This window comes from Azoarcus sp. L1K30 (assembly GCF_018122735.1).
GTDB lineage: Bacteria > Pseudomonadota > Gammaproteobacteria > Burkholderiales > Rhodocyclaceae > Parazoarcus.
In genome coordinates, this window is record NZ_JAGRRD010000001.1 from 821725 (window position 1) to 879037 (window position 57313).

At 63.0% G+C, this 57313-nt stretch carries 54 protein-coding genes (2 of these 54 running past the window's edge); 29 read left to right on the top strand and 25 right to left on the bottom strand.

Annotated features, from left to right (window positions below):
* The 3 genes in view from hscA to iscX are tightly spaced (each overlapping or abutting the next) and all read left to right on the top strand, a layout consistent with a single transcriptional unit that may run on beyond the window.
* Nucleotides 1–1070, top strand: the 3' portion of a protein-coding gene (gene hscA, locus J5J83_RS03650) for a Fe-S protein assembly chaperone HscA (RefSeq protein ID WP_212345560.1). It extends 802 nt beyond the left edge of the window; only the last 1070 of its 1872 coding nucleotides appear in the window; its start codon lies off the left edge, out of view; the stop codon is at nt 1068–1070.
* Nucleotides 1067–1408: an ISC system 2Fe-2S type ferredoxin gene (fdx, locus tag J5J83_RS03655; protein ID WP_212345561.1), complete on the top strand. Its 342-nt coding sequence runs from the start codon at nt 1067–1069 to the stop codon at nt 1406–1408. Before hscA ends, fdx begins: the two co-directional genes overlap by 4 nt.
* Entirely contained in the window at nt 1408–1602 is a 195-nt protein-coding gene (gene iscX, locus J5J83_RS03660) for a Fe-S cluster assembly protein IscX (protein ID WP_212345563.1), read from the top strand. Before fdx ends, iscX begins: the two co-directional genes overlap by 1 nt.
* 131 nt (nt 1603–1733) lie before the next feature.
* Here iscX and J5J83_RS03665 read toward each other — a convergent pair whose 3' ends face one another.
* The 6 genes from J5J83_RS03665 to dapC form a co-directional block, all read right to left on the bottom strand.
* The gene (locus tag J5J83_RS03665) at nt 1734–2192 is read right to left on the bottom strand and encodes a response regulator (protein ID WP_212345565.1); all 459 of its coding nucleotides are present in this window, start codon (nt 2190–2192) and stop codon (nt 1734–1736) included.
* 51 nt (nt 2193–2243) lie between these two features.
* A complete protein-coding gene (gene prmB / locus J5J83_RS03670) occupies nt 2244–3212 on the bottom strand; it encodes a 50S ribosomal protein L3 N(5)-glutamine methyltransferase (RefSeq protein WP_212345567.1) in 969 nt (322 codons plus the stop codon).
* 8 nt (nt 3213–3220) lie between these two features.
* Entirely contained in the window at nt 3221–4363 is a 1143-nt protein-coding gene (dapE, locus tag J5J83_RS03675; RefSeq protein ID WP_212345569.1) for a succinyl-diaminopimelate desuccinylase, read from the bottom strand.
* A 29-nt stretch (nt 4364–4392) separates the two neighbouring features.
* Nucleotides 4393–5571 carry a PilT/PilU family type 4a pilus ATPase gene (locus J5J83_RS03680; protein WP_212345571.1) on the bottom strand — a complete coding sequence of 393 codons (1179 nt, stop codon included), beginning with the start codon at nt 5569–5571 and terminating at the stop codon, nt 4393–4395.
* Between the two features lie 69 nt (nt 5572–5640).
* Nucleotides 5641–6459: a 2,3,4,5-tetrahydropyridine-2,6-dicarboxylate N-succinyltransferase gene (gene dapD, locus J5J83_RS03685; protein WP_212345574.1), complete on the bottom strand. Its 819-nt coding sequence runs from the start codon at nt 6457–6459 to the stop codon at nt 5641–5643.
* An 11-nt stretch (nt 6460–6470) separates the two neighbouring features.
* Complete coding sequence (gene dapC / locus J5J83_RS03690; protein WP_212352778.1) at nt 6471–7664, bottom strand: succinyldiaminopimelate transaminase; 1194 nt, start codon at nt 7662–7664, stop codon at nt 6471–6473.
* A gap of 138 nt (nt 7665–7802) precedes the next feature.
* Here dapC and smc point away from each other — a divergent pair, with 138 nt between their 5' ends.
* The 4 genes from smc to galU are packed head-to-tail and all read left to right on the top strand — an operon-like array spanning nt 7803 to nt 15494.
* Nucleotides 7803–11339: a chromosome segregation protein SMC gene (smc, locus tag J5J83_RS03695; protein ID WP_212345577.1), complete on the top strand. Its 3537-nt coding sequence runs from the start codon at nt 7803–7805 to the stop codon at nt 11337–11339.
* Between the two features lie 14 nt (nt 11340–11353).
* Nucleotides 11354–12460: a cell division protein ZipA C-terminal FtsZ-binding domain-containing protein gene (locus J5J83_RS03700; RefSeq protein WP_212345580.1), complete on the top strand. Its 1107-nt coding sequence runs from the start codon at nt 11354–11356 to the stop codon at nt 12458–12460.
* Complete coding sequence (ligA, locus tag J5J83_RS03705; protein WP_212352780.1) at nt 12460–14523, top strand: NAD-dependent DNA ligase LigA; 2064 nt, start codon at nt 12460–12462, stop codon at nt 14521–14523. The genes J5J83_RS03700 and ligA overlap by 1 nt, the downstream gene beginning before the upstream one ends.
* Nucleotides 14524–14579: 56 nt before the next feature.
* Nucleotides 14580–15494 carry a UTP--glucose-1-phosphate uridylyltransferase GalU gene (galU, locus tag J5J83_RS03710; RefSeq protein WP_212345583.1) on the top strand — a complete coding sequence of 305 codons (915 nt, stop codon included), beginning with the start codon at nt 14580–14582 and terminating at the stop codon, nt 15492–15494.
* 116 nt (nt 15495–15610) lie between these two features.
* On the opposite strand, the gene typA is transcribed toward galU, so the two are convergent.
* Nucleotides 15611–17428 (bottom strand): translational GTPase TypA, encoded by a 1818-nt coding sequence (gene typA / locus J5J83_RS03715; protein ID WP_212345586.1) that lies wholly within the window; start codon nt 17426–17428, stop codon nt 15611–15613.
* Nucleotides 17429–17577: 149 nt separating this feature from the next.
* On the opposite strand from typA, the gene J5J83_RS03720 reads away from it, so the two are divergent.
* Both J5J83_RS03720 and J5J83_RS03725 read left to right on the top strand, forming a co-directional pair.
* Nucleotides 17578–18315, top strand: coding sequence for an S-methyl-5'-thioinosine phosphorylase (locus J5J83_RS03720; protein WP_212345588.1), 738 nt, complete (start codon nt 17578–17580; stop codon nt 18313–18315).
* Between the two features lie 82 nt (nt 18316–18397).
* A complete protein-coding gene (locus J5J83_RS03725) occupies nt 18398–18907 on the top strand; it encodes a TIGR00645 family protein (RefSeq protein ID WP_212345590.1) in 510 nt (169 codons plus the stop codon).
* Between the two features lie 64 nt (nt 18908–18971).
* Here J5J83_RS03725 and J5J83_RS03730 read toward each other — a convergent pair whose 3' ends face one another.
* Together J5J83_RS03730 and map are read right to left on the bottom strand one after the other, a co-directional pair.
* Complete coding sequence (locus tag J5J83_RS03730; protein ID WP_212345592.1) at nt 18972–21554, bottom strand: [protein-PII] uridylyltransferase; 2583 nt, start codon at nt 21552–21554, stop codon at nt 18972–18974.
* 13 nt (nt 21555–21567) lie between these two features.
* A complete protein-coding gene (map, locus tag J5J83_RS03735; protein ID WP_212345594.1) occupies nt 21568–22386 on the bottom strand; it encodes a type I methionyl aminopeptidase in 819 nt (272 codons plus the stop codon).
* A gap of 270 nt (nt 22387–22656) precedes the next feature.
* On the opposite strand from map, the gene rpsB reads away from it, so the two are divergent.
* The 18 genes from rpsB to J5J83_RS03825 all read left to right on the top strand — a co-directional run bounded on the left by rpsB (nt 22657) and on the right by J5J83_RS03825 (nt 38737).
* Complete coding sequence (rpsB, locus tag J5J83_RS03740) at nt 22657–23412, top strand: 30S ribosomal protein S2 (RefSeq protein ID WP_212345596.1); 756 nt, start codon at nt 22657–22659, stop codon at nt 23410–23412.
* 81 nt (nt 23413–23493) lie between these two features.
* The gene (gene tsf, locus J5J83_RS03745; protein ID WP_212345598.1) at nt 23494–24396 is read left to right on the top strand and encodes a translation elongation factor Ts; all 903 of its coding nucleotides are present in this window, start codon (nt 23494–23496) and stop codon (nt 24394–24396) included.
* Between the two features lie 11 nt (nt 24397–24407).
* Nucleotides 24408–25124, top strand: coding sequence for a UMP kinase (gene pyrH, locus J5J83_RS03750; protein WP_212345601.1), 717 nt, complete (start codon nt 24408–24410; stop codon nt 25122–25124).
* A 17-nt stretch (nt 25125–25141) separates the two neighbouring features.
* Complete coding sequence (gene frr, locus J5J83_RS03755) at nt 25142–25699, top strand: ribosome recycling factor (RefSeq protein WP_212345602.1); 558 nt, start codon at nt 25142–25144, stop codon at nt 25697–25699.
* A gap of 50 nt (nt 25700–25749) precedes the next feature.
* A complete protein-coding gene (gene uppS, locus J5J83_RS03760) occupies nt 25750–26529 on the top strand; it encodes a polyprenyl diphosphate synthase (RefSeq protein ID WP_212345605.1) in 780 nt (259 codons plus the stop codon).
* Nucleotides 26522–27358 carry a phosphatidate cytidylyltransferase gene (locus tag J5J83_RS03765; RefSeq protein WP_212345608.1) on the top strand — a complete coding sequence of 279 codons (837 nt, stop codon included), beginning with the start codon at nt 26522–26524 and terminating at the stop codon, nt 27356–27358. Before uppS ends, J5J83_RS03765 begins: the two co-directional genes overlap by 8 nt.
* 13 nt (nt 27359–27371) lie before the next feature.
* Nucleotides 27372–28568 (top strand): 1-deoxy-D-xylulose-5-phosphate reductoisomerase, encoded by a 1197-nt coding sequence (ispC, locus tag J5J83_RS03770; protein ID WP_212345610.1) that lies wholly within the window; start codon nt 27372–27374, stop codon nt 28566–28568.
* Nucleotides 28565–29938, top strand: coding sequence for an RIP metalloprotease RseP (gene rseP, locus J5J83_RS03775; protein ID WP_212345613.1), 1374 nt, complete (start codon nt 28565–28567; stop codon nt 29936–29938). Before ispC ends, rseP begins: the two co-directional genes overlap by 4 nt.
* 8 nt (nt 29939–29946) lie before the next feature.
* Nucleotides 29947–32274: an outer membrane protein assembly factor BamA gene (gene bamA / locus J5J83_RS03780; protein ID WP_212345616.1), complete on the top strand. Its 2328-nt coding sequence runs from the start codon at nt 29947–29949 to the stop codon at nt 32272–32274.
* 31 nt (nt 32275–32305) lie between these two features.
* Entirely contained in the window at nt 32306–32806 is a 501-nt protein-coding gene (locus tag J5J83_RS03785) for an OmpH family outer membrane protein (protein ID WP_212345619.1), read from the top strand.
* A gap of 14 nt (nt 32807–32820) precedes the next feature.
* A complete protein-coding gene (gene lpxD / locus J5J83_RS03790) occupies nt 32821–33846 on the top strand; it encodes a UDP-3-O-(3-hydroxymyristoyl)glucosamine N-acyltransferase (RefSeq protein WP_212345622.1) in 1026 nt (341 codons plus the stop codon).
* Nucleotides 33847–33851: 5 nt separating this feature from the next.
* A complete protein-coding gene (fabZ, locus tag J5J83_RS03795; protein WP_108948308.1) occupies nt 33852–34289 on the top strand; it encodes a 3-hydroxyacyl-ACP dehydratase FabZ in 438 nt (145 codons plus the stop codon).
* Nucleotides 34286–35056, top strand: coding sequence for an acyl-ACP--UDP-N-acetylglucosamine O-acyltransferase (gene lpxA, locus J5J83_RS03800; RefSeq protein WP_212345624.1), 771 nt, complete (start codon nt 34286–34288; stop codon nt 35054–35056). The genes fabZ and lpxA overlap by 4 nt, the downstream gene beginning before the upstream one ends.
* Nucleotides 35057–35060: 4 nt before the next feature.
* Entirely contained in the window at nt 35061–36212 is a 1152-nt protein-coding gene (lpxB, locus tag J5J83_RS03805; protein ID WP_212345628.1) for a lipid-A-disaccharide synthase, read from the top strand.
* Between the two features lie 21 nt (nt 36213–36233).
* Complete coding sequence (gene rnhB / locus J5J83_RS03810) at nt 36234–36830, top strand: ribonuclease HII (RefSeq protein WP_212345631.1); 597 nt, start codon at nt 36234–36236, stop codon at nt 36828–36830.
* The gene (locus J5J83_RS03815; protein ID WP_212345634.1) at nt 36827–37282 is read left to right on the top strand and encodes a CopD family protein; all 456 of its coding nucleotides are present in this window, start codon (nt 36827–36829) and stop codon (nt 37280–37282) included. The genes rnhB and J5J83_RS03815 overlap by 4 nt, the downstream gene beginning before the upstream one ends.
* 1 nt (nt 37283) lies before the next feature.
* The gene (locus J5J83_RS03820; protein ID WP_349251859.1) at nt 37284–38087 is read left to right on the top strand and encodes an RNA methyltransferase; all 804 of its coding nucleotides are present in this window, start codon (nt 37284–37286) and stop codon (nt 38085–38087) included.
* Nucleotides 38088–38251: 164 nt separating this feature from the next.
* On the top strand, nt 38252–38737 hold the full coding sequence (locus J5J83_RS03825; RefSeq protein WP_212345637.1) for a hypothetical protein: 486 nt from the start codon (nt 38252–38254) through the stop codon (nt 38735–38737).
* Nucleotides 38738–38740: 3 nt separating this feature from the next.
* Here J5J83_RS03825 and bioD read toward each other — a convergent pair whose 3' ends face one another.
* The 5 genes from bioD to bioA are packed head-to-tail and all read right to left on the bottom strand — an operon-like array spanning nt 38741 to nt 43450.
* Entirely contained in the window at nt 38741–39415 is a 675-nt protein-coding gene (gene bioD, locus J5J83_RS03830; protein WP_212345640.1) for a dethiobiotin synthase, read from the bottom strand.
* Nucleotides 39412–40209 carry a malonyl-ACP O-methyltransferase BioC gene (gene bioC / locus J5J83_RS03835; RefSeq protein WP_212345642.1) on the bottom strand — a complete coding sequence of 266 codons (798 nt, stop codon included), beginning with the start codon at nt 40207–40209 and terminating at the stop codon, nt 39412–39414. The genes bioD and bioC overlap by 4 nt, the downstream gene beginning before the upstream one ends.
* A complete protein-coding gene (locus tag J5J83_RS03840) occupies nt 40202–40939 on the bottom strand; it encodes an alpha/beta fold hydrolase (RefSeq protein ID WP_212345644.1) in 738 nt (245 codons plus the stop codon). Before J5J83_RS03840 ends, bioC begins: the two co-directional genes overlap by 8 nt.
* Complete coding sequence (bioF, locus tag J5J83_RS03845; protein ID WP_212345646.1) at nt 40936–42099, bottom strand: 8-amino-7-oxononanoate synthase; 1164 nt, start codon at nt 42097–42099, stop codon at nt 40936–40938. The genes J5J83_RS03840 and bioF overlap by 4 nt, the downstream gene beginning before the upstream one ends.
* 4 nt (nt 42100–42103) lie before the next feature.
* A complete protein-coding gene (bioA, locus tag J5J83_RS03850; RefSeq protein WP_212345648.1) occupies nt 42104–43450 on the bottom strand; it encodes an adenosylmethionine--8-amino-7-oxononanoate transaminase in 1347 nt (448 codons plus the stop codon).
* 107 nt (nt 43451–43557) lie between these two features.
* Here bioA and yaaA point away from each other — a divergent pair, with 107 nt between their 5' ends.
* Nucleotides 43558–44343, top strand: a complete 786-nt coding sequence (gene yaaA / locus J5J83_RS03855) for a peroxide stress protein YaaA (RefSeq protein ID WP_212345650.1) — start codon at nt 43558–43560, stop codon at nt 44341–44343.
* Nucleotides 44344–44405: 62 nt separating this feature from the next.
* Nucleotides 44406–45536, top strand: a complete 1131-nt coding sequence (locus J5J83_RS03860) for a M14-type cytosolic carboxypeptidase (protein WP_212345652.1) — start codon at nt 44406–44408, stop codon at nt 45534–45536.
* A 43-nt stretch (nt 45537–45579) separates the two neighbouring features.
* Here the strand turns inward: J5J83_RS03860 and serB are convergent, their stop codons facing one another.
* The 11 genes from serB to J5J83_RS03915 all read right to left on the bottom strand — a co-directional run.
* Complete coding sequence (serB, locus tag J5J83_RS03865) at nt 45580–46413, bottom strand: phosphoserine phosphatase SerB (protein ID WP_212345654.1); 834 nt, start codon at nt 46411–46413, stop codon at nt 45580–45582.
* Nucleotides 46410–47489 (bottom strand): 3-deoxy-7-phosphoheptulonate synthase, encoded by a 1080-nt coding sequence (locus J5J83_RS03870; protein ID WP_212345657.1) that lies wholly within the window; start codon nt 47487–47489, stop codon nt 46410–46412. The genes serB and J5J83_RS03870 overlap by 4 nt, the downstream gene beginning before the upstream one ends.
* A 139-nt stretch (nt 47490–47628) precedes the next feature.
* A complete protein-coding gene (locus J5J83_RS03875; protein ID WP_212345659.1) occupies nt 47629–48447 on the bottom strand; it encodes an SAM-dependent methyltransferase in 819 nt (272 codons plus the stop codon).
* Nucleotides 48448–48553: 106 nt separating this feature from the next.
* The gene (corA, locus tag J5J83_RS03880; RefSeq protein ID WP_212345661.1) at nt 48554–49519 is read right to left on the bottom strand and encodes a magnesium/cobalt transporter CorA; all 966 of its coding nucleotides are present in this window, start codon (nt 49517–49519) and stop codon (nt 48554–48556) included.
* A gap of 45 nt (nt 49520–49564) precedes the next feature.
* Nucleotides 49565–53020: a transcription-repair coupling factor gene (gene mfd / locus J5J83_RS03885; RefSeq protein WP_212345663.1), complete on the bottom strand. Its 3456-nt coding sequence runs from the start codon at nt 53018–53020 to the stop codon at nt 49565–49567.
* A gap of 94 nt (nt 53021–53114) precedes the next feature.
* Complete coding sequence (locus J5J83_RS03890; RefSeq protein WP_212345665.1) at nt 53115–53672, bottom strand: putative metalloprotease CJM1_0395 family protein; 558 nt, start codon at nt 53670–53672, stop codon at nt 53115–53117.
* Between the two features lie 134 nt (nt 53673–53806).
* The gene (locus tag J5J83_RS03895; RefSeq protein WP_212345667.1) at nt 53807–54517 is read right to left on the bottom strand and encodes an alpha/beta hydrolase; all 711 of its coding nucleotides are present in this window, start codon (nt 54515–54517) and stop codon (nt 53807–53809) included.
* An 87-nt stretch (nt 54518–54604) separates the two neighbouring features.
* Nucleotides 54605–55678 (bottom strand): AmmeMemoRadiSam system radical SAM enzyme, encoded by a 1074-nt coding sequence (gene amrS / locus J5J83_RS03900; protein WP_212345669.1) that lies wholly within the window; start codon nt 55676–55678, stop codon nt 54605–54607.
* Nucleotides 55678–56250 (bottom strand): AmmeMemoRadiSam system protein A, encoded by a 573-nt coding sequence (amrA, locus tag J5J83_RS03905; RefSeq protein WP_212345672.1) that lies wholly within the window; start codon nt 56248–56250, stop codon nt 55678–55680. The genes amrS and amrA overlap by 1 nt, the downstream gene beginning before the upstream one ends.
* On the bottom strand, nt 56231–57055 hold the full coding sequence (gene amrB, locus J5J83_RS03910; protein ID WP_212345674.1) for an AmmeMemoRadiSam system protein B: 825 nt from the start codon (nt 57053–57055) through the stop codon (nt 56231–56233). The genes amrA and amrB overlap by 20 nt, the downstream gene beginning before the upstream one ends.
* A 33-nt stretch (nt 57056–57088) precedes the next feature.
* Nucleotides 57089–57313: the final stretch of an MgtC/SapB family protein gene (locus J5J83_RS03915; protein WP_212345677.1), read on the bottom strand. 1041 nt of this gene lie beyond the right edge of the window; only the last 225 of its 1266 coding nucleotides appear in the window; its start codon lies off the right edge, out of view; its stop codon occupies nt 57089–57091.

A 57313-nucleotide genomic window follows, 5' to 3' on the forward strand; every position in this document is an offset into this window, starting at 1 on the left:
AGGCGCGTGAAGCGAAGGAGCAGCTGACCATTTGCGAAGAAGCTCCGATCCATCTGAAGCTTGCCAGCGGTGACGAGATCAACCTCGTCATCACCCGCGAGAAGTTTGCCGAACTGACGGCCCACCTCGTGCAGAAGACGCTTGGCCCGGTACGAAAGGCGCTGCGTGATGCCGGACTGGGGCCGGAGGACATAAAGGGCGTGGTGATGGTCGGCGGCGCAACGCGCATGCCCCATATACAGCGCGCCGTCGCCAGCTATTTCGGCCAGGAGCCACTGACCAATCTCGATCCGGACAAGGTCGTCGCGCTCGGCGCGGCGATGCAGGCCAACGCGCTTGTGGGCAACCGCAAGACCGAAGACGATGACTGGTTGCTGCTCGACGTCATTCCGCTGTCGCTCGGTCTCGAGACCATGGGGGGGCTGGTTGAAAAAGTGGTCCCACGCAATGCCACGCTGCCCATTGCCCGCGCGCAGGAGTTCACTACGTTCAAGGATGGGCAGACCGCCATGGCCTTCCATGTCGTTCAGGGCGAACGCGAACTGGTGTCGGACTGCCGCTCGCTGGCCCGTTTCGAGCTTCGCGGCATTCCGCCGATGGTTGCCGGTGCGGCGCGAATCCGGGTGGCGTTCCAGGTCGATGCGGATGGTCTGCTGTCGGTGTCGGCGCGCGAGATGTCTTCGGGCGTGGAAGCCAGTGTGCTGGTGAAACCGTCCTACGGCCTGTCCGACGACGAAATTGCAGGCATGTTGCAGGCCGGAGTCGAACGCGCCGGTGACGATATGGCTGCACGAGCTCTGCGTGAGCAGCAGGTGGAAGCCGATCGCGTCATCGAGGCGACCGAGCAGGCGCTGGCAAAGGATGGCGCCTTGCTCGATGCCACCGAGCGCGCCCATATCGATGAAGTGCTGGCCGCGTTGCGCAGGCTGAGGGATGGTGATGACCATCGGGCCATCAAGACGGGGATCGATGCGCTCGCGCGGGCCACAGATGAATTTGCCGCGCGGCGCATGGACAGCAGCATCCGCTCTGCGCTCACCGGCCACAAGATAGACGAGATTTCCGTATGACCCAGATTATCGTATTACCGCATGTCGAACTCTGCCCCGAGGGGACGGTGATTGAGGCGGCCCCCGGAACGTCGATTTGCGATGCCTTGCTCGACAACGGTATCGAGATCGAACATGCGTGCGAGAAATCCTGCGCCTGTACCACCTGCCATGTCATCGTGCGCGAAGGTTTCTCGTCGCTTGCCGAAGCTGAGGAAGAGGAAGAGGATCTGCTCGACAAGGCATGGGGCCTCGAGCCGCAGTCGCGTCTGTCGTGTCAGGCCGAAGTGGGCGATGTCGCACTGGTGGTCGAGATTCCCCGTTACACCATCAACATGGCGAGGGAGGGCAAGCACTGATGAAATGGACCGAAGTGCAGGAGATCGGCATCCAATTGGCGGAGGCGCATCCCGACGTGGATCCGACCAAGGTGAATTTCGTAGACCTGATGAACTGGGTTGTTGCCCTGCCCGAATTCGATGACGACGTGAAACACTGTGGTGAGCGCATCCTCGAAGGCATCCAGCAGGCGTGGATCGAAGAGCGCGACTGACGCATTGCGGCTGAACGGGGCATCGCTGCATCCGTTCAGCCGTCGGTAGTTCCATACATCGCCGGCGCACCATGGAAGGGGAAGCGGCGGCGTCATGCCAATCTGAGCGCCTGGCAGCGCGCAGCGCCGCACTAATACGGGCTGTTCGCAGCCGTTTCGGCCGTCTCGTTGAGCGTAAGCCAGTACAAGGCCAATTGGCCCACCGAATGGATGAAGCGCTCGTAGTCGACCGGTTTGCGGATGTAGCTGTTGGCCCCGAGGCGATAGGCCTGCTGTATGTCCTGGATTTCCCGCGAGGTGGTCAGGATGACTACCGGCAGCATGGCTGTATGTTCGTTGGCACGGATCCGGCGCAGCACTTCAAGGCCGTCAATGCGCGGCAGTTTCAGGTCCAGCAGGATCAGAATCGGCATCACCGACAGGTCCCTGCCTCTGTGATCCCCGCTACCCATCAGGTAGTCGACAGCTTCGACGCCATCACGCGCGACCACGACCGGATTGGTGATCCGGTTCTTGCCAAAGGCCCGTAGCGTCAGTGCCTCATCGTCGGGGTTGTCTTCAATCAGAAGGATCGGGCGTTCCATTGCCATTTTGCGCGCTCCCGGATACGCCGCAGACCTACGCCTGGACGACGCTCCTCGTCAACTCTCTCCGCCAGGAAGATCTTCTCTTCTTAGCACAAAAACCATGTCATCACCCCCGCGCGTGCCGAGCCAACTGAAGGGCAGGTCGGGGAATGCGGTTTCAACAAGATTGCGATTGTGCCCGACTTCGACAGCAAGAATGCCTTCGGAATGTAAATATGCTGCTGCCTTCGCGATCAGGGTCCGGACGACGTCGAGCCCGTCGCTGCCCGCGGCCAACGCCATCGCGGGTTCGTGGCGGTATTCCTGCGGCAGTGCATCCATCGCATCGTCGGTGACGTAAGGAGGGTTGCTGAGGATGAGGTCGAAGCGACGATTTCCGAGATTGGCAAAGACGTCACTCTGGACCAGTTCGATCTGATCGTTCAGACCGTATTCGTCGACGTTGAGACGGGCGACCTCCAGCGCGTCGGCCGACAGATCGACCGCGGTGACCTCGGCATTGGGATAGGCGTGCGCCATCAGGACTGCGAGACAGCCCGATCCGGTGCACATGTCGAGGGCGCTGGTGACGGTCTCTGGATCTTCGATCCAGGGCGTCAATCCGTCCTCGAGCAATTCTGCAAAGAAAGAGCGCGGTACGATCACACGCTCGTCGACATGGAAGCGGTACTCGCCAAGCCACGCCTCCTGCACGATGTACGCGGTGGGGATTCGCTCGATTGCACGGCGCTCGATGTTCTCCAGTAATGCGACGCGCTCGTCGGAGGGGATGCAGGCATCGAGGAAAGGGTCGAGACGATCGATGGGCAGCGCGAGCGAAGACAGGATCAGCCAGGCGGCTTCGTCGAAAACGCTGCTCACACCGTGGCCGCAGAAGATCTTCTCCCGATTGAAGCGGGTCACTGCGTAACGCAGCCAGTCGCGCACGGTGACGAGCTCTGCCAGCGGGCCGCTTTCATGTTCGTGATCTTGTTCGGCGTGGTCGTGCTCGTCGTGGTCGTGTGACTCGGTCGATTGGGTCATGGTATCGCTCAGGCGGTAAGAAGGGTGCGCATCGTGCGCATGTAGATGGTGGACAGGGGCGCGACCGCATCCACGGCGACACACTCGTTGAGCTTGTGGATGGTGGCATTGACAGGGCCGAATTCGACCACTTCGTTACAGATGTCGGCAATGAAGCGTCCGTCCGAGGTGCCGCCGCTCGTCGACAGCTCGGTTTCGATACCCTGTGTGTCGCGGATCGCCCCCGCCAGCCCCGCCACCAGCTTGCCGCGACCTGTGATGAAAGGCTTTCCGGACAGATGCCAGTCGAGGGAGTACTGCAGGCCATGGCGATCGAGAATCTCGTGCGTTCGGGCCTTCAAGTCCTCCGCGGTGGATACCGAAGCAAAACGGAAGTTGAACAGCAGTTCGCACTCGCCCGGAATCACGTTGTTTGCGCCGGTTCCCGCGTGAATGTTGGACACCTGCCAGGTGGTCGGCGGGAAGAACTCGTTGCCTTCGTCCCAGCGGATGGCGGTGAGTTCGGCGAGCGCCGGAGCAAGGGCGTGAATCGGATTGAGGGCCAGATGCGGATACGCCACATGGCCCTGCTGCCCCTTGACCCGGAGCGTGCCGGACAGCGAGCCGCGACGCCCGTTCTTGATCATGTCGCCGAGCGACTTCACCGACGTCGGCTCGCCGACGATGCAATAATCGAGGCGCTCACCACGTGCTGCGAGCGCTTCGACCACCTTGACTGTCCCATGGGTGGCGATGCCTTCCTCGTCCGAGGTCAATAGCAGCGCAATACTGCCTTGATGGTCGGGGTGCAAAGAGACGAATTCCTCGATCGCGGTCACGAAAGCGGCCAGCGAGGTCTTCATGTCCGCAGCACCACGACCGTACAGCATGCCGTCACGGATGGTGGGTTCGAATGGCGGGCTGTCCCAGTGGTCGAGCGGTCCGGTGGGGACGACATCGGTATGGCCAGCGAAGCACAGCACCGGCGCAGTATCGCCGCGACGTGCCCACAGGTTGCAGACGCCGCCAACGTCGATTCGCTCGAAACTGAACCCGAGCGGCGCGAGACGCGACTGGATGAGATCGAGACAGCCCGAATCGTTGGGCGTTTCAGAGGGGCGCGAGATGAGTTCGCAGGCGAGCGCAAGCGTCGGATTGTCGGGGAAGGGCATGGTTCTCTGTCTTGTTGTCGTGCACGCGGCTAGCCGTTGCCGTCGAGGTGAAGCGTAAATTCGCGGAAGGAGGCCCCGTCAGGCTGGGTCTGTTCGAAGTCCGAGATTGCCGGCGCCGGCCTGTTGTTTTCGGCCTTGGCGTCAGGGTTGAACTGCGCATTGTTGATCAGCCACGACAGGTTGGTCGGCGAATCGGAATTGGCCAGTGCCTCGTCGAGGGTGATGATCTTCTCGTGATAGAGGCGGAACAGATCCTGCTCGAAAGTCTGCGAGCCGGGCGCGAGGCTTTGCTCCATGGCCTCTTTCACTTCGTTGATGTCGCCGCGCTCGATCAGCTCCGCCACATGACGGGTGTTGAACAGCATCTCGACCGCAGGAATCCGCTTGCCGTCGGGCTTGCGCACGAGGCGTTGCGACACAATGCTGCGCAGCGCAACCGACAGGTCGAGGTAGAGCAGCGGACGGTTCTCCATCGGAAAGAAGTTCGCGATACGGTTGAGCGCGTGATAGGCGTTGTTGGCGTGCAGCGTGGCCAGACACAGGTGTCCGGTCTGTGCGTAGGCCAGCGCCGCCTGCATGGTCTCGCGGTCGCGGATCTCGCCGATCAGGATGCAGTCGGGCGCCTGACGCATCGCATTGCGCAGCGCTTCGTGCCAGCTGAGCGTATCGATACCGACCTCGCGCTGGTTCACAACCGACTTGCGGTGCTTGAACAGGTACTCGATCGGGTCTTCCACGGTGAGGATGTGGCCACTGCGGTTGCGGTTGCGGTGATCGATCATCGACGCCAGCGTGGTCGATTTTCCCGATCCCGTTGCACCGACCACGAGCACCAGACCGCGCTTCTCCATCACCACATCGTTGAGCGAGTCCGGCAGGCCGAGGCTTTCGATGGTGGGGATGTCGCCCTGAATGAAGCGCACCACCACGGCGACCGAGTTGCGCTGCAGAAAGACATTGACGCGAAAGTTGCCGACGTCGCGGCGGCCGAAGGAAAGATTGAGTTCCTTCTCGCGCTCGAAACGCTCGATCTGTTCGGGCGTCATCATCTCGTAGATCATCTTCTGCGTCATGGCCGGATCCATGATCTGCTGATTGATCGGTACGGTGTGGCCCTGGATCTTGATGTGGATGGGGGCGCCGGCGGTGATGAAGATATCCGAGGCCTGTTTTTCGGCCATGAGCTGGAACAGCTTGTCGAATATCATCTTCTTGAACTCCGTAAGCAGTTGTCCGGGCGGCGGCACCTTGCGGCGCCCCAGCCACTTGTCGGTGAATCAGGCGCGCAGAAGATCGTTGATGGCGGTCTTGGCCCGGGTCTGGGCATCGACCTTCTTCACGATCACGGCGCAGTACAGGCTGTACTTGCCGCAGGGAGAGGGCAGGCTGCCGGGAACCACAACGGCGCCCGCAGGCACGCGGCCGTAATGCACCTCGCCGGTCTCACGGTCATAGATCTTGGTGCTCTGCCCGATGTATACGCCCATCGACAGCACCGCGTTTTCCTCGATGATCACGCCCTCGACGACTTCCGACCGGGCGCCGACGAAGACGTTGTCCTCGATGATGACGGGGCCGGCCTGGATCGGCTCGAGCACGCCACCGATGCCGACGCCGCCCGAAAGATGGACGTTCTTGCCGATCTGGGCGCAGGAGCCGACGGTTGCCCACGTGTCGACCATGCTGCCTTCGTCGACATAGGCGCCGATATTCACGTAGGAGGGCATCAGCACCACGTTCTTGCCGATGAAGCTGCCCTTGCGGGCAACCGCTGGCGGCACCACGCGGAAGCCGCTCTCGCGGAACTGTTCGGGCGTGAAGTCGCCGAACTTGGTCTGCACCTTGTCGAAAAAGTTGAGGCTGCCGGCGGGCATGATCTCGTTGTCGCGCAGGCGGAAGGAGATCAGTACGGCTTTCTTGATCCACTGATTGACCACCCACTGGCCGTCCTTCTTTTCGGCGACGCGCAGCGTACCGGCGTCGAGCCCGGCGATGACGCTATCAACGGCGTCGCGGACCTCGGCCGGCGCCGCGGTGGGCGAGAGGGTGGCGCGGTTCTCAAAAGCGGTATCGATGATCGATTGCAAGGCTTGCATTGGGGACTCTCTTAAAGTTCTCGACAGAAGGCGACGATTCTTTGCGCCGCCTCCACACATTCAGCCGTGTCGGCGACGAGCGCGATGCGCACGAAACCGGCGCCGGGGTTGGTTCCGCCATTTTCGCGGGCCAGATAGCTGCCGGGCAGCACCGTGACATTATATTCAGCCTGAAGGCGGCGGGCGAACTCGGTGTCGGGCAACGGGGTACGCGCCCACAGGTAAAACCCGGCATCGGGCAGTGCAACGTCGAGGCAGTTTGCCAGCATGGGCGTGACAAGGGCGAATTTTTCGCGGTACAGGCGGCGGTTTTCCGCCACATGCTGCTCGTCGTTCCATGCCGCGATCGACGCTGCCTGCACCGCCGTGCTCATCGCACAGCCATGGTACGTGCGATATCGCAGGAATTCGCCCAGGATGCGGGCGTCACCGGCGACGAAGCCCGATCGAAGCCCCGGGACGTTGGAGCGCTTGGACAGGCTGGAGAAGGTGACCACGTTGCGGAAATCGGTGCGCCCGAGACGGTGGGCCGCCTCCAGTGCGCCGATCGGCGGTGCGGCATCGTCGAAGTAGATCTCCGAGTAGCACTCGTCCGCGGCAATGACGAAGTCGTACTTGTCCGACAGCGCGAACAGCTGTTGCCATTCTTCGATGTCGAGCACGCGCCCGGTCGGGTTGCCCGGCGAACACACGAACACGAGCTGGATGTCACGCCAGCTGTCCTCGGTCACACCCGAGAAATCCGAGGCGAAACCGTTGGCGGCCGAATTGTTGAGAAATACCGGTTGCGCGCCCGCGAGCAGGGCCGCACCTTCATAGATCTGGTAGAAGGGATTGGGGCACAGGACTTTGGCGCCGGGCCGCGTACCGTCGATCAGGCACTGGCCGAAGGCAAACAGCGCCTCACGCGAGCCATTGACCGGCAACACCTGGGTGGCGGGATCGATGGCAGGCAGCGCATAGCGACGCTGGAGCCAGGCGGCGATCGCGCCACGCACCGCATCGGTGCCGTGAGTCGTGGGATAGATAGCCAGGCCGTCCAGATTGTCCGCAAGCGCCTGGCGGATGAATGCCGGTGTGGCATGCTGGGGCTCGCCGATCGACAGGCGAATCGGCTTCAGGTCGGCGCGCGGCGTGATGCCGGCGAACAGCTGGCGCAGTTTTTCGAAGGGGTAGGAGTGGAGGCGATCGAGATTCGGATTCACTTTTGAAACACTTTTCATCCTGCGCGCACGCCGGACGGAGGAGGTCGTAAAGGCCGAAGATGTTATCATGCGGCGCCTTTCCGGCATTACCGAATCCGGTTGCCGTCGCCCCGTTTCCTACATTGCCAGCGCCCGAACGTGCGACTCTCCAAGCTAAAACTCGCCGGCTTCAAGACTTTCGTCGATCCGACCACGGTCATCATGCCGGGCAACCTGGTGGGCATCGTCGGCCCGAACGGCTGCGGCAAGTCGAACATCATCGACGCGGTGCGCTGGGTGCTGGGCGAGACCCGCGCGTCGGCGCTGCGCGGCGAATCCATGCAGGACGTCATCTTCAATGGCTCGACCACGCGCAAGCCGGTGTCGCGGGCCAGCGTCGAGATGGTGTTCGACAACAGCGAAGGCAAGGCATCCGGGCAGTGGTCGCGCTACGCCGAGATCTCGGTCAAGCGCGTGCTCGATCGCAGCGGCGAGTCCAGCTATTTCATCAACAACACCCACGTCCGGCGCAAGGACGTGATCGATGTCTTCCTCGGCACCGGACTGGGGCCGCGCGCCTACGCGATCATCGAGCAGGGCATGATCTCGCGCATCATCGAGGCGCGACCCGAGGATATTCGCGGCTTTCTCGAAGAGGCCGCCGGCGTCACCAAGTATCGCGAGCGACGCAAGGAGACCGAAGGCCGCCTGTCGGATGCGCGCGACAACCTCGCCCGTCTGGAAGACATCCGTACCGAGCTGGGTGAGCGCATCGGCCATCTTCAGGGGCAGGCCGCCGTTGCCGAACGCTATCAGGCCTTGAGCGCTTCCCACCTCGAGAAGCAGCAATTGCTGTGGCTGATCAAGCGCAACGAGGCGCGCGCCGAGCATCAGCGCCTGGTAAGCGAACTCAATCAGAACAGCCTTCGCATCGAAACCGACAGCGCCCGCCTGCAGGCGCTCGACGCTGCCATCGAGGCCAGCCGCAGCGCGCACCTCGAAGCATCGGAAGCGGTTCATCTGGCGCAAAGCGACCTTTTTGCCGCGAGCGCGGAGGTCACCCGGCTCGAAACCGAGCGCCAGCATCTCGCCGATACGCGAAAGCGCCTCGAAGCCAGTCTGGCCCAGCTCGAGCTCGACCAGGCGCACTGGACCTCGCGCCGGGAGACGATGGACAGCGAACGGATGCGCTGGGAAGCGCTTGCCGACAATGCGGCGATGCGGGCGGAGCAGGCCGAGGGGCGCCATCAGGAAATCGCGGATCGACTCCCCGATGCCGAGGCCGAGCGTCAGGCCGCCGAGTCCAGGGTCTCTTCTGCCCGTCGGGAGTTGGCCCAGACCGAGCAACAATTGCGGGTTGAGGAAGCCAACCGGGCCAGCGCCGCACGTGCGCTCGATGCCTTGCAGCAGCGCCGCGCGCGACTGGAGGCCGAGTGTGCGGCAATCGAGGGGCCGGATGCGCGCATGCTTGCCGAGCGCGAGGCACGGGTGGAGATGCAGCAGGAAGCGCTCGACGAGCGTCAGGACGCACTTGCCCGCCTGCAGGAGCGCTTGCCCGATGCACAGACCGCACTGAAAGCCGCACTCGAACATGAGCGCGGTGTGCAGCGGCGCCTGACCGAACTGCGCGCACGCCGCGATGCACTGGTGCAATTGCAGTCCAGGGTGCAGTCCCAGGGCAAACTTGGCGACTGGCTGAGTCGTCACGGTCTTGCCCGCTTGCCGCCCCTGTGGCGCAGCCTGCGGGTGGCCGAAGGTTGGGAGCCGGCCGTCGAGGCCGTGCTGCGCGAGCGGCTGGCGGCGCTGGTCGTCGACGCCGCCGACGGCGACGCGCTTGCACGGCGGATATTCGATGAACGTCCTCCCGAATCATTGGCACTGGGGCTGGGTGGCGTGCGCGTTGCCGTTGGCGCACCAGCGACGCCATCCGGTGCGACGCCGCTGGCCGATCATGTAAAGCTGCTCGACGAGAGCCTGCGACCGCTGCTCGAGGACTGGCTGCGGGGCTGTTTCGCAGTGGAGCGCATCGACGACTGGTTGCCACAGCGTGATCGACTCGAACCGGGCATTTGCCTGGTTGGGGCGCACGGGCAGGTCCTTAGCCGGCACGCCCTGATTCACTTCGTGCCCGATAGCCGCACGCATGGCGTCATGGAGCGCGAGCGCGAAATCGACCTGCTTGGCGAGCAGCAGGAGGCACTCGATGACGAGGCGCACGCTGCTCACGAAGCGCTCTTGTCCGCGGAGGCTGCGGCTACCGCATTGCAGGAGGATATTGCCAGCCTGCGCCGCGAGCTTCAGGGCGCGCAGGCGCAGCTGCATGCGGAACAGGTGGAAGTGCTCAAGCTCAGCCAGGCCCTGAGCCGGGCCGAGGAGAGACGCAGCCAGCTCGAGCGCGATCTTGGCGATCTGGTCCATCTCGAAGCGAGCGAGCGCGAGCACCAGGCGCGCGCCGAACTCGAGCATGCCCGCGCGGTCGAGCTCGCCGAGCTGCAGCGCAGCAGCCTCGATGCCGCAAGCGAAGTCATGCGCGAGCGTGAACAGAACCTGCGCGAGTTGCGCACGCTCGAGCAGACCTGCGCCCGCGACCTGCAGGAGGCGCGCTTTTCCGCTCGCGAATGCGCCGGCAAGCTCGAGGACATCGCGCGCAATGAGCAACTTGCAAGCGAGCAGCTCGATCGCATCGTCAGTGAGCATGCGGCACGGGAGCGAGAGCTCGAGGCAATCGACGACGCGCGCAGCGCAGAGGCCTTGCAGACGGCACTGGGATTGCGCACGAGCCGGGAATCGGCGCTGGCCGGGCGTCGTGACGCACTCGAGCAGGTCACGGCGAATCTGCGTGAGGTCGAAGAGTTGCGCATGCGCACCGAACAGGAAGCCACACCCGTGCGCAACCGGGTGGCCGAACTGCGCCTGGCGGTACAGGCCGCCGAAATCGCCTCTGCCCAGTTCGACGCCCGTCTGCTCGAGGCCGCTGCCGACGAAACTGCGCTGGCGCCGCTGCTGGCGGCCGACCCGAAGGAGGCGAGCCTGCAGCGCGAAGTGGCAAGACTTGCGCGCGAGATTACCGATCTCGGTGCAGTCAACCTTGCTGCGCTGGACGAACTCAAGGCCGCATCCGAGCGCAAAGGCTATCTTGATGCCCAGACCGACGATCTGCTGCAGGCGATCGGCACCCTGGAAGATGCCATCCGCAAGATCGACCGGGATACGCGCGAGCAACTGCAGGAGACCTACAATACGGTCAATCGACAGTTCTCTGCGTTGTTTCCGCAATTGTTCGGTGGCGGGCGGGCGGAGCTGGTGCTGACCGGCGATGAGATTCTCGACGCCGGCATCCAGATCGTGGCGCAGCCACCGGGCAAGAAGAACGCGTCCATCCATCTGCTGTCGGGCGGGGAGAAGGCCCTAACCGCGATCGCACTGGTGTTTGCGATGTTCCAGCTCAACCCTGCGCCATTCTGCATGCTTGACGAGGTTGACGCGCCGCTGGACGATACGAACACCGAACGCTACGGACAGATGGTGAGGCGGATGTCATCACAGACACAGTTCATCTTCATCAGTCACAGTAAGATTACGATGGAGATCGCGCAGCAACTGGTCGGCGTGACCATGCAGGAGCAGGGCGTGTCGCGGGTCGTCGAAGTCGATATCGAAGAGGCGTTGCGGATGGCCGAACCGGCCGCAGCGTGACAACAGGAATGTATATGGATAGCGAACTGCAGATTGGATTGATCGGCGTTGGCGTGGTGGCCTTCGTCGCCATTGTCGGCTACAACAAATGGCAGGAGCGCAAGCACCGCAAGCAGGCCGAGCAGACATTCCGCTCCGATCATCGTGACGTGCTGCTCGAACCCGGCGAAGCCCGCGCCGAGGCGGCGGATAACGCGCGGCGCGAGCCGGTCGCCGAGGAACCGGAGGTGAGGCCGGGCCCAACACCCGCGTACCGCGAATCGGCGCCCAAGCGGATGTTGCCCGAATTGCCCGATGCGCTGGATGCCCGTGCCGATTGCATCATCCGCATTGAGGCGATCGAGCCGCTCGATGCGTCGCGTCTGTGGAATGCTCAGCAACAACTGCTGGCCGGCTTGAGCAAGCCCGTCAGATGGTTCGCGTTTGACGATGCCGACAATCTGTGGCTGCAGTTGTCGGCCCAGAGCGCGGGGACCTTTCACTGGTTCTGCGTCGCCCTGCAGCTGGTCGATCGCAATGGCTCGATCGGTGAGGCCGACTACATCCGCTTCTCGGGCGGCGTCCAGCGCGTGGCCGAGCAGTTTCTCGCGGTGCCGGCAGGTCTGCCGTCGCGCAGCGAGGTGCTTGGCAGCGCCACCGAACTCGACCGTTTCTGCGCCGATGTCGATGTACAGATTGGCATCAACGTCATTTCGGCCAACGGCCAACCTTTCCACGGCACCAAGATTCGTGGTCTGGCCGAAGCGGAAGGGCTGGTGTTGCGTGAGGACGGCAGTTTCCACGCCTGCGACGAGCTGGGCAATACCTTGTTTACGCTGTGCAACTTCGAGCCTGCCCTTTTCGCGGCGGAGGAAATGCGCACCCTCCAGACCGGTGGCGTGACACTGGTGATCGACGTGCCGCGCGTGGCGCAGGGCGGGCTCGTGTTCGAACGCATGATGCAGTTCGCCGGCCACCTGGGTGCAGCCTTGAACGGGGTCGTGGTGGATGACAACCGGGCACCCTTCGGGGCCGAGGCCGCGGGCATGATCCGCACGCAGATCCAGCAGTTCCAGGAGCATATGGCCAGCCAGGAAATCCCTGCTGGCGGTCGACTGGCGCGGCGCCTGTTCGCTGCATGATGTCGCCGGACCCCGCAATCATCGAACGCACGGGATGGCTGCGTGCCGAGTTGGCACGACATGAGCACGCATACTACGTACTCGATGCGCCGACCATCCCCGATGCGGAGTACGACAGGCTTTATCGCGAACTCGAGGACATCGAGACGACCTGGCCGGAGTTGGCCAGCCCCGACTCACCGACCCGGCGTGTCGGAGGCAAGCCGCTGGCGCAGTTTCGCGCGGTCAGACACCGTGTCCCGATGCTGTCGATTCGTACCGAGACCGACACCGAAGAAAGTGGCGCATTTGCCTTCGACGCCAGGGTGCGGCGGGAGCTCGGTTTCGACGAATCGGACCCTGCCGTGGAATACGCAGCGGAGCTGAAGTTCGATGGCCTGGCGATGAGCCTGCGCTATGAGCATGGCGTGCTGGTTCAGGCGGCGACGCGGGGCGACGGTGAGACCGGCGAGGATGTCACCGCCAATGTACGGACGGTCAGGGCCATTCCACTGCGACTGCCGGGCGATGCGCCGCCGGTGCTCGAGGTACGCGGTGAGATCTACATGCGGCGTGATGATTTCGACACCTTGAATGCCAGTCAGATGGCGGCGGGCGAAAAGGTCTTCGTGAATCCGCGCAATGCGGCTGCGGGCAGCATCCGTCAGCTCGATCCCGGCATTGCGGCACGCCGGCCCTTGCGCTTTTTCGCCTATGGTCTGGGCGAGGTTGACGGGTGGGATCTGCCGGCTACGCATGCCGGCGTGCTGGACGCACTGGCAGCCCACGGTCTGCCGGTGTGCGAGCATCGGGCAGTACTGGTCGGCGCTGCTGGCCTGGCGCAGTTCCATACCCGTATGGGCGCGCTTCGCGCCAGTCTCGCCTTTGATATCGACGGCGTGGTGTACAAGGTCAACGCGCTGGCGCTGCAGCGTCAGCTCGGTTTCGTCACCCGTGAGCCGCGCTGGGCCGTCGCACACAAGTATCCCGCCCAGGAGGCCGTCACCCGCCTGCGGGGCATCGAGGTCCAGGTCGGCCGCACCGGGGCGGTGACGCCCGTCGCGCGGCTGGAGCCCATCTTCGTTGGCGGGGTCACGGTCACCAACGCCACGCTGCACAACCAGGACGAAATCGATCGCAAGGATGTCCGCATTGGTGACTGGGTCGTCGTGCGCCGGGCAGGCGATGTGATTCCGGAAATCGTCGGGCCGGTCGTCGACCGGCGTGAGCACGATCTCCCGCGCTTCGATCTGCTTGCCAGCCTGCCGCTGCGCGACGGCCTGCCAGCCTGTCCGGTCTGTGGTTCCCATGTCGTGCGCGGTGAGGACGAAGCCGTTGCCCGCTGCACTGGCGGGCTGTATTGCCCGGCGCAGCGCAAGCAGGCGCTGCTGCACTTTGCGGGCCGTCGTGCAATGGATATCGAGGGGCTCGGCGACAAGCTGGTCGAGCAACTGGTCGATGCGGCGATCGTCAAGACGCCGGTCGACATCTACCGGCTCGGCATTCTTGCACTGGCGAATCTCGAGCGCATGGGCGAAAAATCGGCACAGAACCTGTTGGCCGCGATCGATTCGAGTCGTAATACGACGCTGTCAAGATTCATCTTCGCGCTCGGCATCCGCAACGTCGGTGAAGCGACGGCGCGCGACCTGGCGCTGCATTTCGGCAGTCTGGATGCGGTGATGGCTGCGGACGCCGACCGGCTGCAGCAGGTGCCGGACGTGGGACCGGTGGTGGCCAAGTGCATCGTGGACTTCTTTGCCGAGGCGCATAACCGCGAAGTGATCGAGCAGTTGCGTGCGGCGGGCGTGCGCTGGGAGGAGGGGGCACCGGCGCCGATTGCGGCCGGCGCGCACGCGGGCAAGACCTTCGTGCTCACCGGCACCCTGCCGACGATGACTCGCGATGAAGCCAAAGCTTTGATCGAATCGCACGGCGGCAAGGTGGCGGGCTCGGTGTCGAAGAAGACCGATTATGTCGTGGCGGGTGCCGACGCGGGGTCCAAGCTGGCCAAGGCGGAGTCGCTGGGCATCGACATCATTGATGAAGCAGGTTTGCTGGCGCTGCTGGATCGTGGCGATTAACGTGACAGCGTGCCGTGTTTGACGGGTGTGATCTTGAATTGCTAGGAATCGAAAGAATGAAAAAAGTCACCAAGGCGATTTTTCCGGTCGCCGGTATGGGTACCCGCTTTCTGCCCGCGACCAAGGCGAGCCCGAAGGAAATGCTGCCGATCGTCGACAAGCCGCTGATCCAGTATGCGGTCGAGGAGGCCGTTGCGGCGGGCATTACCGACATGATCTTCATCACCGGGCGCACAAAGCGCTCGATCGAAGACCATTTCGACAAGGCTTACGAACTCGAGACCGAACTCGAGGCGCGCGGCAAGAAGGAACTGCTCGAGATCGTCAAGAAAACCGTACCCAAGGGGGTCAATTGCGTGTACATCCGCCAGTCCGAGGCGCTCGGCCTGGGTCACGCGGTACTGTGCGCAAGCCATGTCGTCAGCGACGAGGCCTTCGCCGTGATCCTCGCGGACGATCTGCTCGATAACCACGGTGCCGGTTCGGTGATGCAGCAGATGGTCGGTGTCTATAACTACCATCGCTGTTCGGTACTGGGCACAATGAACGTGCCGCGCGAGGAAACGCGTCAGTACGGCATCGTCAGTACCGAGAACCAGAACGGCGACGTTCAGCGCGTGACCGGCATCGTCGAAAAGCCCAAGCCCGAAGATGCGCCGACGACACAGGCCGTGGTCGGGCGCTACATCCTGACGCCGCGCATCTTCGATCACATTCGTGCGCTCAAGCCGGGCGCGGGGGGCGAATATCAGCTGACCGACGCGATCGCCTCGCTGCTGAAGGAAGAAGCCGTACTGTCCTATCAGTTCGAGGGCGTGCGCTACGACTGTGGTTCCAAGCTCGGATACCTGAAGGCTACGGTCGAACTGGGCCTGCGTCATCACGAGATCGGCGAGGCATTTTCGAGCTATCTGAACGAGCGCTTCGGCGCCGCGTCCAGCAAGAAGAAAGACAAGGAAAAGCAGGCCTGAGCGTCTGCGCAGCGGGGCAAGCCGGCCGGTTACGCCCCGCTGCGAAAACGAAGTGCAAAAAAAAACCTGCCGGGTCACCCCGGCAGGTTTTTTGCGTGGCTGCTGCGATGACAGGCTTACGCGGCGTCGCTCTTGGCGGCACGCTTGCGATCGGTCTCTTTAAGGTGACGCTTGCGCAGGCGGATGTTCTTCGGCGTGATCTCGACGATTTCGTCATCGGCGATGAACTCGATGGCGGACTCCAGCGACAGGCTGACGGGCGGTACCAGGCGGACTGCTTCGTCGGTTCCCGATGCGCGCACGTTGGTGAGCTGCTTGCCCTTGATCGGGTTGACCACGAGATCGTTGTCGCGGCTGTGAATGCCGATGATCATACCTTCGTACAGTGCCTCCCCCGGGCTCACGAACATGCGACCGCGATCCTGCAGGTTCCACAGCGCATAGGCAACCGCTTCCCCGTCGTTCTGGGAAATCAGCACGCCGTTGCGACGCTCGGCCAGGGAGCCGGCCATCGGACCATAATCATCGAAAACATGGCTGGCCAGACCCGTGCCGCGCGTCATGGTGAGAAACTCACCTTGGAAACCGATCAGGCCACGAGCAGGAATGCGGTATTCGAGACGCACGCGCCCCTTGCCGTCCGGCTGCATGTCCTGCAACTCGCCGCGACGGCGGCCCAGTTCTTCCATGACGCTGCCCTGGTGATCTTCTTCAACGTCGACGGTCAGCATCTCGTACGGCTCGCACTTGACGCCGTCGATCTCCTTGAACACGACGCGCGGACGACCGACGGCGAGTTCGTAGCCTTCGCGACGCATGTTCTCGAGCAGGATGGTCAGGTGGAGTTCGCCGCGGCCCGAGACTTCGAAGACGTCCGAGTCGCTGGTGAAGTTCACCCGCAGCGCGACGTTCTTGAGCAGTTCCTTCTCGAGACGTTCGCGAATCTGGCGGCTGGTCACGAACTTGCCTTCGCGCCCGGCCAGCGGGGAGGAGTTGACCATGAAGTTCATCGTCAGCGTCGGCTCATCCACCGCGATCGGCTTCATGCCTTCGAGGTGGTCCGGATCACAGATGGTGACGCCGATGTTGACTTGCGACAGACCCGCAATGATCACAATGTCGCCCGCTTCGGCGGATTCGGCCGGCGAACGCTCCAGCCCCTTGAAGGTCAGGATCTGACTGATCTTGCCTTTGCCACGGTTCTCGTCACCGTACATCACCACGACTTCCTGGTTCGGACGAACCCGGCCGCGCTTGATGCGGCCAATACCCATCTGCCCCATGTAGGTCGAGTAGTCCAGCGAGCACACCTGCATCTGCAGCGGGCCGTCGGCATTGACCTCAGGTTGCGGCACGTGCTTGAGGATGGCCTCGAACAATGGGCGCATGTCGGTGCGCTCGTCATCCTCGTTTAGGACGGCAAACCCGTTCAGGCCCGAGGCGTAGACCACCGGGAAGTCCAGCTGCTCGTCTGTGGCGCCGAGCTTGTCGAACAGGTCGAAAGTGTGATTGATCACCCAGTCTGCACGCGCGCCAGGACGGTCGATCTTGTTGATGACCACGATGGGCTTCAGTCCGAGCGCCAGCGCTTTGCGGGTGACAAAGCGCGTCTGCGGCATCGGCCCTTCGACGGCGTCGACCAGCAGCAGTACGCTGTCGACCATGGACAGCACGCGTTCGACTTCGCCGCCGAAGTCCGCGTGTCCCGGAGTGTCGACGATGTTGATATGGGTGTCACCGTACTGGATAGCACAGTTTTTCGACAGAATCGTGATGCCACGTTCCTTCTCGATATCGCCCGAGTCCATGATCCGCTCGCCCATTTGCTGGTTTTCGCGGAAGGTGCCGGATTGGCGCAGGAGCTGGTCGACCAGGGTGGTTTTGCCGTGGTCAACGTGGGCAATGATGGCGATGTTGCGGATGGAACGGGACATGGGAGAGGAAGTCTTTGAAAAGTCGATCATTCTAGCACGTGCCATCGCGGCGCAACATGAATTCTCGGTGACCATGGTGGATTGGCTGCAAAACGGGCCAGACGCGCCTGCATGCTAGAATCCGCGCCGCATTAATCTGGAGAGTATGGATGCTTGCAATCATTGGCGGTACCGGTCTGACTCAGTTGTCGACGCTCGAGATCGTGCGCAGGGAAGTCGCTCGCACGCCGTATGGCGAACCGTCGGGCGCGCTGACGTTCGGCACGCTGAGCAAGAAGCCGGTGGTGTTTCTGGCCCGGCACGGCTATGGGCATACCATTCCACCTCATCAGGTCAATTACCGTGCAAACATCTGGGCGCTGAAGCAGGCCAAAGTCAGCGCCATTGTCTCGGTTGCCTCGGTCGGGGGCATCCGGGCGGATTTTTCACCCGGCGCGCTGGTGATCCCGGACCAGATCATCGACTACACCTGGGGGCGCAAGAGTACCTTCTTCGACGGCGGCGACCAGCCTGTCCGTCATATCGATTTCACCCGCCCCTATGATGAAGCGCTGCGTCAGCGCCTGCTCGGCGCGGCTGCCAACGCAGGTGAGCCGGTCTTCGATGGTGGCGTGTACGCGACCACACAGGGCCCGCGGCTGGAGACGGCCGCCGAGATCAATCGCTTCGAACGCGACGGTGCCGATCTGGTTGGCATGACCGGCATGCCCGAGGCCGCACTCGCCCGTGAGCTCGAGCTTCCCTATGCGGCCATCAATGTGGTGGTGAATTGCGCGGCAGGCAGAGCATCGAGCGAACAGGGCATTCATTTTGGCGACATCGAAGTCGTATTGCAGGAAGCGATGGTGCGAGTGCACAACATTCTGGAGCACATCTGCAAAGCATGATCCGGGTGAAATGTTGCACTGCTACAATCGCGTCAGTGCCTTCTAGCCCGATATTTGCTGTTGAGTCCAGGAACGGTCATTCATGAAGAAAATCGAAAACGCGTTCGAGCATCTGCTTTTTTCCAGCCGCTGGCTGATGGCGCCGGTCTATTTCGGCCTGGTGTTGGCAATGGTGGTCTTGCTGATCAAGTTCGGCAAGGAGGTGCTGCGGATTTTCTCCGAGATCACGACCGCCTCGGGGGGCGAGCTGATCATTGGCGTACTGAGCCTGGTGGATATTGCGCTGATCATGAATTTGCTGATCATCATCATGTTCAGCGGTTACGAGAACTTTGTCTCCAAGATGGAGGACCTGCACGCGCATCAGGACCGTCCCGACTGGATGGGGCACATCGGCTTCTCCGATCTCAAGATCAAGCTGATCGGTTCGATCGTGGCGATTTCGGGGATCGAGCTTCTCAAGGGGTTCATGAACGTCGACAATCTCAGCGACCGGCATCTGGGCTGGATGGTGGGCATTCACATCACCTTCCTGCTGTCGGGTGTGCTGTACGCGCTGATGGATCGGCTGCACGGCAGCAAGGGGCACTGAAAGGGGCTGGAAGCCGGCAGGAAGAGAACGGGCTGCTCCCGCTCCAGGAGCAGCCCGAATACGTTTACACCTGAAGGCGCTCGATGAGCTCCCGTTCCACGCGCAGGACCTGCGCATCCTGGGACAGGCCGCCGCCGGTCAGCAGGAAGGTGTCTTCCACGCGCTCTCCGAGGGTGGCGATTTTTGCCGTCTCCACACATACACCGTACTTGGCGAGAACCTCCGCCACGTCGAAAAGCAGCCCCGGGCGATCCGAAGCGGTAAGCGACAGGATGTAGTGGCGTCCCGCCTCGTCGGCTCGCAGGCTGACCTGAGGGGTGACCGGAAAGTGCTTGACCTGACGTGAGGGACGACCACTGGTCGGGCGCTGTGGCTCGGTTTGGTTGCTCAGGAGATTGCTCAGCTCGTGCTCGATCAGGGCCACGATGTCGCGATAACTCGAGCCACGTCCGCTGTCCTGAAGCACGAAACTGTCGAGCGCGAAACCGTGTCGGGTGGTATGCACCTTGGCGTCGAGAATGCTGAAGCCAAGACGCCCGAAAAATCCCGTCAGACGCACGAACAGGTCCTTCTGGTCGCGGGCGTACACCATGACCTGCACACCGTCCTCATCATCCGACACCCTGGCCTTGACCACGGGGGTATCGCCCTCTGGACGGAAATACAGCACCCGCGTGTGCCAGGCGATCTCCTCGGGCGAGTGACGCATGAAATAGACCGCGTCGAGTTTGGCCCACAATGCGTCTTCGACGCCCTGGCGCAGTCCGTGGTAGCGCAGCAGATGGCGGGCATTTTCCTGCCGGTCATCGAGGCCGAGTGCCTGTTGCGGCGTCGCGCCGCGCAGCAGGCGCTGAGTGGCAAAAAAGAGATCTTCGAGCAGCTTGCCCTTCCAGCCGTTCCAGACCTTGGGGCTGGTGCCACGAATGTCGGCGTGGGTCAGCAGGTAAAGCGCGGTGAGATAGCGCTCACTGCCGACGATGTTGGCAAACTTGCCGATGATTTCGGGATCGGATGTGTCTTCCTTCTGCGCCACATGCGACATCGTCAGGTGATGTTCGACCAGCCAGACCACCAGACTGGTATCGTCTTCGTTCAGTGCATGGTCGCGACAGAATTCGCGTGCGTCCGCCATGCCCAGCTTGGAATGGTCGCCACCGCGCCCCTTGGCGATGTCATGAAACAGCGCGGCGATATAGAGCAGCCAGTGGCGATCGAAACCGAGGATCAGACGCGTCATCAGCGGGTACTCATGCGCGTGCTCGCCCATGGTGAAGCGACGCACATTGCGCATGACCATCAGGATATGCTGGTCAACCGTGTACGCGTGAAACAGGTCGTGCTGCATCTGGCACAGGATCTTGCGCCACGAGGGCAGGTAGCGCGACAGGATGCCGTACTGATTCATGCGCCTGAATGCGTGCAGTACGCCATGCTTGTGGCGCAGAATCTCCATGAACAGCTCGCGATTCACCGGGTCGGCGCGGAAAGCGGCATTGACGCGTTTCCGGTTGAGCCACAGGGCGCGTAGCGTGCGAGCGGTCATCCCCTTCAGCTCGGAGCGCTGCTGCAGCAGCAGAAAGCACTCGAGCAGGGCAGATGGCGTGCGCTCGAAAGTATTGTCGTGGCGAATGTCCAGTAGTTCGCGGACGGCCTGGAAGCGGGCGTTGATGACGATTGCCGGTGAGTTTCGCCCGGGGAAGATCTCCGTGCCGTAATTCTGCAGCAGGATGCCGTTGATCTGGGTCACCGTCTTCGCCGTCAGGTAATAGCGTTGCATCATGACCTCGGAGGCGCGCTTCGCCGCTGTGGCCTCGATGCCCATGATGGCAGCCAGTCTTTCCTGGTGGTCAAAGAGCAGACGGTCTTCGGCACGACCGGTGAGATAGTGCAGGCGAATTCGCACGTGTTGCAGAAAGCGTTCGACATTGCGCAGATCGCTCGCCTCTCCGCCAGTAATCAGTCGGCGCCGCGCCAGCTCACGCCAGTTGCGTCCCAGACCTGCCGCACGTGCAATCCAGCCCAGCATCTGCAGGTCGCGCAGGCCGCCCGGGCTCTCCTTGCAGTTGGGCTCGAGCTCGTAGGGTGTATCGTGATACTTGGCGTAGCGTTGTTCCTGCTCGAGTTGCTTGGCCTTGAAAAATGCACGTACGTCGAGCTGTTCGCGATAGCGCGTGGCGAACTCGGCGAACAATTGCGTGTTGCCGGTCAGCAGTCGTGCTTCCAGCAAAGTCGTCTGCACCGTGATGTCGCCCAGCGCGGTGTCGAGGCATTCCTCGACGGTGCGCACGCTGTGACCGATATCGAGGCCGACATCCCATAGTGCGCCGACCAGCGCCGATAACTGGCGTTGCAGTTCAGCGTCGGGCGGGGCCGGCAGCAGGATGAGCAGGTCGACGTCTGAGCAGGGAAAGAGCTCGCCCCGGCCATAACCGCCAACCGCCACGAGCGCCGCGTCGCCCGGAATGCCGGCGGCTTTCCAGAGGCGCGAGGTGACGCCGTCGACCAGTTTCGATCTTCCGTGAAGCAGCGGAGAGGTGAGCGGGCGCGCCTCGTAGGTGGCTCTGAGGTGCGCATGTCCGGTGGCAAGCTGCTGCCGTTCGTCCGCGATGGCTTGTACGAGCGGATCGCTTGCGGTCAGGTTCTGCATTCGTGGTGGCCACTCAAGCGAACTGGTCTGCAACGATCGCCGGCGGCGGCGGGCATTTGGCTGAGCGGGTCAGGACTTCGACCCCGGTCTCGGTAACCACCACGGTGTGCTCCCACTGCGCGGACAGGCTGCGGTCCTTGGTGACGATGGTCCAGCCGTCGGGCAATTCGGAAATCGCGGCCTTGCCGGCATTGATCATCGGCTCGATGGTGAAGATCATGCCCGGCTGCAATTCGACGCCGGTGCCCGGTTTGCCGTAATGCAGCACCTGCGGCTCCTCGTGGAACTTGAGGCCGATACCGTGACCACAGAACTCCCTCACCACCGAGAAGCCGTTGCCCTCGGCATGACGCTGGATGACGTGGCCGATGTCGCCGAGCCGACCGCCGGGTCTGACTGCGGCAATGCCCAGCCACATGCATTCGTAGGTCACCTGGCACAGGCGCTTGGCAAGGATCGATACATCGTTGCCGACCATGAACATGCGACTGGTGTCACCATGGAAGCCTTTCGGCGTGATCACGGTGATGTCCAGGTTGACGATGTCACCCTTCTTCAGCGCCTTGTCGCCGGGTACGCCATGGCATACCTGATGATTGATCGACGTGCAGATTGACTTGGGGTAGGGCGAGTAGCCTGGTGGCGCATAGTTCAGCGGAGCGGGAACCGTATGCTGCACATTCACCATGTAATCGTGGCACAGTCGGTCGAGTTCGCCGGTCGTGACGCCGGGTTTGACGAAGGGGTCGATGTAGTCGAGAACCTCCGCCGCCAGACGGCAGGCGACACGCATCTCTTCTATTTGTTCTGGAGTCTTGATGGTGATGCTCATGATGGGGTGGGGCTGTAAAAGGTCTCTAGGCTAGCGCAAGCGCCCCTCGCGGGCAAACCCGCAAGCGAACTGCATCTTGAGTACGGCAATCTGTCAGTGCTATCATCACGGGCTTGTCTGCTCTTGCAGGCAAAATCCACACGCCGGTTCGACAAGGGTCCGCATACGGTTCAAGGCCGGTTGCGGTGCAGGCAGGAGAGGTTGCGATGCAGGTCCCGCAGCACCTCAGGCCCGACTCGGCGGAGGCTAACCCTAAATCTGGAGTTTCACATGTCAGTCACAATGCGTCAGATGCTCGAAGCGGGCGTTCACTTTGGTCACCAGACCCGTTTCTGGAATCCGCGCATGGCCCCGTATATTTTCGGCCATCGCAACAAGATCCACATCGTCAACCTCGAGAAGACGATGGTCAAGTACAACGAAGCGATGGAGTTCACGCGCAAGCTGGCATCCAATCGCGGCACGATCCTTTTTGTCAGCACCAAGCGCCAGGCACGCGAGATTCTCGCTGAAGAAGCCCGTCGCGCTGGCATGCCGTATGTCGACGAGCGCTGGCTCGGCGGCATGCTGACCAACTTCAAGACCGTCAAGCAGTCGATCAAGCGCCTGAAGGAAATGGAAGCGATGGTCGAGGACGGCTCCATGGAGCGTCTGTCCAAGCGCGAAGCCCTGATGGCCAAGCGCGAAATGGAAAAGCTGCAGAAGAGCATCGGCGGCATCAAGGATATGGGTGGTCTGCCCGACGCGCTGTTCGTCATCGACGTCGGCTATCACAAGATTGCCATCACCGAAGCGCAGAAGCTTGGCATTCCGGTTGTGGCCGTCGTTGATACCAATCATTCGCCCGAAGGCGTGGATTACATCATCCCCGGTAACGACGACTCCTCGCGTGCCATCCGTCTGTACGCCCGTGGTGTGGCGGACGCCGTGTTGCAGGGTCGCAGCCAGGTGCTGCAGGAAATCGTGGCCGCCGGTGGCGAAGAGTTCGTCGAGGTCGAGGAAGAGAATTCCCAGGAACAGGCCTGATCCGTTCCGGGTTTGATGCTTTAGTTTTCCGCGGCGGGCCGGTGCCCGCCGCGTGCTGTAAACGAATAATCAGGAGTTAGCATGGCAGAAATCACTGCAGGCATGGTCAAGGAACTGCGCGAGAAGACCGACGCGCCGATGATGGAATGCAAGAAGGCGCTGACCGAGGCTGCGGGCGACTTGGCCAAGGCAGAAGAGATTCTGCGCGTCAAGCTCGGCAACAAGGCCTCCAAGGCCGCCACCCGCGTGGCCGCCGAAGGCATTGTCGGGATCAGCATCTCGACCGATGGCAAGCTCGGCTCCATGCTCGAAGTCAACTGCGAAACCGACTTCGTTGCCAAGAACGACGACTTCCTGGCGCTGGTGCAGAACTGCGCCGAACTCGTGGCCACACAGAACCCGGCCGACGTTGCCGCGCTGTCGGCTCTGCCGATGGGTGAGGGTACGGTCGAATCCACTCGTGCAGCGCTGGTTGGCAAGATCGGCGAGAACATGAGCCTGCGTCGCTTCGTTCGCGTCGAGGCCAAGGGGCAACTGTACTCCTACATCCACGGCGGCTCGAAGATCGGCGTCCTGCTGGATCTGGTTGGCGGCGACGAGCAGATGGGCAAGGACATCGCGATGCACATCGCTGCCTCCAAGCCCAAGGCACTCGACGCTTCGGGCGTATCTCCGGAGCTGATCGAGGCCGAGCGCCGTATCGCGATCGAGAAGGCGCGTGCCGACAACAAGCCCGAAGCGATGCTCGAGAAAATCGCCGACGGTACCGTGCAGAAATTCCTGAAGGAAGTCACGCTGCTGGCTCAGGTCTTCGTCAAGGCCGAGGATGGCAAGCAGACGATCGAGCAGCTGCTCAAGGCGCGTGGTGCGTCGATCGCCGGCTTCACCCTCTATATCGTGGGCGAAGGCATCGAGAAGAAAGTGACCGACTTCGCCGCTGAAGTGGCCGAGCAAGCTGCCGCTGCGGCAGCTGCGCAGAAGTAAGGATCTGCCCGATGACCGCCGCCGCTTACTCCCGCATCCTGCTCAAACTGTCGGGCGAAGCCCTGATGGGTGACGATGCCTATGGCATCAACGAGGACGTCGTTAGCCGCATCGTATCCGAGATCGCGGAAGTTTCCCGACTGGGTGTGCAGGTGGGGGTGGTGATCGGCGGTGGCAACATTTTTCGCGGCATGAAAGGCGCTGCGTCGGGCATGGACCGAGCGACTGCCGACTACATGGGCATGCTCGCCACGGTGATGAACGCGATGGCGCTGGCCGATGCCATGCGTCGCGTGGATCTCGAGGCCCGCGTGCAGTCGGCGCTGCGTATCGACCAGGTGGTCGAGCCCTACATCCGCGGACGCGCGATACGCCATCTCGAAGAAGGCCGTATCGTCATCTTCGCGGCGGGCACCGGCAACCCCTTCTTCACTACCGACACGGCCGCCGCCCTCCGCGGTGCTGAAATCGGTGCTCAGATCGTGCTCAAGGCGACCAAGGTGGACGGCGTCTACACGGCTGATCCCAAGAAGGACCCAGCCGCCCAACGCTATCATCGGATCAGTTTTGACGAGGCGATCGGTCGCAATCTCGCGGTGCTCGACTCCACCGCCTTTGCGCTGTGTCGTGACCAGAAGCTGCCGATCAACGTCTTTTCGATCTTCAAGCCGGGCGCGCTCAGGCGTGTGGTGATGGGCGAGGACGAAGGCACCCTGGTCCATTCGTGATTCTCTAGAGGACAACCATGATTCCTGAACTCAAGAAGACGACCGAGCAGAAAATGAACAAGTCGGTCGAGGCATTGAAACTCGACCTTGCCAAAGTGCGGACCGGTCGTGCCCACACGGGTCTTCTGGATCACGTGATGGTTGAATATTACGGCAGCATGGTGCCCATCAACCAGGTTGCCAACGTGACGCTGATCGATGCACGCACCATTGGTGTCCAGGCATGGGAGAAGCCGATGCTGGCCAAGGTCGAGAAGGCAATCCGGGACTCCGATCTCGGTTTGAATCCGGCCAATATGGGCGAGATGATCCGCGTGCCGATGCCGGCCCTGACCGAAGAGCGGCGGCGGGATCTCACCAAGGTGGTTCGCAACGAAGGCGAAAGTGCGAAAATTGCCGTACGCAATCTGCGCCGTGATGCCAACCAGCAACTCAAGGATGCGGTCAAGGACAAGGTAATTTCGGAGGACGACGAACGTCGTGCCGAAGACGACATCCAGAAGCTGACCGATCGTCATGTTGCCGAAATCGACAAGCTGCTCGCACAGAAAGAGCAGGAGCTGATGCAGATCTGAGCTGTCGCAACCGAATGGCCACCGAACGGGGTCATGCGTGGAGGCCATTGATGGCGGATTCAGGTTTTATCAGTTCGACCCGTGCCGTACCTGCCAAGGGCGACGTTCCGCGGCATATCGCCATCATCATGGATGGGAACGGCCGATGGGCGAAGAAGCGCTTCATGCCGCGGGTCGCCGGTCACAAAAGGGGTGTGGACTCGGTCCGTGAAACGATCAAATCGTGCATTGACAGGGGTGTCGAATACCTGACGCTGTTTGCATTCAGCTCGGAGAACTGGCGTCGCCCCGCGGACGAGGTCTCCTTTCTCATGCAGCTCTTCATCCGCTCGCTGGAGCGCGAAGTGAAGCGTCTGCACGAAAACGGCATCCGTTTTCGCGTCATTGGTGACGTATCCCGATTCGAATCCAAACTCGTCGCGGTCATTCGTGACGCGGAAGCGCTGACAGCCGGCAATACACGTTTCAATCTGACGATTGCGGCGAATTATGGCGGCCGTTGGGATATTCTGCAGGCCGCCTCGCGTGCGTTGGCGAAGCAATCCGACAGTGGGGAGGCGCTCTCGGAGGCCGCACTCGAAGCCGAGCTGTCGATGAGTTTTGCTCCTGAGCCCGATCTTTTCATCCGGACCGGCGGGGAGCAGCGGATCAGTAATTTCCTGCTCTGGCAGCTTGCCTACACCGAACTTCATTTCACCGACACACTGTGGCCCGACTTCGATGCCTCGGCGCTGGATGCGGCGATCGCATCCTATCGCGGCCGTGAACGTCGCTTCGGACGCACGAGCGATCAGCTCAAGGACGCCGAAGCACAGGGGCCACATGCTTAGAGCGCGGATTATCACCGCGCTGGTGCTCCTGTTCGGCCTGCTGGCCGCCCTCTTCTTGTTGCCCGATGTTTTGTGGCTGTGCGTGAGCACAGCTGTCTGTGCCGCAGCGGCCTGGGAGTGGGGCGGTCTGGGGCGGTTTTCGTCCGCGCAGCGCCTTGTGTTCGCCGCGTGCTCGGCGCTCGTTTGCGCCTTGGCGGGTGTTGCAGCCGGACTCGCGGGGGGGGAAGGCGTCGCCCTTGCTCAACCCCTCGTCCTCGTGCCCCTCTACGCGGCGAGTGCAGTCTTCTGGCTCACATGCATTCCCCTGTGGTTGCGCAACAAGTGGTGTCTCTCGAGCACCGCAGTGGCGATGGGGACCGGTCTCGTGGTGCTGGTGCCGCCGGCGCTCGCGCTGGCGCACTTGCGGCTGATCAGTCCATGGTTTCTGCTCGGGATCATGGCGATGGTCTGGGTGGCTGATATCGCCGCCTATTTCAGCGGTCGGGCGTTCGGGCGGCGTAAGCTCGCCCCCGCAATCAGCCCCGGCAAGACGTGGGAGGGCGCATTCGGCGCCACCGTTGGCGTGATCGTGTTCGGCTATGCCGTGCTTGCGTTGAGTGGCGGGTCGGGTCTTGCCTGGCCCTATTACCTGTTTGCGCTGCCCTTGCTGCTCGGGTTTACAGCAGTGAGTATCATCGGCGATCTGTTCGAGTCCCTGCTCAAGCGCCAGGCAGGCCTCAAGGACAGCGGCACCATCCTCCCGGGACATGGCGGCATCCTCGATCGCATCGACAGCTTGACCTCAACCCTGCCCATGGCGGGCTTGCTGGCCCTTTGGCTTGCGAGCTGAACTTCCCGAATACATGTCACCTCTGCAGCAAGTCACCATTCTTGGCGCCACGGGATCGATCGGGGCGAGCACGCTGGACGTCATCGCGCGCCATCCCGATCGCTACCAGGTATTTGCACTGACGGCCTTTACACAGGTCGACAAGATGGTCGAGCAGTGCCGCCGTTTCGCACCCCGCTACGCCGTCATGGTCGACGAGACCGCTGCGCTGGCCGTGCGCAACCGCCTTCGTGCTGCCGGCTGCACGACCGAGGTCTGCAGCGGTACCGAGGCGCTCGCCGAAGTCGCCGAGGCACCTGAGGTCGATACGGTGATGGCTGCCATCGTCGGCGCCGCAGGGCTCGAGCCCACGCTTGCTGCGGCCCGAGCGGGCAAGAAGGTCCTGTTAGCGAACAAGGAGGCCTTGGTGCTGTCCGGACGCTTGTTCATGGATGCCGTTGCAGCGTCAGGCGCATGTCTGCTACCAATCGACAGCGAGCATAACGCGGTGTTTCAGTCGCTTCCGTCCGACTATCAACGTCAGCCGACGGTCAGTGGGGTGCGCCGAATTCTGCTTACCGCGTCGGGCGGCCCCTTCCGCGATACGCCGGTCGAGGCGCTCGAGCAGGTCACGCCCGAGCAGGCCTGTGCTCACCCCAACTGGGTCATGGGACGGAAGATCTCGGTTGATTCGGCAACGATGATGAACAAGGGCCTCGAGGTCATCGAGGCGCACTGGCTGTTCAATGCGCCTGCGGAGCAGATCGAGGTCGTCATCCATCCGCAGAGCGTGATCCATTCCATGGTCGACTACATCGATGGGTCGGTCATCGCCCAGCTGGGCAATCCCGACATGCGCACCCCGATTGCGCATGCGCTGGCGTGGCCGCAGCGCATAGAGTCTGGCGTCGCGGCGCTCGACCTCGTGGGGATTTCGAAACTCACCTTCGAGCGACCGGACTTCGACCGCTTTCCGTGCCTGTCACTAGCCTATCAGGCTCTGCGCGCCGGCGGTGCCGCGCCTGCGGTGCTGAGCGCAGCCAACGAGGAGGCAGTGGCTGCGTTTCTTGATCTGAAACTGGGTTATCGGCGCATTGGCGACGTTATTGCGGCCACACTTGAACGCGTCGGGCAGATGCCGGTCGATTCGCTTGAGGCAGTGCTCGCTGCCGACGGCGCCGCGCGCGCGGTTGCGCGGGAGATGATCAACAGGCACGCTTGCACCCGATGACTTTTCTAGAATATCTGCTTCCATTCGCACTGGCCCTGGGCCTGCTGATCCTGGTGCACGAACTCGGCCACTATCTTGTCGCGCGCTGGTGCGGTGTCAAGGTGTTGCGCTTCTCGATCGGCTTCGGTAAGCCCCTCCTGGTAAGGCGCGCAGGAGCGGACTCGACCGAATGGGCGCTCGCAGCGTTTCCGCTCGGCGGTTACGTCAAGATGCTCGACGAACGCGAAGGCACGGTGGCGCCGGAGGAACTGCACCGTGCATTCAACCGCAAGAGCGTATGGCGTCGGTTCGCCATCGTCGCGGCGGGTCCGCTGGCGAATTTTCTGCTGGCAGTCGTGCTGTACTGGGGCGTTTTTGTCGTCGGCACGGAGGAGCTTCGACCCCGCATCAGCGTGGTGACAGGCACGGCCGAGGCCACTCCGGCGCAGATGGCGGGATTTGCCGAAGGCGATCTGGTCATCACCGTCAATGATCAGGACATCAAGAGCTGGCAGGACTTACGCTGGGCCCTGCTGCAACAGGCGCTCGACAGTGGCAGGGTCGTGACGCGGGTACGGACCATCGACGATGTCGATACCATGCGCACGCTGGATGTAAGCAAACTCAGGATTGACGAAGGGGGCACCGACCTCATTGCGCGCATGGGTCTTAAGCCGTGGCGGCCGGTGATTCCAGCGGTCGTGGGCAAGCTCGTCGATGGCGGCGCTGCCGCTCGGGCTGGCCTCATGCCCGGCGATGAAATCATTGCAATTGACGGCAACCCCGTCGCGTCCTGGTCGGAAATGGTAGCGACAGTGAGGCAATCGGCAGGCCGCGAACAGCGCTTCTCGGTCAGGCGCGGCAGCCAGATCATGAGTGTCCCATTGGCACCGGAAGTGGTGACCGAGCACGGCGAAACCATCGGTCGTATCGGCGTTGCAGTGGCCGAGCCCTTCAGTGACGGGATGTCGATGTTCACCGAGGTGCGTTACGGCGTGGTCGACGCGATCCACAGATCGGTCCGCCAGACCTGGGAAACCAGCGTGCTCAGCCTGCAGATGATCGGGCGCATGCTAACCGGTGACGTATCGTGGAAAAACCTGTCGGGGCCGGTCACGATTGCCGACTATGCCGGCCAGTCGGCCAAGATGGGGCTGAGCCACTACGTCAAGTTCCTCGCGCTGATCAGCATCAGCCTTGGCGTGCTCAACCTGCTGCCCATACCGGTGCTGGATGGGGGGCATTTACTGTATTATGTTGTCGAAATCATCAAGGGTGGACCCATTCCAGAGCGTGTCATGGAGATTGGCCAACAGATCGGCCTGGCGCTTCTCATGATGCTCATGGCGTTTGCTTTCTACAACGACATCAATCGTCTCATCTCCGGCTGAATAACCGAATGAATCGCAAGCGTCTTTCAGGGCTGATCATGGCCCTTTTTGCTTCCTTTCCCGCGTTTGCCTTCGAACCTTTCGTGGTCAAGGATATCCGGGTGGAGGGCATCCAGCGCACCGAGGCTGGCACCGTCTTCAACTATCTTCCCGTACGTGTCGGTGACAGATTCGACGAGGATCAGGCTTCGCAGGCCATCAAGGCGCTGTTTGCGACCGGCTTCTTCAGCGATGTTCGTATCGAGACCGACAATGACGTGCTGCTCGTGCTGGTGGACGAGCGTCCGGCGATTGCCCAGATCGATCTGGTCGGGGTGAAGGAGTTCGACAAGGATCAGCTGAAGAAGGGCCTGCGCGAGGTCGGCCTGGCCGAATCGCGCATCTTTGACCGCGCGCTGCTGGATCGTGCGGAACAGGAACTCAAGCGACAGTACTTGAGCCGCGGCAAGTATGCTGCCGAAGTCACGACCACCGTGACGCCGCTCGAACGCAACCGGGTGTCGATCAACTTTGCGGTCGAGGAGGGCGATGTCGCCAAGATCGCGCAGATCAATGTCGTCGGCGCCAAGGCCTTCAAGACAGATGACTTGATCGACCTGTTCCAGATGACCACGCCCGGATGGCTGACGTGGTACACCAAGAATGACCAGTACTCGCGGCAGAAGCTTGCGGCCGACCTTGAGAACCTGCGGTCCTTCTATCTGAATCAGGGCTATCTGGATTTCAACATCGACTCGACCCAGGTGTCGATCACCCCGGACAAGAAGGAAATCTACATCACGGTGAATATCACCGAAGGTGAGCAGTACAAGGTGTCCGGGCTGCGCTTCACCGGCGACCTCATTCTGCCGGAGTCGGAGTATCTTGCGCTCAGCACGGTACATCCGGGCGAGATCTTTTCGCGCGAAAAGCTGACCGAGACGACCAAGGCGGTTACCGATCGACTCGGAAACGAGGGCTATGCCTTTGCCAACGTCAATGCGGCGCCCGAGGTGGACAAGGCCAAGCGCGAAGTTTCGTTCACCGTATTCGTCGATCCAGGCCGCCGCGTGTACGTTCGCCGCATCAACGTGGGCGGCAACACCAAGACCCGCGACGAGGTCGTCCGCCGCGAGATGCGCCAGATGGAAGGTGCCTGGTATGACGCAGCCGCCATCAACCGCTCGCGCGAACGGGTCGACAAGCTCGGCTTTTTTGACGAGGTGACGGTTGAAACCCCTGCGGTGCCGGGCTCGACCGACCAGGTAGACGTCAATTTCGGTCTGAAAGAAAGGTCGACCGGCAACCTGATGCTGGGTGCGGGCTTTTCCAGTTCCGACAGCATCGTGCTGTCGGCATCGATTTCGCAGCAGAACCTGTTTGGCAGCGGTAATGCGATGACCTTGGGGATCAATACCAGCAAGTCGAGCCGTACCCTGGCGCTGTCGTTTACCAACCCGTACTACACTGTCGATGGCGTCAGCCTGGGCTGGGATCTCTATCACCGCACCTACGATCCGACCGAGTCCTATTCCGTGTCGCCATACAAGACGGTATCGACCGGTGCCGGACTGCGACTGGGCTACCCTATCGCGGAAGACGACAGTATCAGTTTCGGGCTGGCTGTCGATCGCACGAAAATCACAACCTTCGAACGAAGTACCGAACAGTACAAGGAGTTCTGTATCGACTTCGGCTGCAGCGACCCGAGCGGGGTGGGGCAGGTCGAAGTGTCCAGCCTGCTGCTGAGTGCGGGTTGGGCACGCGACGGTCGTGACAGCTTCATCTATCCTCGCAAGGGCGTCTACCAGCGGGTATACGGCGAGGCTTCCCTGCCGCCGGGCGATCTGCGCTATGCCAAGCTGAATTATCAGTACCAGCACTGGTTCCCGATCGGCAAGGACTATGCGCTGATGCTCAATGGCGATATCGGCTGGGCAACGGGATTCGGGGGCAAGCCCGTGCCGTTCTACAAGAACTTCTATGTGGGCGGCATCGGTTCTGTGCGCGGTTTCGATCAGAGCGCACTGGGACCCAAGGATTCCGACGGCGACGCCATCGGCGGTACGCGCAAGGCCGTGGCCAACGCGGAATTCTTCTTCCCGATGCCCGGCTCGGGCAAGGATCGCTCCTTCCGTATTTCGACCTTCCTCGATGCTGGCTATGTATGGGGCAAGGATGCGGTCACTGGCAAGGATGATCCGATTCGCTTCGGCGATTTGCGCTACAGCACCGGGCTTGCCTTCGCCTGGACGTCGCCGATCGGCCCGCTCAAGTTCAGCGTCGGCTTCCCGCTCAAGAAGGAGGCGGGAGATGACACCCAACGCTTCCAGTTCCAGCTTGGCAGCGTGTTCTGACCGGACACCCGGATTTTTTGTGGAGACACATGTGAAAGTCAGTACTCTTTCGGTGATCGCGGTCGCAGCGATGAGTTTCACTCAGTTGGCAGCCGCTGAAACCAAGATCGGTTTCGTCAATTCAGATCGCGTGATGCGTGAAGCGGGTCCGGCCGTGCGGGCTCAGCAGCGCCTCGAGAAGGAATTCGAGAAGCGCGATCAGGAAATGCAGCGCATGGCCAAGGACCTGCAGGCTCTGCAGGAGGACCTGGAGCGCAATGGTATGACCATGGCCGAAACCGATCGGCGCAACAAGGAGCGTGCGTTCAACGACCTGAACCGCGATTTCCAGCGCAAGCAACGTGAGTTCCGCGAGGACCTCAATCAGCGTCGCAACGAAGAGCTTGCGTCCGTGCTCGACAAGGCCAATCGTACAGTGAAGCAGATCGCCGAAGCCGAGAAGTTCGACATCATCCTGCAGGAAGCCGTCTACGCCAGCCCGCGCATCGATATCACGGACAAGGTGGTCAAGGCCCTGTCCGAGGCCAAGTAAGGGCAAGGTCCGCGATGATGCGCCTGGACGCGCTGGTCTCGAGCTTGGGCGGAGAACTCGTCGGTGACGGCAGCATCAACGTGGGGCGGGTTGCGACGCTCGATCAGGCAGGAGAGGGCGATCTCTCCTTCGTCGCCAATCCGAAGTATCTTGCACAGCTGAAATCCAGTCGTGCCGCTGCGGTGATCGTGGGGAGGAAGGCACGTGACGCAGTCACCGACCGGCCGCGAATCGTAGCTGACGATCCCTATCTCTACTTCGCCCGGGTCGCGCGGCTGTTCAATCCGCCCCCCGCAGTCGCGGGTGGGGTACATCTGCTCGCAGCCGTGTCGTGCACCGTTCCGGCTTCGGTCGCGATCGGGGCTGGCGCGGTGGTGGAAGAAGGGGTCGTACTTGGTGAGGGCGTCTCCATCGGCGCCGGCGCCTATATCGGGCGAGAGGTGTGCATCGGCGCAAACACCCGGATTGCACCGAGAACCACGATATATGACGGATGTCTGATCGGTACCGACTGCATCATCCATGCCGGCGCGGTGATCGGCTCCGACGGCTTCGGATTTGCGCGCGAGCGCGAGGGCAGCTGGGTGAAGATTCCCCAGGTTGGTCGGGTGGTGATCGGGAACGATGTCGAGATCGGTGCCAATACCACCATCGATCGGGGCGCACTTGACGACACCGTGATCGGAAACGGGGTCAAGATCGACAACCAGATCCAGATCGGCCATAACGTGCGCATCGGCGATTACACGGCGATTGCCGGCTGTGTCGGGATCGCGGGCAGCACGCGCATCGGTGCGCGGTGCATGATCGGCGGGCAGGCAGGCATCATCGGCCACCTCACCATCGCTGACGACGTCGTTATTTCCGCCGGCACGCTCGTCACCAAGTCCATTCGTCAGCCCGGCGTATATACCGCCAACCTGCCCGTGCAGGGGCATGGTGACTGGGTCAAAAACTTTGCGCATCTGCGCCATCTCGACGCGCTCGTGGATAGAATACGCGCCCTCGAACAACGCCTGGACAATCAGGCCAAAAGCTGAACGCCATGGACATCAACGAAATTCTTCAGTACCTGCCGCATCGCTATCCCTTCCTGCTGGTTGACCGGGTGCTCGAACTCGAGGAAAACAAACGCATTCTGGCGCTGAAGAACGTGACCATGAACGAACCGTTCTTTCCCGGTCATTTCCCGCATCACCCGGTGATGCCGGGGGTGCTCATCGTCGAGGCGATGGCGCAGGCGGCCGCACTGCTGTCGTTCAAGAGCATGGGCGTGAAACCGGACGAGAATTCCGTCGTGTACTTCGCCGGTATCGACAATGTCCGCTTCAAGCGTCCCGTGGTCCCGGGTGATCAGCTGATATTCGATGTCGAGATTACGCAGAGCAAACGCAACATATACAAATACAAGGGCGTGGCTAGGGTTGGCGACCAGGTGGCTACCGAAGCCGAACTGATGTGCGCGCTCAAGACGCTGTCATGATTCACCCGACTGCCATCATTCACCCAGGCGCGCAGCTTGGGAGCAATGTGACGATTGGTGCATATTCGCTCGTTGGCGAGCATGTCGTCATCGGAGATGGAAGCCGTATCGGACCGCACGTGGTGATCGAGGGCCGCACCACGATCGGTCGCGACAACGAGATCTTCCAGTTCTGTTCGATCGGTGCGCAGCCGCAGGACAAGAAATACGACGAGGAGCCGACCCGGCTCGAGATTGGTGATCGCAACACCATCCGCGAATTCTGCTCGTTCAACGTCGGCACCAGCCAGGATGCCCATGTGACCCGCATCGGCAATGACAACTGGATCATGGCGTATGTGCACGTGGCGCACGACTGCCAGGTCGGCAACAATACGATTTTCGCCAACAATGCGACCCTGGCGGGTCATGTGCACGTTGGCGACTGGGCCATTCTTGGCGGTTTTACCGGCGTGCATCAGTTCGTGAGGGTCGGCGCACACAGCTTCTGTGGCGTCGGCACCGTGCTGCTGCAGGACTTGCCGCCGTGCGTCACCGTATCGGGCAACCCCGCCGCGCCGCACGGCATCAATAGCGAGGGCCTGCGCCGCCGCGGTTTTTCGGCCGAAGGCATCGCGGCAATCAAACGTGCATACCGGCTGCTGTATCGATCCGGCCTGCGGCTCGAAGAGGCCAGGGAGCAGATTGCCGCGCTCGCTGCCGAGCATGCCGAGGTCCAGCCTTTCGCCGATTTCATCAGCGAGTCCGGTCGCGGTCTGGTGCGCTGAAACCATGCCACCGAGAATTGCCATGGTGGCCGGAGAAGCCTCCGGCGATCTGCTTGCCAGTCATCTCATCCGAGCCATTCGCCGCCATCTTCCACAGGCCGAGTTCTACGGTATTGGCGGCCCCAAGATGCAGGCCGAAGGTTTCAAGGCCCTGTGGTCGTCCGAGCGACTGGCCGTGCATGGCTATGTCGACGCGCTCAAGCGCTACCGTGAATTGTCGGCCATCCGTAAGAAGTTGCTGGCGGAGATCCGGCGCGAGCGGCCTGCAGCCTTCATCGGCGTTGATGCCCCCGACTTCAATTTGTGGCTCGAAGGCCGGGTCAAGCACGCTGGCATTGCTGCGATCCATTTCGTGAGCCCGTCGATCTGGGCCTGGCGCGGCGGGCGGATCAAGATGATTGCACGCTCGGTCAGTCGCATGCTGTGCCTGTTTCCATTCGAGACGCCGATCTACGACAAGGCGGGCGTTCCCGCCACCTTCGTGGGTCATCCACTGGCCGACGTGTTTCCCCTCCATCCCGACCGTGCGGCCGCACGCGAGCGACTGAACGTGCCGGACACTGGCCCCGTCATCGCGCTGTTGCCGGGCAGCAGGCAGTCGGAGGTGCGCAATCTTGCCGATACCTTCATCGGCGCAGCCAGTCTGCTGGCGCAGCGTCATCCCGACGCGGTGTTCCTGGTGCCACTGGCGACGCGTGAGACGCGGGATCTGTTCGAAGAGGCCTTGCGCAGGAACGACGCGACGGAACATCCGATCCGGATGCTGTTCGGGCACGCGGTCGATGCGATGACTGCAGCCGACGTGGTGCTGGTGGCGAGCGGGACCGCGTCGCTTGAGGCCGCCTTGCTCAAACGCCCGATGGTCATCAGCTACCGCATGGGGAAATGGCAGTATCGATTGATGAAACGCATGGCCTACCTGCCATGGGTTGGTTTGCCCAATATCCTGTGCGGAGAATCGCTGGTCGACGAACTGCTTCAGGATGAGGCGACCCCGATCAAGCTGGCCGATGCACTCGAGCGCTGGCTGCTCGACCCCGCTGCGTGCGCGGCCCTGGCCGAGCGCTTCACTGCGCTCCACCTGACATTGCGGCAGAACACCGCGGACAAGGCGGCAGACGCGATCCTGCCCTACTTGCAAGCCAGGGCGGGCTGAGTCGTGTCCGAAACGGCTCGCATGCATCTGGTCTGCGGCGTCGATGAAGCCGGGCGCGGTCCCTTGTGCGGCGCCGTCGTCGCTGCAGCGGTGATCCTCGATCCGGCACGGCCGATCGACGGACTCGCGGACTCCAAGAAGCTCACCGAACGCGCTCGCGACCGTCTTGCCCCCTTGATCCGTGAACGTGCGCTGGCATGGGCGGTGGCCGAGGCGTCGGTGGAGGAGATTGATCGCCTCAACATCCTGCATGCGAGCATGTTGGCCATGAAGAGAGCCGTGGAGGCATTGCCGTTGATGGCACACGAAGCGCTCATCGATGGCAATCGCTGCCCTCAGCTTGCGATTCCAGCGCGCGCCATCGTCCAGGGCGACAGCCTCGAACCCGCCATTTCAGCCGCGTCGATCCTGGCCAAGACCGTCCGCGATGCGCAGATGTGCGCGCTCGACCGGGAATTTCCCCAGTATGGTCTTGCCGCGCACAAGGGCTATCCGACGGCGGCACATCTGGCGGCGATCCGCCGCTTTGGCGTGCAGACGTTCTACCGCCGCAGCTTCGGCCCGGTACGGAAAATTCTCGACAACCCGCCCTTGTGGGTGGACGGAGACGACACGTGACTGCTCACCATCTGATGCTCTTCCTCCACCTCTGCGGGGTCATCGTCTGGGTCGGGGGGATGGTTTTCGCGTGGGGCTGCCTTCGACCGGCGGCCCTGCAGCTGGCGCCAGACAAGCGGCTTTCACTGTGGGCCGGGGTGTTGCAGACCTTCTTTCGCATGGTCTGGGTATCGATTGCGCTGATCATGCTGTCCGGGATCGCGATGCTGGTCGAGGTCGGCTTCGCCCGCGCTCCGATCGCGTGGCACATGATGCTGCTGACCGGAATGGTCATGATCGGCGTCTTCATCTCGATCTGGTTCGGTCCCTGGCGCGCGCTGCAGGAGGCGGTCGGCGCTGAAAACTGGGCCCGCGCCGCGGTAGCAATGAATACGATCCGGCAGCGGGTGGGGTTCAATCTTGGCCTTGGGCTGCTGACGACCGCGCTGGCCACCCTCGGCCTGGGTCTCTGACGTGGCACTCGGCCTGGAGCTGCTCAGTTCGCGCGATAACCCGCGGGTCAAGCACCTCCGCGCGCTCGGCAGCAGCGCACGGGACCGGCGCAAGTTCGGCGAAACCATCCTCGATGGCGCCCATCTGATTGAGGCCGCGTGCCAGGCCGGCATGCCGCTGAAGGCGGTTTTCGTCTCTCCGTCGGGCATGGAGAATCAGGAAATCGCCGATCTGGTGGCGGCGCTGCCTGCGACGGTACCGGTGACTGCACTCGTTGACGTGCTATTCGCCCATGTCAGTCCGGTCGATACGCCATCAGGCATCCTGGCGCTGATCGATCTGCCGGGCGGCACGACACGCCTCCCCGATGCCAGTGTCTCGCTGATCGTCCTCGACGCCGTGCAGGACCCGGGAAATCTGGGCACCATCCTGCGGACGGCCGCCGCAGCAGGTATCGGCACTGCCTGGCTGACGCCCGGCTGTGCCCAGGCCTGGTCGCCGCGGGTGCTGCGTGCTGGCATGGGAGCGCATTTCCGCATCGACATCGCAGAGCAGGTCGATGCGCTGCAGGCACTTGCCGGCTTTTCCGGAAAGGTACTGGCCACCGGGCTGAGCGAAACCGCGTGCTCCCTGTATGCGCTGGATCTGAACGGTCCGATCGCATGGCTGTTCGGCGCCGAGGGTCTGGGCGTCTCGCCAGCCCTGTTCGAGCGCGCTGACCAGATCGTGACGATTCCGATGGCGGCGGGAATTGAATCCCTTAATGTCGGCGCCGCTGCCGCAGTGTGTCTGTTCGAACAGTATCGCCAACGCAAGAGCCCTTAGCCACGCGTAGATTGCCCCCGGTGTGGCGCCAGCTGTTCGACCTCAGTCGTGAGTTAGATCACGGACGCTGACAATGACGGCGTTGTAATGTGCGCTGGGAAAAAAGAGAAGTGCATCACAGCACTCCGGCACCATATCCACCCAGCATCGAGGAGACAGAACCGATGTCCATCTTCGCCAAGACCCCGAAGGGGCACGAAGAGATTGAAACCCGCAGCGGCGGACTGCATCCGCGCATGCGCCGTCTGCTGATCCTGATCGACGGCGTGCGCGCGACCGAAGCGCTTGCGTCAATGCTCAACGACGGCCGTTTCGAAGAGACCCTCGCCGGCCTCGAGGCCGAGGGATACATCGAGCGAGCAGTCGGCTCGCCGCCAGTGACCAGCGCCGAAAGCGTCTCGATGCCGGCAGTCACGCCCGCTCCCGGCGGCGAAGGGCAACTCGAACTCGCACGCAACTTCATGATGAATACGCTCAAGGCGTTCAACGGCCCCTACAACAAGCTCAGCCTGATGCAGCGCATCCATGGCTGCAGCAATCGCGAAGAACTGCAGGCCCTGTTTGCCGACTGGCTGAGTTCGATCAACGAGACTCATGCCGGCCGCAAGCGCGCCGAGGAACTCACCGAGCGCCTGCAGGCCGTGATGTAGCGCTCAGCGCGGCAGGCTCACGAGGTGCGCCACGGCAGACGCATCAGCGTTTTCGACGTACGGCAGCACGGCGAGCGGGGCCCCGAGGCGTGAGCTGAGGGCATCGAGATTCTGTTGCAGGCGCAACATGGCCGGATCGATGCAATTGGCGATCCATCCGGCGAACGCCAGCCCGCGATGACGGATGGCGTCCGCGGTGAGAAGGGCATGGTTGATGCAACCCAGCCGCATGCCGACGACGAGGATGACCGGCAGCGCCAGCTCGCAGGCCAGATCGGCACTGTCGTAGTCGGGACCGAGTGGCACCCGGAATCCGCCCACGCCCTCGACGAATAAGCAGTCCGCGCTGCGGGACAATTGCTCGAAACGGTCCACGATGCGCCGGGGATCGATACTGATGCCTTCCTCGCTTGCAGCGATATGTGGCGCAATCGGGGTGAGCAGGCAGTAGGGGTTGATCAGGTCGAGGCCCGGATCGAAACTGCCCGCGCGGCGCAGGATGGCCGCGTCCTCGTTGATGCGGACGCCCTCAACCACCTCGGCGCCTGCGGCCACCGGCTTCATGCCCAGTGCGCGCAAGCCCTGACTGCGCGCGGCGTGAATCAATGCTGCAGTGGCGAAGGTCTTGCCGACCCCGGTGTCGGTTCCGGCAATGAAGTAGGCATGGCAATGCGTCATGCGGGTTTTCTCACGGCAATCAGGATCAGATCATAGGTTGCGGGCAATTGCCCGTCAGCCCGGCGCAGGGGCTCGTAGGCGGCCTGCAGCGTCAGCCAGGCCTGTCGGCCGAGCGGCTTGCGCCGACGCCCGGCACCGACGGTGTGTGCGCCGATGGCCTTGATGTCGCGCAACAGGCCGCGCAAGTCGGGGCCCAGGGCTGCGATCTCATGTGCTTCGGCAGCCACGACCGCCAGCCCTGCAGCAGATGCCTGCTGTTGCCATGTGCTCGCGGAGCTGAAGCGGATGACGTGCTCCGCATCGTCGATGCTGGCAAACGCGGCGCGAAGTTCATGCAGCGTGCGGGGGCCAAGCGTGGCAATCCAGGCCATGCCCCCGGGCGTCAGTACGCGTGCGAGCTCCGCCAGCACTGAAGGCGGGGTGCACCATTGCACTGCCAGGCTGGACCAGATCGCGTCGACGCTCCTGTCGGCCAGTGGCAGATGCTCGATGTCGCCGCATAGCGGAACCGCAATCACGTTCGCGCTGCAGGCGATGCGAAGCATGGCCGGCGAGAAGTCGAGCGCCACCTGCTGGGCTGCCGGAAAGCGCTCGATCAAACGCGGCAGGGCGTGCCCGGTGCCGCAGCCGGCATCGATCACCCGGCACACTTCGCGCGTGATCGGATGGGCGCTCATGAAAGCGTCCAGATGCGTGCAGGCTTCGCGCTGGACCGCTGCGGCGGCGTCATAGCTCGTTGCTGCGCGGTCGAACGCCGAGCGAACGGCGCGCTTGTGGCGGCGCGCCTCACGCATTGGCGAGCCGTCTGACGAGGGTAGCGCAGGCGCCGGGGCTGGACAGAAACGGCGCATGACCGCACGCCTCGATCACGTCCAGGCGCGCATTCGACAGGGCGCCGGTCATCGCGCGCGCGGCATCGACCGGCATCAGCGTGTCGCCGTCGCCATGAATCAGCTGCACCGGCTGGGTGATCGCGCCCAGCGCGGCGCGCAGATCGACATCGGCGAGAACCGTCAGACCGTCGGCCAGGGCGGGATTCCATACGGCGCCGTCCTCGCGACTGTCTTCGAGCACGGACAGCACCCGCCGACGTGCGCTGTCGCCCACCGCCTGCAGCGCGAGAAAACGCCGCAAGGTGGGTTCGGGCGCAGTGGCGTAACCGGACACGAAGGCTGAGACCGTTTCCGCCGGTAGCGCGCACGGCCAGTCCGCGGCTGCCACGAACCTGGGGGTGGCACCGATGAGCACCAGACTCGCGACCCGCTGCGGATGGCGGGCGGCCAGCTCCAGCGCCAGCATCGCGCCGAGAGACCATCCGACGACGATGGCACGTGGCGGCATGCGTGCGAGCAGTGCGTCGGACCACGCGCGGACGGTCGGGCTTGCAGCGGTTGATGCGCCGTCGTGACCGGGCAGTGCGAGGGTGATGATCTCGCGATCCGTGCCCAATTCGCGGACCAGCGGCGCCCACACCGTGGGGCGCATCGCCCAACCGTGCAACAGTACCAGTGGCGCGGGGCTCATGTTCCACGCTCCAGACGGTTCAGCGTCGCGGCCAGGAGATCGACATCGTCTTCGGTATGGGCAGCGGTCAGCGAAACGCGCAACCTGGCGCTGCCGCTCGGTACCGTGGGCGGGCGGATTGCGGGCACCCACAGACCTTCGTTCCAGAGTGCGGCCGCGAGCTTGAGGACGGCCTCGTTGTCGCCGACGAGCACCGGCTGTATCGGCGTGCGCGAGGGCATCAGGCGCCAGCGTTCGAGTTCGAGCTGGCTTGAGAATCTCGCAATGAGGCCGTCGAGGTGGCGGCGGCGGGCATCACCGTGCTCGATCAGGTCGATGCTCGCGAGCAGGGCCTGCGCCAGCGCGGGCGGGGTGCCGGTGGTAAATACGTAGGTTCGCATCTTCTGCATCAGCCATTCGATGACGTCAGCCTCGCCACCGACAAATGCACCCGACACGCCGGCCGCCTTGCCCAGGGTGCCGACCCTGAGCAGGCGCCACGAATCGAGCCCGGCCTCGGCGACAGCGCCCCGACCCTGAGGACCGAGGACGCCGAAGCCGTGTGCATCGTCCACCATCAGCCAGGCATCGTGATCTTCGGCCAGGGCGAGCAAGTCGGCCAGGGGGGCGACGTCGCCGTCCATGCTGAACACGCTGTCGGTCGCGATGAGCTTGCGCTTCGCACCGGAGCCGGACAGCATGCGCGCCAACGCGTCCACGTCGAGATGCGGATAGCGGTTCATCTCTGCGCGCGACAACAGCATGCCGTCGACCAGGGAGGCATGATTGAGACGGTCGGCGAACACCGCATCGCCGCGGCCGACCAATGCAGGAATGATGCCGCTGTTGGCCATGTAGCCGGCGGACAGATAGAGCGCGCGCTCGCATCCAACAAACTGAGCAAGTCGCCCCTCGAGTGCCTCCTGCACCGCATAGTGCCCACTGACCAGATGAGAGGCGCCCGAACCGCTACCCCAGCGACGCGCGCCATCGGCCAGCGCGTCGGCCAGCACCGGTGACGCGGCCAGCCCGAGATAATCGTTGCTGCAGAAAGCCAGCATGTCGCGGCCATCGATCCGGGCATGGGGCGCGCAGGGCAGGGCATTATTGCGCCGATGGCGGAGCAGGTGGCCGTGTTCGAGCGCCGCCAGGTCCCGGCGCAGGATGTCGAGCTGATTCATGGCGTCACGCGAGCGCGCGGTCCAGTGCCGCCGCCGCGCCGCGCACCAGATGGTTCAACTCCTCGGGAGTGACCACATACGGCGGCATGAAGTACACCGTAGAGCCGATCGGTCGCAGCAACACGCCATGATCGAGGGCGGCAGAAAAGAAGCGGTTGGCTAAACCAGGGCTCGCATCGCGGACATCGAAGGCGAGAATCATGCCGCGCTGGCGCAGATGTTCGACGCGCGGATGCGCGCCGAATTGCGCCTGCGTGAGTTGACCAAGCAAGGCTGCGCGCGCGCGGTTGCCATCGATGACCTTGTCTTCGACGAAGATGTCGAGGGCGGCCAGCGCCGCAGCGCACGCGAGCGGGTTGCCGGTGTATGAATGCGAGTGGAGAAAGGCGCGTGCGCTGCTGTCGGCATAGAAGCAGTCGTAGATCTCCTGGCTGCTGAGTACCAGCGACAGCGGCAGGTAGCCCCCGGAGATGCCCTTCGACAGGCAGATGAAGTCTGGCCATCCTCCGCCGGACTGGGTTGCTGGTCCCGCGACCTGCTCCCAGGCGAAAAAACTGCCCGTGCGGCCGCAGCCGACTGCAATCTCGTCGGCGATCAGGTGGACCTCGTAGCGATCGCACAGCGCGCGTGCAAGACGCAGGTATTCCGGGTCGTACATGATCATGCCGGCCGCACCCTGCACCAAGGGCTCGACGATGAATGCGGCGATCTCAGCGTGGTGCTTAGCGAGACAAGCCTCCAGGGCATTCGCCGCGCGGCGGGCGACATCGACCGCCGTCTCGCCCTCGGCTGCCTGGCGTGCGTCGGGACAGGGTACCGTCATCGCCGTGCGGATCAGCGGGGCGTAGGCATCGCGGAAGATGGGAACGTCGGTGACCGCAAGCGCGCCCACGGTCTCACCGTGATAGCTGCCCGCCAGACACAGGAAACGGTTCTTTTGGGGGCGTCCGCGATTGCGCCAGCTGTGCATGCTCATCTTGAGCGCGATCTCGGTGGCCGACGCGCCATCGGACGCATAGAAGGCATGACCGAGACGATGGCCGGTCAGGGCGGCAAGACGTTCGGAGAGTTCGACGACCGGTTCATGGGTGAAACCGGCCAGCATGACGTGCTCGAGCGTCTCCATCTGCCTGCGGAGCGCGAGGTTGATGCGCGGGTTGCAGTGACCGAAGAGATTGACCCACCACGAGCTGATGCCGTCGAGCAGACGACGCCCGTCGGCATCGATCAGCCATGGGCCTTCGCCGCGCTCGATCGCCACCAGGGGCAGCGTCTCATGCTGTTTCATCTGCGTGCAGGGATGCCATACGGCTGCCTGGGATCGTGCGAGCAGGGGGAGGGCGTCGGACATCGGAACTTTGCCAGTGGCGAAACCGGTCAATACTGCGGAATCCCGCGAGGCGTGTCAAACCGGACGAATTTGCTAAGATCGGCTTCCTGATCAATCCGAGCTGCAACATGATCCTCGTCATCTCTCCCGCGAAAGCCCTCGACTTCGACACCCCGCCGGTTGTGACGACCCACAGCCAACCCGATTTTCTCGACCAGTCGAGCGTCCTGATCGACATCCTCCGCCAGCGTACGCCGGCCGAGATCGCCGATCTGATGAAGCTCTCGGACCCGCTTGCCACCCTGAACGTGGCACGCTACGCGAGCTGGTCGCGCCCGTTCTCGCCGGACAATGCCAAGCAGGCGGTGCTCGCCTTTAACGGCGACGTGTATGAAGGAATGAACGCGACGAGCCTGTCGCCTGCCGATCTGGACTGGGCGCAGGCGCATCTGCGCATCCTTTCCGGCCTGTACGGAGTGCTGCGTCCGATGGACCTGATGCAGCCCTACCGGCTGGAAATGGGCACCAGGCTCGCCAATTCGCGGGGCAAAGACCTCTACGCCTTCTGGGGAAACCGGATTACCGACGCGCTCAACAGCCTGCTCGAGCATGAAGTGGCTGCAGGGCGCGAGGCGGTGCTGGTGAATCTGGCCTCCGAGGAGTATTTCAAGTCGGTGCGACGCAAGCAGGTGAAGGGCAGGGTGGTGACCCCCGTGTTCGAGGACTGGAAGGGCGGCCGCTACAAGATCATCAGTTTCTACGCCAAGCGCGCGCGCGGCCTGATGAGTCGCTTCGCCATCGTCAACCGGATCGACGCGGTGGACGATCTGCGCAAGTTCGACGGCGAAGGCTACGCTTATGCCGCAGAGGCCTCTGACGCCGATACCTGGGTCTTTCGTCGGCGCATCGACTGAGCACCTGTCCTCAATGGCGCCACCGCAACGAAGCGGTCCGGTGCGTTATCCATGGTGATTGCATGAAAATCAGCTCCAGCTTCGATTCGGGTTCGATCGAGGTCCTCAGCCTCGATGATCCGCAGAACATCCGTCTGCGCCTGCGTGCTGACAATGCCGCCGATTTCAAACAGTGGTTTCACTTCAGGCTGTATGAGGCGGCAGGCAGGCCGGTACGGATGGTGTTCGAGAACGCAGCGGATGCGGCCTTCGCCGACGGCTGGCACGACTACCGCTGCATGGCATCCTACGACCGGAAGAACTGGTTCCGCGTGTCGGGCACGCGCTATGAGAACGGCGAGCTGATCGTCGAGCACACGCCGGAACGCGATATCGTCTACTACGCCTACTTCGAACCCTATTCGCACGAACGTCATCTCGAGCTGATCAGCTGGGCCGAGTTGTCGCCCTATGCTGCGGTCAGGAATCTCGGTGCCACGGTCGAGGGGCGCGACCTGGACGTGGTGGTCGTGGGCAGATCTGCGCCTTCGCGCAAGCCGGTGTGGATCATCGCGCGCCAGCATCCGGGAGAAACCATGGCGGAGTGGTTCGTCGAAGGTTTGCTCAAGCGCTTGCTCGACAGCGCCGATCCGGTCGCGCGCAAGATCCGCGAGCATGCCGTTCTGTATGTCGTGCCCAACATGAACCCCGATGGTGCGGTGCGCGGCAACCTGCGCACGAACGCCGCCGGACGCAATCTGAACCGCGAGTGGCTTGCGCCCGATCCGCGCATGAGCCCCGAAGTTCACCTGGTGCGTGAGGCGATGGAAGCGAGTGGCTGTGCGCTCTTTCTCGACATCCACGGTGACGAATCGCTGCCCTATGTGTTCTTCTCCACCGCCGAGGAGGTGCCCGGCTTCACCCCGGACATGGCTGTGCAGCAGGCCCGCTTCGTTTCAAGCCTGCAGGCGGTCAGTCCCGACTTCCAGACCGAGCATGGCTACGTGAATGGTCGATTCGGCGACGAAATGCTGACCTTGGCGAGCAAGTGGGTGGCCCACCATTTTCGCTGCGTATCGCTGACGCTGGAAATGCCGTTCAAGGACAACGCCAACTTGCCGGATGGTCAGACGGGCTGGAATGGTGCCCGCAGTGAGTGTCTGGGCGCCGCGATGCTGCATCCGATTCTCGATCACGTGGCAGGAGCCGACTGACCCATGTCGCCTGGCAGGCGCCAGCGCGAGCCGGCGCCCGCATTCAGGCAGGAAACAGCGCCAGGATGCCATCCAGGCCGACATGATCGAGACAGCAGTCGGCTTCGTTGCGGAGTACCGGTTTCGCGCGATAGGCCACGCCGAAGCCGGCTGCACGAAACATCGGCATGTCATTGGCGCCATCACCGGCGCAGATCACCTGCTCGGCGCTCAGACCGAGCGCATCGCGCGTCCGGTTCAGATGTTCGGCCTTGGCGTCGCCATCGACGATCGCGCCGATGACGCGGCCGGTGAGGTGGCCGTCGACGATCTCGAGTTCATTCGCCCACGCTTCGTCGAAGCCGAGGCGCTGTTTGAGGCGGTCGGTGAAGTAGGTGAAGCCGCCCGACACCAGAACGGTGTGCACGCCGGCCGCCTTGAGCGTTCGCATCAGGCGTTCTGCGCCGGGGTTGAGTTTGAGGCGATGCTCGTAGACCTCTGCCAGCGCCTGCTCGGGCAGCCCTCGCAGCAGCGCCACGCGGCGGGTCAGCGATTCGCGGAAATCCATCTCGCCGCGCATTGCCGCCTCGGTGATCTCAGCCACCGGCGCCTTGAGTCCCTGCATGTCGGCAATCTCGTCGATGCACTCGATATTGATCAGCGTCGAGTCCATGTCCGTAACGAAGAGGCCGAAATCACTCAGGCGGCGGTTCGCATCGACCCAGGCAAAATCAAGTCCCGCCTGGGCGCAATGCGTCGGTACGGCCGGGTCGTACTGCGCATCGCGCAGTCTGAAGGACTGCGGGGTGATCTGTTCGATCGCGCTCGCCCCCGTGAGTCTGGCGAGTGCCTTCAGGGCGACGGTGTCAACATCGGGGCCCTGTACGACCAGACTCATTCACTGCGCTCCCGACGGGCAAGGGCTTCACGCAGGTCGACGGCGGCAGCCCTGATCATCTCTTCGGTGGTCTCCCAGCCGACACAGGCGTCGGTGACCGAGCAACCGTACTTGAGCTGCGACAGGTCGGCCGGAATCGGCTGATTGCCGGCCACGATGTTGCTCTCGATCATCAGGCCGACAACCGACTGGTTGCCTTCGCGCACCTGATGTACCACGTCCTTCATCACCAGCGGTTGCAGTTCGGGCTTCTTCCACGAGTTCGCATGGGAGCAATCCACCACGATATTGACTGCGAGTTTCGCCTTCGCCAGTGCCTGCTCTGCCAGCGAGATCGATACCGTGTCGTAGTTCGGCCTGCCGCCGCCACCGCGCAGCACGGCGTGGCCGTACTTGTTGCCACGGGTGCGCAGGATGGCCGATACGCCCTTGGCGTTGACGCCGAGAAAACTGTGCGGACTCGCCGCCGAGATGATCGCATTGACGGCCACGTCCATGTCACCGTCAGTCGCATTCTTGAATCCGACCGGCGTGGACAGGCCTGAGGCCATCTCGCGGTGGGTTTGCGACTCGGAGGTACGGGCGCCGATCGCCGTCCACGAGATCAGGTCCCCGTAGAACTGGGGCGCAATCGGGTCCAGCGCCTCGGTCGCGATCGGCAGCCCGACCTCGGCGACGTCAAGCAGGAACCTGCGTGCCTTCTCCATGCCTTCGTCGATGCGGAAGGAGTCGTTCATGTACGGGTCGTTGATGAATCCTTTCCAGCCCGTCGACGTGCGCGGCTTTTCGAAATAGACCCGCATCACCAGCACCATGGTGTCTGCGACCTCGTCGGCCAGCTTGCGCAGGCGGCGGGCGTAGTCGAGGCCGGCAACCGGGTCGTGGATGGAGCACGGGCCGACGACGACGAACAGCCTGGGGTCCTTGCGATCGAGGATGTCCATCAGGCTACGGCGGCCGGCCAGCACCGAGGCGGCGGCCTTGTCGGTCAGGGGTACGCGCGCCTTGATCTCCTCCGGCGAGGGCATGCTATCAACGGCGACGATATTGAGGTTTTCGGTCTGGGCGACTGGCATTGAGCGCTCCACAAGGCTCCGGGAAAGGGCGGAATTGTAACCCGAAGGCGGACACGCACCCGGCATGCACGGCCCTTTTTTCGAGCACTCGTCACCTGCTGGCGGCGACGCTCGGTGTCCGCAGTGGGGCAGCGCGGGTTCAGTAGTTGAAGCGGTCCTGAAGTTCGTCGAGATTGAGCGTGTGCAGAATCTCGCCAAGACGCTCGCGGGCATTGCCGCGCACTTCGCCGGTGCGACGGGCGACGATGAGCTCGTTCTTCATCGAGTGCTCCCACCCGACGAGCTCGGTGACGGTCAGCGCGTAGCCATGGGCCTCGAGCAGCAGGCAGCGCAACACATTGGTGAGATGGCTGCCGAACTCCCGCGTATGAATGGGATGGCGCCAGATCTCCGCCAGCGGTGTCTGCGCCAGCGATGCGGCCTTGTGCTTGCGCAGCACCGCGGCGACTTCTGCCTGGCAGCATGGCACCAGCACGATGGACTGGGCCTGTCTGGCAAGGGCAAAGCGGATCGCGTCATCCGTCGCGGTATTGCAAGCATGTAAGGCTGTCACGACATTGACGCGCGCCGGGATGCGATCCGAGCTCATCGAGGCCTCGACCGAGAGATCGTAGAAGCGCATGCGGTGAAAGCCCAGCTTGTCGGCCAGTACGCGCGACCCCTTCACGAGTTCGGCACGCGTCTCGATGCCGATGACGCGCCCCGCCGGACGCGACTTCAGGAACAGATCATAGAGGATGAAGCCAAGGTAGGACTTTCCGGCGCCATGATCCACCAGCACCGGGTCGGCGCTGCTGGTGAACGCTTCGTCGAGCAACGGTTCGATGAAGTTGTAAAGGTGGTAGACCTGCTTGAGCTTGCGCCGGCTGTCCTGGTTGAGTTTGCCGTCACGCGTCAGGATATGCAGTGCCTTGAGCAGTTCAACCGATTGTTCGGGGTGGATTTCGGGTGCGGACATAGGAGGCATTCGAGGTCTGGGCCCCTCATTCTAACCGTCCCGCAGCGCAAGACCGTGACCGTGTGCGTGGCCGCGCACCGGGGTCAGGGTCAGCGCCGCCGGTGCACTACAACCAGCGTGCGCGCTTGAATTGCCAGTACAGGATGGCCGAGGCGATGAAGATCACCGCGAGTGCTGCCGGGTAGCCGTAGGTCCATTGCAGTTCGGGCATATGGGTGAAATTCATGCCCCAGATGCCGGCAAGCGCAGTCGCCACCGCAAAGATACCGGCCCAGGCCGCCAGGCGCTTGCTGACCTCGGTCTGGTCGATGGTCACCATCGACAGGTTCACCTGGATGGCGGTGCCGATGGTGTCACGAATGCTGTCCAGGCTCGCGTTGATCCGGGTGAGGTGGTCGAACACATCGCGGAAGTAGTGCCGGCTGTTGGCGCAGACCTCGGGCACGCGCCCGCTGTGAAGCTTGCCGGCCGCTTCCATGAGGGGCGTGACGGCGTGCTTGAGCACCGTAATCTTGCGCTTGAGGCGGTATAGCCGGCGGATGTTGGAACGCGCCGCTCCCTTGGTGAAAATGCGCTCTTCCATCGCTTCGAGTTCCGTTTCGAGCTTCTCGATCAGCGGGAAATAGCGATCCACGACCGCGTCCATCAAGGCATAGAAGACATAGCCGGACCCCTTGGCGAGCATCTTCGGCTCGCGCTCACAGCGCGCGCGCACACCGAGAAAATTCTGATCGTTATGGTTGCGCACCGAGAGGATGTAATTGCGTCCGACGAAGGTGTGCACTTCCCCGACCAAGAGCTTGCCTTCACGCTCTTCGACGAGGTGCATGACGGCGAATACTTCCTCGCCATATTCCTCGACCTTCGGTCGCTGGTGACCGTGATTGGCATCTTCGACCGCGAGTTCGTGAAGGCCGAACGCGGCCTTCATTTGCGCCATCTCTTCGGGCGAGGCGTCCTTCAGTGCAACCCAGACGAAACAGTCCGGGCGCTGCAGATAATCGGCGATCTCGGCGATGGGCAGGTCGGCCAGCTTGCGACCGTTCTGGTATGCGATGCAATTGATGAGCATGGCGTCTCCGGAATCTCGTTTGGGGCGCGCATTCGCGTGCGTGACTCAGGCCTTCACCGCATCGAGCAGATCACGAACGGCTTTGACCCGCAATTTCAACTCGGGCAGGCTGGCGCGGCGGACCAGCTTGTTCGGCCCGGCCATCTTCGTGCTGCGGTCCTTCTGGATGAGGAAGATCACCTTCGTCGGATCGATCGGCGCATCCTTGCCGAACTGGATGCTGATCTGGGCCTCCGACGCATCGAGTTTCTGCACATCCCAGGGCTTGAGCAGCATGCGCAGGCGATGTGTTTCAAGCAGGGCCTGGGTTTGCGGCGGCAGTTCGCCGAAGCGATCGATGAGTTCCTCCTGCAAGTCACGCAGTTCTTCCTCCGCCTCACAGTTAGCCAGGCGCTTGTAGAGCGTGAGGCGCTCCTGCACGTCCGGACAGTATTGGGTCGGCAGCAGGGCAGGGGTGTGGAGATTGATTTCCGACACGACCTCGAGCGGCTGGCTCAGATCGGGTTCCTTGCCCGCCTGCAGGTCCTTGACCGCGCGCTTGAGCATCTCGGTGTACAGGCTGAAGCCGATCTGCTGGATCTCGCCCGACTGGCTCTCGCCGAGCACCTCACCGGCACCGCGGATTTCCAGGTCGTGCATGGCCAGATAGAAGCCCGAGCCCAGCTCGTCCATCATGGCGATCGCCTCGAGGCGCTTTTGTGCCTGCGCCGATGGCTTCGCATTGGCGTCGGTCAGCAAGTAGGCGTAGGCCTGGTGGTGACTGCGTCCGACCCGCCCGCGCAACTGGTGCAGCTGCGCCAGGCCGAAGCGATCGGCCCGATTCATGATGATGGTGTTGGCCGTGGGAATGTTGATGCCGGTCTCGATGATGGTCGTGCACAACAGCAGGTTGGCGCGCTGCTGGGTGAAGTCGCGCATCACCCGCTCCAGTTCGCGTTCCGGCAACTGTCCGTGCCCGACCACGATGCGCGCCTCTGGCAGCAGTTCGGCCAGATCGTTGCGCATGTTCTCGATGGTGTCGACCTCGTTGTGCAGGAAATACACCTGGCCGCCACGCTTGAACTCGCGCAGCACGGCTTCGCGCACGATGCCTTTGCTCCAGCGATGGACGAAAGTCTTGATCGCAAGGCGCTTCTGCGGCGCGGTGGCGATCACCGAGAACTCGCGCATGCCCTCCATCGCCAGACCCAGCGTGCGCGGAATGGGGGTGGCGGTGAGTGTGAGGATGTCCACTTCGCTCCGCAATTGCTTGAGGGCTTCCTTCTGGCGCACGCCGAAGCGATGTTCCTCGTCGATGATGACGAGACCAAGGCGCTTGAAGATGACGTCCTTCTGCAGCAGGCGATGGGTGCCGATGATGATGTCGACCTTGCCTTCGCCGAGCTGGGTCAGGGCTTCGGTCTGTTCCTTGGCCGACTTGAAGCGCGACAGCTCCGCGATCTTGATCGGCCAGTCGGCGAAGCGGTCCGCGAAGGTCTGATAATGCTGCTCGGCGAGCAGGGTAGTCGGGCACAGGACGACCACCTGCTTGCCGTCGGCGACCGCGATGAAGGCGGCACGCAGTGCCACCTCGGTCTTGCCGAAGCCGACGTCGCCGCACACCAGGCGATCCATCGGGCGGCCCGACTTCATGTCGGCGATGACGGCATCGATGGCCGCCTGCTGGTCCGGCGTGGTCTCGAAGCCGAAAGCCTCGGTGAAGGCGTCGAGGTCGTGCTGCCTGAAATCGAAGCGGTGACCCGGGCGCGCCGCGCGTTGTGCATAGAGCGATAGCAGCTCGGCGGCCGTGTCGCGCACCTGCATCGCCGCCTTCTTCTTGGCCTTGTCCCACTGTCCTGAACCCAGCCGGTGAAGTTCGAGGTTCTCCGGGTCGGCGCCGGCATAGCGGGTGATCACGTGCAGTTGCGACACCGGCACATAGAGCTTGTCGCCGCCGTTGTACTCGAGGTGCAGGAACTCGGTATCGCCTTCGCCGAGGTTCATGTGCAACAGGCCCAGATAACGGCCGATACCATGCGATACGTGCACCACCGGGTCGCCGACCTTGAGCTCGGAGAGGTCGCGCAGCCAGCCCTCCATCGTCGCCGCCTTGCGGTTGTCGCGTCTGGCGCGGGTGCGCGCAGTGGCGGCGTAGAGCTCGGTCTCGGTAATGATGGCAATTCTTGCGCCCGGCAGGATGAAGCCTGCCCCCAGCGGTGCGGTGCCGAGCGCCAGTCTGGCGTCGGATTCGGCGAAGGCCGCGAAATCGGCGCTGGCATCCGGCTTCAGCCCGTATTCGGCGAGATAGTCGGCCATGGTCTCGCGCCGCCCCGGTGAGTCCGCTACGAGCAGTACGCGGCCGTCGAAGGTCGAGCAGAACGTCTTGAGCCGATGCAGCGGGTCGGTGGCCTTGCGTTCGACCGCAACCTCGGGAAGCGGCAATGCGACCGGGCTTTCGCCGCTCTCGCCACTGTCGCCCGATGCACCGATCACCAGCCGCGGACGGTTCTTCAACGCCGCGAAGAAGCCTTCGTCGGTCAGGAACAGATGTCCCGGCGGCATTACCGGCCGCGTACGATCTCCCTTGAGCAGATCGTAGCGCGAGCGCGTGTCGCGCCAGAACTCCTCGATCGCGGTCGGCACGTCACGGTGCAGGAGCACAGGCGTATCGACCGGCAGATAGTCGAACAGGGTCGCGACGTCGTCGAAAAACAGCGGCAGGTAGTACTCGATGCCGGCGGGCGCGATGCCGTTGGAGACATCCTTGTAGATCGCTGCACGGGTGGGATCGCCCTCGAATATCTCACGAAAGCTGCCGCGAAAATGATTGCGTCCCTTCTCGTCGAGGGGAAATTCCCGCGCTGGCAACAGCCGGATTTCCTTGACCGGGTACACCGTGCGCTGCGTATCCGGGTCGAAGGTCTTGATGGTTTCGACCTCGTCATCGAAAAGATCGATGCGGTAGGGCAAGGGAGAGCCCATCGGGTAGAGGTCGACCAGTCCGCCACGAACCGAGAATTCGCCTGGACTGACCACCTGGGTGACATGGGTATAGCCGGCGACCGCCATCTGCATGCGCAGTTGCGCGACATCGAGTCGCTCGCCCTGGCGCAGAAAAAAGGTGTATGCCGCCAGAAAGGCAGGGGGCGCCATGCGGTAGAGCGCGGTCGTGGCCGGTACCAGAACGACGTCGGCTTCGCTGCGGGTAATGGCATACAGCGTGGACAGCCGCTCCGAAATCAGATCCTGGTGGGGAGAGAAGCTGTCGTAGGGCAGCGTCTCCCAGTCCGGCAGCAGGTGCAGCCTCAGACCAGGAGCAAGCCAGGCGATTTCGTCTTGCAGGCGCTGGGCGTCCAGCGGGTTGGCGGTCACCACCGCAAGCATGCGTCCGCGCCCTGCCAGTTGCGCAATGGCGAGCGCATCGGCCGATCCGCTCAGCGGCGGCAGATCGAGGCGGAAGCCGGGCTTGGGCAAGGGCTTCAGTGAGACGGCAGGCAGCAGGGCATCGATGAAACGGGGCATGAGGCGTAACCGGGGCCAGAAAGGCAGCAGGAAAGGCGGTGATTATAGGCGAAGCGACACGCCACTGACGGGCACGCGCCGCGCACCCGCAGGTTCAGGCGAAGACGTCGATTGCCGGCGGCTGTTGCGGGGCGGCGCTGACAGCCTCGACCAGACGCGACAAAGCGGCTTCAAGCCGGGCGGCTATTGGGTCGTCCTCGCCGCGTTGAGCGTTGAGCTCCTGGCGGGCTTCGCTTGCCATGCGTTGGGCCATGGTGGCCACCTGACGGTCCTGTGGCGACGGGTCGGTGGGGGCCAGCGCGGCCGCACGAATGCGTTCGGCACGCGCGATCGTCTCTTCCGCCGTTCTGCCCTCCGAGGTGTCGATGCGGACTTCGCCGCCGACCGCATAGCGCTTGTCGTCCGGCCCGGTCTCGAAGGTGTAACTGGCGCGTGCAGTGATCAGGTCGCCGCCGGCAGAAATGTGCGCCTGTTCGTGGGCACGCACCTGCTCATCGCGCTGCTTGAGTTGGTCAAGTTCGCGCTGTTCTGCCGCACTCAGTTCGGCGTCGTTCCCAATGCGCTTGTTCGATTCACTCGCCTTGCCCTGCGAGCTTGCAGGAAGCTGGGGCCAGTAAGCATGGGTCGCGCCTCCAATGCCTGCGCTGATCATGTGTGTGAAGAATTGACGGACGCTCTGCTGACGAAGATTGATATTCCCATGGACTCAGCTTAGACGTCGAAGCGCAGCTGCGAAAGTTCGCATCTGATGTGGGTTCGAGCGTTCCCGACGCTTTGCATAGTGCCTCAGACCGGGTTTGGCGGTACTTCGTCCTGCGAATGAGGGAGAGTCGGATCAACCATCTTCGGCGAAGGCAGGGGCAGGTGCCGGAGCATCCATTCCGTGGCGAAGGCTGCACTGCGCTGCAGCATGTCCAGACTGGCGACACCGTTATCCATCTGCCCCGCATCCTGCCAGGCCCGCGTCGATTTAAGCAGCTCGAAGGCGCTGCGCAGGATGGCCCGCTCGGGGTCGTCGTGGCCGACCACGAACAGCGTCGGTACGCCCACGTTGCGAAGCGGGCCCGCGCCGGCCAGATCGGGGCGCCCGCCAAGGCACACGAGGGTATTGAAGCGCTCGGGGTTCTTCGCTGCGGCACGCACGATCGCGGCACTGGCGGTGCCAAAGGCGAGCAGACCGATGGACAGGTCGCACAGGGGCGGCTGGTTCTCGATCCAGAGTGCAGCCGCAAGCAGGCGGTCGGTGAGGCGGGTCACGTTGTAACGCGCGTCGGGATCGTGCAACTCTTCCTGATGATTGAGCAGATCGAGCGCCAGTGTGGCGAATCCGGCCCGTTGCAGGGCGCCCGCAACCAATGCCTGTCTCTGGTGCAGGATGGGGTTCGATCCGGGTTGCAGGATCAGCACCAGACCGCGCACATCCGGCGCATGTGCGAGTGTGGCGTCGAGCCAGATGCCCTCGGCAGGAATGCGGATCGGGGTAGTTCGCAGCTTCACGGGGTGTTGGCCTGGAGGTTTGGCAATCGTCGGAATTCAGCATCTCACAGGCGCATGCGCGATCGCAACTCCCCGATGAGCCTGATGTCAGCTGCTGCGGTGAATGGGTACCGCAAGCCGACGGTGTCCGAAGGGCGTCGCGAATGCGCCAAATCGGCCCGCCAGCCGTGCGCCGCAATCGGGGCAGTGCCCGTCGGCATCGAGCCGGTAAGCCAGGATGTCGTACCAGTCACGCACGATCAGGGACGCGCCGCAATTCGCACAGAACGTGGTGCCGCCCGCGACATCGTGCACATTGCCGGTGTAGACATGCCGGAGGCCCTTGTCGAGCGCCAGCTGACGCGCGCGTGCGAGGGTTGCCGGCGGCGTCGGGGGCAGCGTGTCAAGCTTGAAATCGGGATGAAAGGCGCTGAAGTGCAGCGGAATCTCCGCGCCCAGATGGTCGCGCACCCAGCAGGCAAGGGCGCCGATCTCCGCGTCGCTGTCGTTGCGCCCGGGAATGAGCAGGGTGGTGAGCTCGATCCACACATCGGTCTCGTGCCTGAGCCAGACCAGGGTATCGAGCACCGGCTGCAGGTGGGCGCCGCACAGCTGTACGTAGAACTCGTCGGTGAAGGCCTTCAGATCGACGTTGGCCGCGTCCATGCAGGCGAAAAAATCGCCTCGCGCCTGTTCGGTGATATAGCCCGCGGTTACCGCAACGGTGTGTATTCCCCGCGCATGGCAGGCTGCAGCCACGTCGATGGCGTATTCGGCAAAGATTACCGGGTCGTTGTAGGTGAAGGCGACGCTGGCACAACCGTGAGCCTGCGCGGTGGCGGCAATTTCGTCGGGGGAGGCGGCATCCATCAGGCGATCCATGTCGCGCGACTTGGAGATATCCCAGTTCTGGCAAAACTTGCACGCCAGGTTGCAGCCTGCGGTACCGAAGGAAAACACGCTGCTGCCCGGGTAGAAGTGGTTCAGTGGCTTCTTTTCGATCGGATCGATGCAGAATCCCGAACTGCGCCCGTAAGTCGTCAGCTGCATCGCGTCGCCTTCCCGCATGCGCACGAAGCAGGCCCCGCGCTGGCCCTCGTGCAGGCGGCAATAGCGCGGACACAGATCGCACTGTATGCGTCCGTCGCCAAGCCGGTGCCAGTACCTCGCCGGATGATTCATCAGGCGCCTCCGGGATTTTCCTGCCACGAACGCACCTCGAAACGGGCCGCCATCAGTCCACCGGCCGGACGATCCGGCGGCAGCCCCGCCTTTCGCTTGAGGGCGGCGAGAAAGCCCTCGGGTTCGGGCAGTTGGTCCCACACCTGGGGCAGGAAAGTCGCACTTCGGCAGCCGGCGAAGAGAATGAGACCATGCTCTCGGGGGACGATCTGGCGCATGAGATCGGACTCGTCGTCGAAGTCGATGAACTCGGGGGAAGACAGTACCGAGACTTCGATCTGTGTGGACGCCAACTCGTCCCAGGCCAGCGGAGGGAAGCGCGGATCTTTCGTTGCCGCAGCGACGGCGTTCTGAACCACATCTTCGCCGAGGGGGCGCTGTGGCCGGATGCTGCCGATACAGCCGCGCAATTCGCCATGGCGGTGCAGGGTGACGAAGCAGGCGCCGCGTTCGCGAAGCCGGGCATCGTCGGCGGGGGCCGGGCCTGCGCCCAGATGATGTGCGATGGCCTGCCGCGCGCGGGCAAGCAGCAGGGGGCCGAGATCCAGCCGGTCAGTGGTGTTGGGATGCATGCGGCACCATGTCACAGAAGGCAATGCTGGCATAGCCGACGACCCGATCGCGATCGCCCGCGGTATCGCCCGAATTGCGCAGGTCGAGAAGGTGAGGCACGAGTCCATGGCGGGCCGCGACGCGAAGCAGCCCGTTGACGGGTGTCGCGCCACAGGCCTGCTCATGGTCGAGCACCGGACGCATGGCGAGAATCTCATTCACCGTTGCGCGATCCTGACGTTGCGCCTGATGGTAGGAATGAAAGTGGGACAGGTCGGAGCTAATCACGATCAGCGTCTCCGAGTCACCCCACACGGCTTCGATCACTTCGGCCACCGCGTCGGTCGAGGCCTCGCCCACCAGGATCGGAAGAATGGTGAAACGATCGAAAACGCTCTGCAGGAAGGGGAGTTGAACCTCCACGCAATGCTCGTAAGCGTGGGGGCGGTCGTCGACGACCACGTCCGGGCGGCATTGCAGCAGGGCCCATCGCGCACGATCAAGGGGCAAACTTCCCATTGGCGTGGCGAAGACCTGCGCTGCAGGCAACGCGAATCCATTGACCGGAAGCCGGTGGTTCGGCCCCAGGATCACGACCCGGCGAATCTCGTCGCGCACGGGTAGCAGCGCACCGTAGGCCGCAGCAGCAACGGAGCCGGAATAAATGTAGCCCGCGTGCGGCACGATGATCGCCTTCGGAGGGGGGACCTTTTCCAGCGGCACGGCAGTGGCCATCAGGTCGCTCACCTGGAGGCGCAGCACGCGCTCATCGGCCGGATAGAACTGCCCGGAAACCGCGGCCGGGCGGATGGAAGCAATCGCCATTGACGGCCCTTTCTTGCAATGTCAGCGCTTTCATTATAGGCCGAGTGTGTGCCAGCCGATGCCCAGCGCCAAGCCCAGCGCAACCGAACTCATGCCGGCAATCACCTTCTTGCCCAGCGCGCGTCCGCCGATGGCAATGGCCATCGCGGTCTTGAAGCTGAGGTTTGCAATCATGCCCAGCCCGATGGCAATCGCTGTCGGCTGCAGTTCAAGCTTGCCCAGTGTGAACAGGCGCAAGCTGGACAAGGCAATGGCATC

Bases quoted from the DNA above. Each gene is read 5' to 3' on its own strand.
- fdx (WP_212345561.1), top strand. From the start codon at position 1,067: ATGACCCAGATTATCGTATTACCGCATGTCGAACTCTGCCCCGAGGGG.
- iscX (WP_212345563.1), top strand. From the start codon at position 1,408: ATGAAATGGACCGAAGTGCAGGAGATCGGCATCCAATTGGCGGAGGCG.
- J5J83_RS03665 (WP_212345565.1), bottom strand. From the start codon at position 2,192: ATGGCAATGGAACGCCCGATCCTTCTGATTGAAGACAACCCCGACGAT.
- prmB (WP_212345567.1), bottom strand. From the start codon at position 3,212: ATGACCCAATCGACCGAGTCACACGACCACGACGAGCACGACCACGCC.
- dapE (WP_212345569.1), bottom strand. From the start codon at position 4,363: ATGCCCTTCCCCGACAATCCGACGCTTGCGCTCGCCTGCGAACTCATC.
- J5J83_RS03680 (WP_212345571.1), bottom strand. From the start codon at position 5,571: ATGATATTCGACAAGCTGTTCCAGCTCATGGCCGAAAAACAGGCCTCG.
- dapD (WP_212345574.1), bottom strand. From the start codon at position 6,459: ATGCAAGCCTTGCAATCGATCATCGATACCGCTTTTGAGAACCGCGCC.
- J5J83_RS03700 (WP_212345580.1), top strand. From the start codon at position 11,354: ATGGATAGCGAACTGCAGATTGGATTGATCGGCGTTGGCGTGGTGGCC.
- ligA (WP_212352780.1), top strand. From the start codon at position 12,460: ATGTCGCCGGACCCCGCAATCATCGAACGCACGGGATGGCTGCGTGCC.
- galU (WP_212345583.1), top strand. From the start codon at position 14,580: ATGAAAAAAGTCACCAAGGCGATTTTTCCGGTCGCCGGTATGGGTACC.
- typA (WP_212345586.1), bottom strand. From the start codon at position 17,428: ATGTCCCGTTCCATCCGCAACATCGCCATCATTGCCCACGTTGACCAC.
- J5J83_RS03720 (WP_212345588.1), top strand. From the start codon at position 17,578: ATGCTTGCAATCATTGGCGGTACCGGTCTGACTCAGTTGTCGACGCTC.
- J5J83_RS03725 (WP_212345590.1), top strand. From the start codon at position 18,398: ATGAAGAAAATCGAAAACGCGTTCGAGCATCTGCTTTTTTCCAGCCGC.
- J5J83_RS03730 (WP_212345592.1), bottom strand. From the start codon at position 21,554: ATGCAGAACCTGACCGCAAGCGATCCGCTCGTACAAGCCATCGCGGAC.
- map (WP_212345594.1), bottom strand. From the start codon at position 22,386: ATGAGCATCACCATCAAGACTCCAGAACAAATAGAAGAGATGCGTGTC.
- rpsB (WP_212345596.1), top strand. From the start codon at position 22,657: ATGTCAGTCACAATGCGTCAGATGCTCGAAGCGGGCGTTCACTTTGGT.
- tsf (WP_212345598.1), top strand. From the start codon at position 23,494: ATGGCAGAAATCACTGCAGGCATGGTCAAGGAACTGCGCGAGAAGACC.
- pyrH (WP_212345601.1), top strand. From the start codon at position 24,408: ATGACCGCCGCCGCTTACTCCCGCATCCTGCTCAAACTGTCGGGCGAA.
- frr (WP_212345602.1), top strand. From the start codon at position 25,142: ATGATTCCTGAACTCAAGAAGACGACCGAGCAGAAAATGAACAAGTCG.
- uppS (WP_212345605.1), top strand. From the start codon at position 25,750: ATGGCGGATTCAGGTTTTATCAGTTCGACCCGTGCCGTACCTGCCAAG.
- J5J83_RS03765 (WP_212345608.1), top strand. From the start codon at position 26,522: ATGCTTAGAGCGCGGATTATCACCGCGCTGGTGCTCCTGTTCGGCCTG.
- ispC (WP_212345610.1), top strand. From the start codon at position 27,372: ATGTCACCTCTGCAGCAAGTCACCATTCTTGGCGCCACGGGATCGATC.
- rseP (WP_212345613.1), top strand. From the start codon at position 28,565: ATGACTTTTCTAGAATATCTGCTTCCATTCGCACTGGCCCTGGGCCTG.
- bamA (WP_212345616.1), top strand. From the start codon at position 29,947: ATGAATCGCAAGCGTCTTTCAGGGCTGATCATGGCCCTTTTTGCTTCC.
- lpxD (WP_212345622.1), top strand. From the start codon at position 32,821: ATGATGCGCCTGGACGCGCTGGTCTCGAGCTTGGGCGGAGAACTCGTC.
- fabZ (WP_108948308.1), top strand. From the start codon at position 33,852: ATGGACATCAACGAAATTCTTCAGTACCTGCCGCATCGCTATCCCTTC.
- lpxA (WP_212345624.1), top strand. From the start codon at position 34,286: ATGATTCACCCGACTGCCATCATTCACCCAGGCGCGCAGCTTGGGAGC.
- lpxB (WP_212345628.1), top strand. From the start codon at position 35,061: ATGCCACCGAGAATTGCCATGGTGGCCGGAGAAGCCTCCGGCGATCTG.
- rnhB (WP_212345631.1), top strand. From the start codon at position 36,234: ATGCATCTGGTCTGCGGCGTCGATGAAGCCGGGCGCGGTCCCTTGTGC.
- J5J83_RS03825 (WP_212345637.1), top strand. From the start codon at position 38,252: ATGTCCATCTTCGCCAAGACCCCGAAGGGGCACGAAGAGATTGAAACC.
- bioD (WP_212345640.1), bottom strand. From the start codon at position 39,415: ATGACGCATTGCCATGCCTACTTCATTGCCGGAACCGACACCGGGGTC.
- bioC (WP_212345642.1), bottom strand. From the start codon at position 40,209: ATGCGTGAGGCGCGCCGCCACAAGCGCGCCGTTCGCTCGGCGTTCGAC.
- J5J83_RS03840 (WP_212345644.1), bottom strand. From the start codon at position 40,939: ATGAGCCCCGCGCCACTGGTACTGTTGCACGGTTGGGCGATGCGCCCC.
- bioF (WP_212345646.1), bottom strand. From the start codon at position 42,099: ATGAATCAGCTCGACATCCTGCGCCGGGACCTGGCGGCGCTCGAACAC.
- bioA (WP_212345648.1), bottom strand. From the start codon at position 43,450: ATGTCCGACGCCCTCCCCCTGCTCGCACGATCCCAGGCAGCCGTATGG.
- yaaA (WP_212345650.1), top strand. From the start codon at position 43,558: ATGATCCTCGTCATCTCTCCCGCGAAAGCCCTCGACTTCGACACCCCG.
- J5J83_RS03860 (WP_212345652.1), top strand. From the start codon at position 44,406: ATGAAAATCAGCTCCAGCTTCGATTCGGGTTCGATCGAGGTCCTCAGC.
- serB (WP_212345654.1), bottom strand. From the start codon at position 46,413: ATGAGTCTGGTCGTACAGGGCCCCGATGTTGACACCGTCGCCCTGAAG.
- J5J83_RS03870 (WP_212345657.1), bottom strand. From the start codon at position 47,489: ATGCCAGTCGCCCAGACCGAAAACCTCAATATCGTCGCCGTTGATAGC.
- J5J83_RS03875 (WP_212345659.1), bottom strand. From the start codon at position 48,447: ATGTCCGCACCCGAAATCCACCCCGAACAATCGGTTGAACTGCTCAAG.
- corA (WP_212345661.1), bottom strand. From the start codon at position 49,519: ATGCTCATCAATTGCATCGCATACCAGAACGGTCGCAAGCTGGCCGAC.
- mfd (WP_212345663.1), bottom strand. From the start codon at position 53,020: ATGCCCCGTTTCATCGATGCCCTGCTGCCTGCCGTCTCACTGAAGCCC.
- J5J83_RS03890 (WP_212345665.1), bottom strand. From the start codon at position 53,672: ATGATCAGCGCAGGCATTGGAGGCGCGACCCATGCTTACTGGCCCCAG.
- amrS (WP_212345669.1), bottom strand. From the start codon at position 55,678: ATGAATCATCCGGCGAGGTACTGGCACCGGCTTGGCGACGGACGCATA.
- amrA (WP_212345672.1), bottom strand. From the start codon at position 56,250: ATGCATCCCAACACCACTGACCGGCTGGATCTCGGCCCCCTGCTGCTT.
- amrB (WP_212345674.1), bottom strand. From the start codon at position 57,055: ATGGCGATTGCTTCCATCCGCCCGGCCGCGGTTTCCGGGCAGTTCTAT.